The following is a 46076-nucleotide window of genomic DNA, read 5'->3' as shown; positions in this document are numbered from 1 at the left end:
GTCGAGCGTCTAAAGCAAAAGCCGTGGAGTGCACGCGGAAAACTGGACTGTTCACTTTCACTTCCAGTAACTGAGCAAGTTCCTCTGTAGCCAGAATCGCCTCAATTTCTTGGTGCGAATAGCCAATTTCTATTTTTTCCTCAATAATGGAAAACAAGGATCCAGTCAATTCTTTCTCAGTTGCTCCCGTGATTAATTGTTCTGCAAAATAGAGTTTTTCTAAAGTCATGGGTTCATTATCAAGTAAACGCAATCGCTGTAATTCCACCAGTTCTGCTGTGGTGTTCAGTGCTTTTACAACTTCCTCAGGCACTTTCTTCAATTTTTTAAAATTTAGTAAACGTGTTTGCCCAACTTTTCCCATAGCCTCTGCTGCTTCGGTAAAGGACTTCAAACCCATACCTCCACTTTGAATCTTGGGTTGTTCAATCACATAGGCGCCTTTTCCTTTTTTCTTGATTACAATTTGTTTCGTCATCAAATCTTCCATGGCTTTACGTACGGTTAAGCGACTCACGCCAAACTCCAATGCCAAATCGTATTCGGATGGAAGTTTTTGAGCAGATACATAAGTGCCCTGCTCAATTCTTTTTTCTATTTCTTGAGAAACAACTAAAAACTTTGCTTTGCTTTCTTTTCGTTCAGTATTCATTACCTTTATTTTATCACGCTTATCTTCTTTTTAAAAGTTTCTTATTGACCAAGTCTTTCAATACTTTTCATATAAATTTCTATCATTTGTTTTAAATGTTCAATCTTTATATATTCATTTTCCTTATGGGCAATTCCTTTTTCCCCCGGAAAAGATGGACCAAAAGCTACAATATTTGGCATTGACCGCGCATAAGTCGCTCCTGTAGTTGTGACGGGTTGACCATTTAACCCTGTCACTTCTTCATAAATACTTGATAAATCTTGTATTTCTTGCTTCGTCTTGTCAACGTAGGTTCCGGGCAGACTGCGAATAATTTTGATGCTTGTGCCTGCGTAAAGATTTTCGCTTAAAGCATTAATGACTTGCTCCTCTGTCACAGTTACCGGATAACGAATACTAAGTGACAGACGAATCAGATTATTTTCTCTTTTGATTTTGTATGGCGTAAGTATTAAACGCCCACTTTCTTGGTCCGCAAAAGCAATACCTACTCCTTGACCAAAATGTTTTTCATGAAAACTATGGGTGAGCCATGAGAAATAGTGTCTCAGTTCCTTATTTTCTAAATTATTTTGAAGTAAGGCTGCCAATGCTGTAATTGCATTTTTCCCTAATTCTGGCGCATTGCTTGGCGTCCGCAATCCTTTGGCACTATAAGTTTGACGTCCACCAGAAAGTTGAATGTCATCAGGAACAAAGTCTTTAGCCATTGCACCATGAAAATCGCCCAGTGAATCCAATACACCGTGAGCAAATCTTGTCGTCAACTCAAGAGCAACAACACCTCGCTCCCCGTAAACTACTGGAAATTTACAATCTGGTGTAAAACCAAAAACCGGTGCCTTTTCTTCTGACAAATAAAGAGGCACATCTGCTGATCCGCTTTCTTCATCCGTTCCAAAAATAATGCGTATTGGTAGACGAGGTTTGAAATTTCTTTCCTTTAATAACTTCAAAGCAAATAGACAGGACAGAATTGGTCCCTTATTGTCTAACACACCTCGCCCATAGAAATAGCCTTCACGCTCCTCAAGCTTAAAGGGAGGCGATAACCAGCCTGGACCATCTGCAGCAACCACATCAAGATGTCCAACTACTCCAATATAATCCTCAACTTCCCCTAATTGAGCATAACCCATTGCATCTTTGACGATTTGGGTTTCCAGACCATAAGATTGTGCTTTTTCCATGACATAAGCTAAAACTTGACGTGGCTCTGCTCCAAAAGGGGCCCCAGCTTTGGCTTCGCCTTTGACACTGGGAATCGCAATTGCTCCTTCCAAAAGGGAGACATACTCCTCCCAATTTTGTTCAATTTCTGTCCTATACATTTCTTACCTCTTTAAAATGCTTTGCTGTTTAAAAAACGAACTGTTTATATGCTTCTCGTGACTTATTATTTTCCTTTGCCTGTAAAACTTTACAGATTGCCTTATAAGATTCATTAAGTCCGACACCACCTTTTTTAGGCATTTTTACAATATCAATTACTTCTTTGTAAGTAGAAATTAAAGCCTGTTTTTCTTCAGACATGGCACAAACTACTTTGAGAGATGTATTTTTTTGTATATCTTGAGCAAGCTCCAGTGACATTTTGGAAAACTCAGGGTAGTTAAAGGAAGGTCCGCAAATCACGCCCTCAATATTAAGCCGTTGCAACATCCCTTTTATCTTTCTTTGAACAACATCTGGTGCTTCCCTATAGGTTTGTTCTCCCATATAAATCGTAACCAACAAATTTTGTTCATGCTCAGCAAGTAAGGGTTTCAAAGTCACTCCTGGTCCAATCACTTCTTTGGTAGCAGTAAGTGGAACTTTTACATCATCCTTTGTTCCCATTCCCGCTTGAATTTGATTTAAAATCATTACAAGTCTCATTCTATCCTCCTATAGATTATCAAAGCTCAACATTTCCTCTGTAATAGCTTCTAATTCTGCATCAGCAGCTTGTCGTTCTTCATTCATGTATTGTACATCCATAATTTTGATAAAAGGAATGTAGATAAATACACCAATAATAAGCAAAACGAGTTGCAAAAGTGCTCCGGCCCAGTTTGTTGCTAAGAAACCTGAAATAATAATGGGCGTAGTCCATGGAATCAAAACACCGTTGGTGATTGGCACAAGATGAAGGTTCATCATAATATAAGAAACAATAATATTAAAGGTTGGTACTAAGACAAAAGGAATAAAAATGAGAGGATTGAGTACAATAGGAAGACCAAAAATAATCGGCTCATTTATCCCAAATATGCCTGGAACCAAAGCAAGCTTACCTAACTCCTTAATTCGTTTTGAACGACAAACAATTAGCATTGCAATTAATAAAGAAAGTGTTGATCCCGCACCTCCAAAGGTTGCAAATAAGTCTTGAAATTGAGCATTTACAATATGAGGTGCTCCGGTTCCATTTTTAAAATACTCTACATTTTCAAGAGAGAGTGTCAGCAGGATAGGATTAAAAACCGCACCCACGACTGAACTTCCGTTGACGCCGAAAAACCAGAAAACATGAAGAAAGATATAAGCAATAATCATTGCCCATACTGTATCTCCGAGATGGAGCAGTGGTATTTGTAAAAAGTTAAAAACTAAGTCAAAAGCATTTGTGCCAAAAATGTTCAATACCAAGTTCAGTGCAAAAAATATTAGCATGACAAAAGCGCCTGGAATCAAAGCAGCGAAGGAATCTTCAACCATTGGTGGTACACCTTCAGGCATTTTGATTACCCATTTTCTGTTGACAGCAAATTGATAAAGATTAACAGAAACAAAGGCGCAGATAATTCCGATAAAAATCCCTTTTGCTCCGACCCAAGAAAGTGGGAGAGCTGTTAAGGTAGCTGATACCGGATTTGCCATCCCCTCAACTGTCACCTCTCCAGTCACAGAGTATGGCATCAGAAGAAACCAAGACATTAAAGTAACTGCCGCTCCAAAAATGGGGTTAGCCTTAATTTCTTTCGCAAAAGAATAACCTATCCCCACAACTGCAAATACGGCCATAATCGTAAAGGTCGCATCTGCAGGCTTGGTAATCATTTCAGCTAAGGTGGTCCCTGTCTTACTGTTAATAACCGTCGTTTCCAAAAAATTAATCCATTGAGGAATAGGGAAATTTGCTAAAAGTAAAAAGAAAGATCCCGCAATCAATAGTGGTGTTGAAACGAGAAAACCATTTCTTATTGCAATAAGATACTTGTTACGTCCTATTTTTTCAGCCAGGGGCAACATAATTTTTTCAAGCTTTGAAAACATCAATTTCTCCTTCTACCTATTCGATAGGTGCTTTAATTCTTGCTTCATAAGCATCTAACCATTCTTGGCTAATGGGTTCGATTTTTGTCTTGTGATTTGCTTCTGGATGAGCGATAAAGATTCTTGGCTCTTGTTTGTGAGTGGCCACACTAAAAGTAAATTCTACATTAGTTGCAACGCCCCAGTTTCCTGCTTTATCCAGTGCGACAAGTGAAAAAGCTCCTGCTTTACCGTATCTTTCTTTCAATTTATCTTCAAAAGAATACACCGCCTGATCACAAGCCTCTTGAGGCGTATGGCCTTCAGACATGAGACGAACGATTTCATAGGATAAAATTCCTTTCATCAAATCTTCACCAAGTCCTGTTGCTGTAGCCCCTCCAACCTGACTATCCACATAAAAGCCGGAACCTGAGAGTGGTGAATCACCAACCCGGCCAGATTTTTTCATGAAGAGACCAGAACTTGAAGTTCCTGCTACCATTTTTCTACTACTGTCTAAGGCAACCATACCCACTGTATCATGTCCATCATAAGCCGAAAGACCTGTACGCTTCATTTCTTCTAAACGTCTCTCCCATATTTTTTGGGCGCGCTCTGTTAACATTTTTTTCTGCTTAAAGCCTGCTTCAATAGCATATTGTCTTGCGCCTGGACCAACTCGCATACTATTAAATTTTTCCTCAGATAAGGCTTTTGCTACTGCTATGGGATTAGCAATATCAGTAATGCCTGCCACTGCTCCAATTTTAAAATTATCTCCATCCATATATGCAGCATCCATTTCTAAAATTCCTGCTTCATTTGGTAGTCCACCATATCCGACAGACTTATAATAAGGATAATCTTCAACCTCTTTTATAGCTTGTTCTAGTGCTTCTCCAGCCTCTCCTCCTTTGCTCAAAAGCTCTTCAGCTTTACAAACCCCATCATGAGCCATTCGCCACGTTGCAATAATTCCCCACATAAATACTCCTTTTTTATTTTATATACAATCCAGTATATACTAGTTGTATATATTGTAAATTAAACGCTTACATTTGTCAAGGCGCAAATAAAAATAGAGAAAGACTCCTGCTTCTCTATTTTTATACTATTCTTGATTATAGATGTTTAATGCCTCTAGGAACACATGACCATACTTTTTCAACTTCACTTGACCTACACCGGAAACTTCTAAAAATGTCTCTTCGTCTAAAGGCATAATTCTTGTCATGTCTTTCAATGAAGCATCGGAAAATATCATGAAAGGAGGAACGCCTTCTGACTTGGCAATATCGAGACGTAACATCCGTAATTCTTCAAATAACTCCAAATTAAATGTACCATTAGCTACAGACTGTTGCTTAGTAGTGCTTAAGGCTGTACGTCGCCAGACTTGCTCTCTACCTTGTAGAACAGCTATCCCACGATCAGAAACCCCAAGTAAGGGGAATTTGCCTGCGGAGACAGCTAAGTAACCTTCCCCCGCTAAAAAATCAATCAGTTCTCCAACTGCTTTTTGCGAATATCCCTTCATTATGCCAAAAGTTGAGAGTTTTTCAAAATTCCAACGTGCTAAGTTTTTATTTTTAGAGCCTACTAAAACTTGTGCGACTGCTGTTTTTCCGAAACGTTGTTCCATCCGAATAACACAAGACATAACTTTTTGTGCATCAAGCGTAACATCTGTACGCTCCCGGTCGTCTAAACAGTTTGAGCACTTATGACAGTCCTCTCCCGCATCACCAAAATACTGTAAAATATAACCCTGCAAGCAAGTTTCTGAGCTTGTATAAGCTTGCATCTGTCTGAGTTTTTCGTATTCTTGCTCCTTATGTTGCTCACTCCCTTCGCCTTGCTCGATCAAGAAGTTTCTGAGACGAACATCATTGGGCGAAAATAATAAGATAGCATCCGAATCAAGTCCATCTCGTCCTGCACGACCTGCTTCTTGATAGTAGGCTTCAATAGTAGCAGGCATCCCATAATGAATTACAAAACGAACATTGCTCTTATTTATCCCCATTCCAAAAGCATTGGTTGCCACCATAATAGGAACTTCATCATAGAGAAAATCTTCTTGGTTTTTTTGGCGCTCTCCCTCAGCTAAACCGGCATGATAACGTTTAGCAGGAAAATTATTTCGGTTTAACCATTCCGTAACTTCTTCTACTTCTTTACGTGTGTTGGCATAGATAATGCCTGATTCGTCAGTATGTTCTTTTAAGTAGGACTTTAAAAAGTCACGTTTATCTTTTCCTTTAACAACTTCAAAGCGTAAGTTTTCGCGTAAAAAACCTGTTTTAACAGTGTTGTCTTCAGAGATTTGTAATAAGTCTTGAATATCTGCAGATACCCGAGGTGTGGCTGTAGCTGTTAGTGCTAAGATTGTTGGTGAAGTAGGCAAATCAGCCAATCGTTTCGCAAAAGTAACATAAGAAGGTCTAAAATCATGTCCCCATTGAGAGATACAGTGTGCTTCATCAATTGCAACCAAATCAATAGGAAGGTGTTGCAAAAAATAGTTAAAAGATTCTAATTCAAACCGTTCAGGCGCAACAAACAAGATTTTAACCTCGCCATTTTCGATCTGTTGCATTCGGAAATAAGCTTCTTGCTCATCTACTGTCGAATTAATAAATGTTGCTGGTATATTTGCAATATTTAGCTGATCCACCTGATCCTTCATCAGGGAAATTAAAGGCGAGACCACAAGAGTAACGCCTTCTTGTAAAAGGGCAGGTAATTGATAGCAAATGGATTTCCCTGCACCTGTCGGCAATATCCCCAGAGTATCTTTTCCCTGTAGAACTTGCTCTATTATTTGTTTTTGACCTTGGCGGAAACTTTCATAGCCAAATATTTCCTTGAGTTTTGCTTCTAAATTCATCTTTTCCTATTATACGTTTAATACTAAAAAAATTCACGAACAAAAGTGAATTTTTTCTTTTATTTTTAGAGTACCTCAAATTTTTGTTTTAGTCAAAAGTAAGGAATTCAAAATTACGGAAACGCTAGACAAGCTCATTGCTGCTGCAGCAATCATTGGATTGAGTAATCCAAAAGCTGCCAGCGGGATACCAATAATATTGTAAATGAAGGCCCAAAAATAATTTTGTTTGATTTTACTTAAGGTTTTTCGAGATATCTTAAAGAGATCGAGTAATTTATGGATTTTACCACCCATAATGGTCACATCTCCTGCTTCCATCGCAATATCTGAGCCTGTTGCCATGGCAACACCAACAGTACTACTTGCTAATGCAATAGCATCGTTTATTCCGTCGCCTACCATAATGGAATGTGAAGTTTCTTGGACAATTTTAGCTTTGTCTTCAGGTGATAGATTACTTTTTACTTCATCCAAATTGACAATTTCTTGGATTTTTTTAGCAGAATCTTCATTGTCCCCTGTCAACATCACAGTTTTAATGCCGGCTTTTTTCAGTGCAGCTACGGTCTGCACACTTTCTTGCTTAATTGAAGATTTAAAGGTTGCTGTAGCTATATGGCTTACATCATCCGCAAGATAAATAACAGTATCTGTGCTTGATGTGACATCGTACCCGTGCTCTTCCATAAGTTTTGCATTTCCTGCATAATATTGACGGCCATTTATTTCTCCTGAAAGTCCACGACCAGCAATTTCTTTAAGGTTTTCTACGGGGTAGATTTCCGCAGCTTTTACGGCTTGAGCTAACGGATGGTGCGAATGACTTTCTAAACTTGCTAAAATTTTAAATGCTTCATCGTTGCCCTCAAACTGAGACAACTCAAAATCACCTGTCGTAATCGTCCCTGTCTTATCAAAGAAAACTGTTGTCACGCTATTTGTCAGTTCTAAAGCATTGGCATTTTTCAACAGCAAGCCATTCTTAGCAGCAAGTCCTGTTCCTGAAATAATTGCGGTTGGTGTCGCTAAACCAAGCGCACATGGGCAAGCAATAACCAATGTTGCCACAGCATGCATAATGGCAGTCAATAATGTTCCAGTAATGGCCCATGTGGCTACAAAAGTTACAAGTGAAATGACCAAAACAATTGGAACAAAGACATTTGAGATTTTATCCGCGAATTTTTGAATATCAGGTTTTGAGGCTTGCGCTTCTTCCATCATTTCAACCATCCGAGAAATAGTCGAATCGTTAACATCTCGGACAACAACAGCTTTAATGGAACCGTCTAAATTCACAGCCCCTTCAAATAGTGTATCATCGTCTGCTTTGACAACAGGTAAAGATTCGCCAGTCAAGTGACTTTCGTCAAAAGATGCTTTACCTTTAAGGATCATTGCATCCAAAGGTACCTTCTCTCCCGGATAAATTTGAATAACATCCCCGATTTGGACTTCTTCAAGCGGGCGCTCACCTTCTTCTGTGTGAACCATTTTAACCCTACTACTCATCAAGCTCGTGATTGCCTGACTTGTTTTTTCTTTAGCATTGTGCTCAAGTACTTTTCCTAAAACAACCAAGGTAATAATAACCATAGCTGATTCAAAATTCAAAGCATTCTCTTGTTCTAAAAATACCGCTAAAATTAAACTCGAAAAATATGCAACGCTAGTTCCAAGTGCTACTAGAACATCCATATTTGCATTTCCATTTTTCAATGCATGATAAGCGCCGACGTAAAAGCGCCAACCGATAATAAACTGAACAGGTGTTGCGAGAATAAGTTGTAAAACAGGATTGTGTAGAAACATCAAATAGTGTGTTCCCAATACTCCTTCAAACATAGCAAGTACTAAAGGCAGAGTCAAAATTACTGACACGATCAATGACAATCGTAAATTACGATTCCTTCTACGCGCTTGAGCTGCAATTTTTTCTTGATGTGCTTTATCGTTTACAATAGCACCATAGCCCACCTTTTCAACCATATTGATCACATCTTGATCACTAATGCTATCATCAAAAATGACTTTTGCTTTTTCGGTTGCCAAGTTAACTGTTGCTTCTTGGATTTTATTCGAGTTATTCAATGCTTTGGATACGGTATTCACACAGTTTGCACAGGTCATACCCGTGATGACAAAGTTTTGACTTCTCATTTTCTACTCCTTCATTAAATTTACAAATGTAAACATTGTGTTCCAGAGAAAACTGCCCCTAAGGACAGCCTTCTTATTTTACTAATTCGTAGCCAGCTTCTTTAACAGCCATTGCTAAATCTTCTACGGGTGTTGTCGCTGCATCGAATTTCACAAGTGCTTCATTCTTTTTTAAAGAGACTTTTGCGGATTTTACACCAGTAAGCCCTTCGAGTGCTGAAGTCACATGCATTGCACAGTGATCACAAGTCATACCTTTGATTACGAATTTTTCTTTTTCCATTATCTCTCCTCCATATTAGCTGACGTGTTGGCAGCTGCAAGAATTAAAATTTTCTAAACAAGTACAAGTTGTTTCTTGAACTGTTTCTTTATTTTTTAACGCTTCTTGCAAACTTGCTACATCTTCTGAAGTCAAGTTTGACAAGGCGATCATATCGGCTAAGAGCTTCACTTGTTTTGTTTCACAAACTTTTTCAAGTAAAGACTGTCCCATCATTTGAATAGCTGTACATTCTGCCATTAAAGGGCGATAAACAAACTTACGACCTTCTTTTTCAGTACTTAGCATTCCCTTTTTCACGAGGCGCCCCAGCAAAGTTTTAACTGTTGCTAGAGACCAATCCAAATCGGGCGAAATTTGACAAGAAATCTCATCAACTCGTGCTTCGCCGAGCGACCATATAACACGCATAACAATCAATTCTGCATTTGATATATTAAATTCTGTTTCGTTCATTGGCGCTCCTTACTTTATTTTTACTACAACTACAGTTTACAACTGTAAACTATAAATGTCAAGTCACAACTCTGTATTATAAATAAAAAAACCCTTTAAGGCAAGTATAGACTTTCAAAAAGGGTCGTTTATTTTCAATATTATTATTTTCCGTCACCAAAGATGCGTTCCATAATTTCACGTCCTGTTGGCGTTGCAGCAAGCCCACCTTCACCAGTTTCACGGTGAGCAGAAGGCAGTGAGCGTCCTACATTGTACATACATGTAATCACTTCATCAACCGGTATAACTGTTTTAACACCAGCTAAAGCCATATCAGCGGAAATCATCGCCTGAGAAGCCCCCATAGCGTTACGATGGACACAAGGAATTTCTACTAAACCTGCGACAGGGTCACAAATCAGGCCCAACATATTTTGGAGTGTCAAAGCTAAGGCTATTCCGGCTTGCTCGCCCGTACCTCCAGCCATGATAACCAAAGCGGCTGCGGACATGGCCGATGCCGACCCAACTTCTGCTTGACATCCTCCTTCAGCACCTGCAATCGTTGCATTGTTTGCGATTGCTAAACCAAAAGCACCAGCTGTAAAGATAAATTCTACCTGCTGCTCATGTGTAAGCCCTAACTTCTTCGTTGCTGCAGAGAGCACACCAGGTAGACATCCAGCTGACCCCGCTGTCGGTGTCGCACAGATGAGTCCCATCTGAGCATTGACTTCATTTACAGCTACGCCATCACGCGCTGCTCCTAAAATAACATCACCTGATATCGCTTTTCCTGATTTAATGTATTCATCCATCTTCTTGGCATCGCCACCTGTAAGTCCTGTTGTTGACTTATTTCCAAGTAGTCCTTCCTCAATTGATGACATCATTGTCGCCAAGTTATGTTCCATCATCTCAATGATTTGTTCACGGCTCGCACCGGTTTGTTCTATTTCTTCTGCAATCATCAATTCAGCAATTGATGGATATGCTTTTGCATCTTCAAGCAGTTCTTGTACATTTGAAAACATAATTACCCCTTATTTAAAGAAATTTACAGCAGAAAGTTTCGGAATGTGTTTCATTTCCTCAAAAGCTTCTTCGACATCGAAACTGTCTACTTCCATAATCATGATTGCTTTTTCACCTTTAGCTTCACGTGTCAAATTCATTTGTGCCACGTTAATATCATGCTTTTCAAAAATAGCTCCGAGACGCGCCAAAATACCTGGTGCATCTTGATGGACAATAACAAAAGTTGGCATCCCTGCTGAAATAGAAATATCGAAACCATTGAGTTCGGTCACTTGAATCAAGCCCCCACCAATAGAAATCCCTGTGACGCTCATGTCACGGTCCCCTTTTTTCAAAATCAGACGCGCTGTGTTAGGATGGTCAGCCTTATCTTCTGGATGAGGCACATATGTCACTTCCATCCCTTCTTCGTGAGCAATGCGCGGCGCATCTCGTAAGCGAGGATCATCAGGATCCATACCTAAAACACCAGCAACCAAAGCAATATCTGTTCCATGTCCACGATAAGTTTTGGCAAAACTCTCATACAAATGAATCTCAACCTTCTCGGGCAATTCGCCAAAAATTGAACGAATAATCTTTCCTATACGGGCAGCACCGGCAGTGTGAGAACTACTGGGACCAACCATTACAGGACCAATAATGTCAAATACACTTTTGTAACGTAAATTTTCCATATTTCCTCCGCAACTTTGCTCAGCAAAGCTTTTCGTTCGAATTTTTTTATATTCCAACGAAACAATTTATTCTTAAAATCATTATAACACTAATACGCTTTCATATCTATATAAAACTGGGGCTGTAGCAAAAAGATAAGTTTGCTAATTTTCCCATTTTACGTGGACTTTTCAGACTATTCTTTAATGATTAAAAATGCAAAAAGGACATTTTTTTCTCAATTCTCGCCGATAGTTTGTGATATAATAAACTTTAGAAAAATAGAAAGAGAGATTTCAATGAAATTCAATCACAAACCTCTGAATCTTTATGTAAATTTCAAAGAATCTGCTGAAAAGTTCCCCAAAAGTCGTTTTATTTTCGATAAAAAGTTAAACGCTTTCCCGGAATTAGAGCTTGAGACAAATTATCAAAGCGTTCACGAAGCAGTCTTGCAAAAAGCTTATAATTTGGCAGCCTTAGGAATAAAAAAAGAAGACAAGGTCATTATTTTTAAATCAAGTGCTTTTGACACTTATCTTCTTGCCGTTGCTGTGTCCTATCTGGGTGCTGTTCCTGCAATGATTTCCCATCACTTTTCTACACCAGTAATGGATACTCTTGCTGCACGCCTTGAAACTCCTTGGCTCATTTTTGATGAAGATACAGATGCTGTCGTTCAGGAATTAAAAAATGTAAACAAAGATCACAAACTCTTTGTTTCTGACTTTGCTTCAATCACTAATAGTCCTGTGGTAAGCAATCAACAATTAGCTACGGATGAGATTGCTTATCTCACACATACCTCAGGTACTACTGGAATTCCGAAACTGATTGCACACTCAGCTCAATCTATGGGCTGGCGTTGGGTTTTGCAACGTACAGTAATGGATTGGATGCCAGACAAGGCTTCACTGTTGGCATTCCATATTTCACCTGTTCATTCCCGCTTTAACATTGGTATATCATCAGCCATGACCTTCGGCTTTGATCTTATGCCACTTTCTAATTTAGAAAAAAATACTGTGCTTAGCATGTTTGAAAAATATCGCCCTACAGCCTTTGAAACACACCCAAACCATTTTGTTCGTCTGGCAAATGTTGTAAAGGAAGCACCCGAGGCCTTTGCTTCTATTCGCTATCTCCACTCTACTTTTGATGCAATTAACAAAGATACGATGCATACTTTCCTTGCGGCTTCTAAAGAGGAAAATCCTGTTTTCTTGCAAATCTACGGTCAGTCTGAATGCGGTCCAATGATTTGGAAAAAACACCGCCTTAGTACCTTACCAAGTACAAATGCTCGTGAAATGGGCATCGGCATGCCTGGACTTTCCCAAGCGCGCGTAACAGATGCTGACGGAAATGTTGTTCCTGCTGGTACACCTGGTCATATTCATTTCCTCTCTAAAGGGCGTGCTCTTACTTATTATAAAGAGGATAGTCGTTTTGCTGAAGAAGTTTATGGCGACTGGTGGGATACAGGCGACTGGGGGATTATGGATGAAAATGGTGTGCTCTTCCTCTATGATCGTCAAGTTGATCTCATTGACAAGGTGGAGTCAAACTTAGCCATTGAAGATCTCCTCCTCGATCAACACGACTTTCTTGACGAAGTAATAATTATCCGCGATGCTTCTGGACATCCTCAACCTATTTTGGCGCTTGCCGAAGGTAAAGAAATGGACTGGAAAGCTTGGTGGTCTTCTATCATTGACATGCCATTCCTAAATGAGCCGCTTCTCATGGACTATGATGCAATACCTCGTACAGCCACAATGAAAGTTCAAAGATTAGCTCTTGAGCGTGAACTTGCAGCAGCTAAAAAATAAATATCATATACAAAAAGGTAGTTCCCAAGAGGAAACTACCTTTTTTAAATTATTTTGCTACTGCTTGCCACAGAAGCGATAAAAGGAGAGAGAAAGCATAAGAGCTATTAAATAAAACCATATTTTTTAAAGAATAAACAAAGCTATGAGGCGCAGGAACTTCTGCTGCATGGTGTTTCAAGTTCTTCTGAATTATCGGAAAGGAAAGAACAGTCAATAATGTTGGCCATTCAAAAATTCCAATGAAAAAACCTAAAATAATGAAGAAATATGCACTGTACATAAGCAGTTGAAATAGCTGAATACCTTGTTTACGTCCAATATAATAAACTAAAGTATAACGATGGTTTTTAATATCTGTATCCAAATCACGCAAGTTGTTAGCCAGCATAATATTTGCAATCGTAAAGACTAACGGTAAACTCGCAATTACCATTGCTATAGCACCAACTATATCTCCAGAAAGCGCAAAAGAGTTTGCCGCAAAGTTGAGATCAAGTTTAAAAATAGGATTTTCTGCACTATTGATGAGAATCACCATTGCAAAAATTCCAAATCCCATTGTTCCACCGGAAAAGATTTCACCCAATGGCATACGAGAAAGAGGTATCGGACCATAAGTATAAAAAACGCCGATAAAGAAGACGATGCCTCCCAGCACCAAAAAAAGCCAGCCCGTAAAATAAGCCAAAAGGAAACCCAAACCCAGGCTAACAAGAACCATGAACACTATCAAATTTCTAACAAAATGTGGTGACAGATTAGCTTTCCCAATAATATTTTCTTGTTTTTGATAAATTTCATCTTTAGCTTTTTGAAAATCTTGATAATTGTTAATCGCTGTTACCGTCATATCAAAAATAAGCATAGCCAGCAAAAAAAGAAACGATAGGCCGGCGTTAAATGTTTTAAAATAACTCAGACTGAAAAGTAAGCCAATAATATAAGGAAATATACTGGCAATTTTGGTTTTAATTTCGACAAGTTCTAAAAATGTTTTAAATGTCATAAAGCGTTTGGGATATCCTTCACTATATTTTCTTTGGTTTTCAAACAATCAAACTTCCTAGATGTTTAATTCTTCTTAGGATGCTCATCTTTTCCAGATAGCATGAACACTCTATATTATAGCTGATAAATGCTCCAGAATCAATTTCCGAAGGAATGTATCAGAAATAAAAAATAGCTCTAATGAGCTATTTTTTAATTAACGTCCTTTATAAATTGAACGAGATTTACCATACCATACTTGGGTAAGTATTTTTTGAATCCAAGGTTGAACCCATTTATCTAAACCAAATGCGCGGCCTGAACCGTTCATTAAGGCAATTGCTACTGGAATAAACCAGATGTTTACCCAGAAGAACATACCAGATAGTGCGAACATCACTGTCAATGCTGCAGTTACAGCTGATGCAATCCAAGTAAAGAGACCAAAGATAATAGCAAGAGCAAGTAAAACTTCAACGATAGACATGAATTTTTGCATGAACAATGCAACATCACGATTTGGAATCATGAACTTAAAGATAGGTTCCATCCAGTGTGGTACTTTTTCAAGTACTGGCATTGGCTCTGTACCATAAGCATATGAGAGACCCCATTCTGTCGCTTTGTGTGCAGCTTCTGCTCCACCACTAGCAGCAGCGCCAGTTGCACCAGCAGCAGCATCTGCAGCTTTAGTTGCAGCTTCACCTGTTGCGCCAACAGCAGCATCTGCATGTTTAGGCACTTCTTGCAACCAAGCAAATGGGAATTTAAGATCGTCTGTGAACCAAGAACCTTTACCAAACCAAGTTGTAGGATTAAAGAGTTGACCTTCACCAACAATTTTCTTCATTGCTTCTGTCAACCAAACAAGACCATAGAAGATACGAAGTGGCACAGCCCAGAGTACGTTACCTAAACGTGAAGTGTGACCACGCATGAAGTTACGATCATCTTTTGTACGGAAAACTTCATCCAAAGCATAACGCCAGAAATAATGAGCGGAACGGATTTGCAATGTGTAGATAAAGTAAACAATGTTTTTCATCAACATTGCCCAGAAACCTGTCAAACGCATGTTTCCGACTTTAGCAACACCCCAAGTTGAACCGATAGAAACCATTGTTCCTTGGTATTTGCTTTCGTGTTTATGTTTGCTTCCACCGTTAATATCTGCGATGATATTTGAAGCTGCTGTGTGCGCTGTTTGCTCTGCCGCTTCAACGATTTGTGGTGTTGGACGACCTGTATCAGGTTCGATATAACCTGAAACATCTCCGGCTACATAGATACCTTTATCTTCAAAACCAACTGCTTCCATAAATTCATTGGCTTGGAGACGATGTCCACGTTCTGTTTCGTTAAGATTAGTCTGTGCTGCTGTATTCCCTTGAACACCTGTAGTCCAGATCAATGTGTGTGTTGGGATTTCTTTTGAAACTTTTTCTTCGTCTCGTCCACCAACATTTACTTTGATGTGATCTTCTGCAACTTCGACGATACCGTGATTTGTCAATACATTGACATTTTTCTTTTCAAGATATGCATGTGCACGGTCTGCTTGTTTGCGGTCCAATGTATTCAAGATTGTTGGCATCATTTCAACAACGTTGATTGTGATTTCTTCCTCAGGAATTTTCCAATCTGTTGAAACCTTCTTACGCCAGTCAATCAATTCACCAGCCATTTCAATCCCTGTGAAACCTGAGCCTGCAACAGAGATAGTCAAAAGTGCACGGCGTTTTTCATCGTCAACTTCTGTTGAACCATATTGAACAACAGTTTCAAGTTGACGTTTGATACGCATAGCATCTTCGAGTGACCAAAGAGTAAAACCATGTTCTTTAACACCAGGTACCCCAAAGTCGTTAGGTTCACCACCAAGAGCAACTACAACATAGTCATAGTCGTAGCTTCCTTGTTCAGTGATAACCTTTTTGTTATCTTTATCAAGACTGACAACAGCATCAGTTACAAGGCTCACATTTTTACGTTTTCCCAAAAGTTTTTGGAAGTCATATTGAACTGTTGTGAATGGCACACGTCCTGCTGCAACTTCATGAAGTTGCGTCATAGATGTATGATAACTGTGTTTGTCAATCAAAGTGATGTCAGCATTCGCTTTAAGCTTTTTCGAAAGCTCACGTGTTGCATGAACCCCAGCAACACCACCACCGATGACTACGATTTTTTTCTTAGTCATTTAAAATCGGTCTCCTACTAGTAATATAATAATGAAAAAAATTTCCATCTAACATTATATCGCTTTCATGCTGCTTTGTAAAGTCCGACATTGTGCTTCTACTAAGTAAGCGGACAAATAAAAGTTAGTTGACGAATTTATACATACCCTATCCTGTTTTTAAAGTCAAAATTAAAAATTTTATAAGAGTACCTAGCTTCTTTTTTCAAGCTGAATTGCTGCATATTCCCCTAGCTATGTAGTACAATAATTTTATGAAGCTTACATTTGATGATACTATCACCAAGCGCCTATTAGCGCTTATTGAAGATGAGCCTGCTGACTTTGTCTTAGACTTTGATCATACTTTAAGTAATGAGACACTCCCAAGCAGCTGTTGTGGCATTACACGTTATCGTATTGTTGCCGTTAATAAAGGAGAAGTTCCTAAAGTTTTTGATGGGAAAATCAGCTCACCTTTAGGTGATTTCTACTGCAAGGCTTGGGGGATGATGTATTTTGATGAAAATATGCGTGTCCGTGTTACGGCCAATCATTTGATTGAGATTATGGGCGATGGCGAAAAGATAGCCCCACATATTGAAATTGTTGACTATCGTCACCAATAAATAGTTATCCTATTTTTGTCCAAACTACAGAAATTTTCTGTGGTTTTTTCTTAAAATAATTGACAGAGTTTTCTAATGATATTACAATAAAAGGAACTACTTTATATCAAGTTACCCGAAAGGACATCTCGCCCATGGGAAAAATAAAAATCAACTGGAACCTTTGGCTTAACGGACTACTTTTTTTCGTTGTGCTTTTCTTACTTTTTAATGTCATTTCAAACATTACCCCTATTACAAAAAGCATTGGCAATTTTTTACAAATTCTCTCTCCTCTGTTTCTCGGAGCAATCGTTGCATACTTTTTAGATAAACCTATTCATAAACTTAGCTTGCTTTTTAGACGTTTGAATGTAAAATTTATCCAACATCATGCAAGAAAATTTAGTATTTTTGTCACTTATATGATTTTCTCACTTCTCCTCTTTTTTGTTATTTATTATCTCTTTCCCATTGTGGTTCGTAACTTACTCGAGTTTCTACGCTTATTACCTACGATTTACCAAAACATTTATCAATGGCTCAGCAGTAATCAATTTCAAGAGTTAGATAATTTTTTACAAATCGAAGACTCTATTCGCTCTTTTGTCAATGCGTTTAGTGCACAAGACGCCGCACGCTACATTACCAGCGGCATTGAATCTCTGAGTACTTTTACTTTCACACTTGCTTCACAGCTTTTCCGTATTGTTGTTGGCATTATCATTTCAATTTATCTTTTGTTATATAAAGAAAGTATCTTACAGATTCTTTCCCGCTTTGGGAAGATTTCTGCTAAGCAGGAGCATCTCCAAGCAATAAAATATTATCTTCGTCAAACAGATATTATCTTCTATAAATTTATTTCCACACAATTCATTGATGCATGCATCATGTGGATTTCATCCACGTTCTTACTATTTATCCTCCACATAACGGGCGTTGCTCATAATCCCTTCTCAGTGGCCTTAGGTTTGCTTATTGGTATTTGCAACATGATTCCTTATTTTGGTTCAATTTTTGCTTCGATTGTCGCAATGATTATCGCTTTTTTTACCGGCGGTTGGGAAGCAGGGCTTGTTACGATTATTATGCTCATCATCCTTCAGCAAATTGATGGAAATATCATCGGACCAAAACTAATGAGTGGTGCTTTGAATGTTAACCCCATTATCGTTATTATCTCTATCTCGATTGGCGGCGCTTATTTTGGTATATTAGGCATGTTCGTCGCTGTACCTGTCGCAGCCTTACTTAAAATTATTTTTATGGAGTATTTAGAGGCTAAGGAAAGTAAACTTTCTCTCACTCCTCACGAAAAATAAAAAAGAGTTATTTCTAACTCTTTTTTTCTTGGACTTTTTGAATAAAATTAAGGAGTTTTTGGTTAAAAGCCTCAATATTTTCCACATGAAGAATATGACCACAATCTGCAAAAATACTTACCTCTGATTGTGCGTTATGTTGTAGGTTCCGTGCTGCCTGAGCATGTTCTGGAGGAAAAATAGGCGAACACCCACCAGCAAAGAACAAATGGGGAACCGTTTCACGCGTAAGATTCTGACGCCAATCTTGCGTAATCACATTTTGAAGCAAGGCTTGGTGCTTTTGAAAATTAAAGGGCAACATCCCTTTACCTAACACACGTTTTACTTGATCTGTCAATTGACGATGAGTTAATTTTGTGCGCGGAAAATCTTTAATAAAATCAGATAATTCACCAAGAGTTTTACCTGTTTGCCCATCTAACCAGTCCGGCGCTCTCATAAATGTAGGTGCTTGATCCTCTGTTACGATTGCTGTTAACTTTCCGTCTGTAAAAAGCTCTTCATATGCCATAATGGTCGCTGCTCCCATCGAGTGTCCAACCAATATAGGTCGAGAAAGTTGCAGAGCATTCATCAACTCTTCTAAATCAGTCGCCAAACGATGTAAGGTCATCCCATAATCTACTTCTTGGCTTTGTCCATGACTCCGGTGATCATAAGTGACTACACGATAACCTGCAGCAACAAAATAATCGACTTGAAAAGCCCAAGTAACTTCGCTCGCCGAATAGCCGTTAATAAAAACTATTGCTTGATTTTCTGTTGCTCCATAGCTATGATAATTGATCTGAACTCCATCATTTGTTGTATAAAAAGGCATTGTTTCTTCTTTCTATTGCTCAATCTTTTACTGTACATTTCTGACAGCAAAAACTATTCATATTGTAGCAAAAAAGACGAGGAAATCCTGATTTTTTGCTTTAATGTTTGGTGAGGAATAGAAAAAGAGCGAAATTTGCTCGCTCTTTTTAGATTATTTAACAACAATATTTACCAATTTATTCGGAATCGCAATAACTTTAACGATATTTCCTTCCACTTCGACTGCTTCTAAAGCTACTTTTTCAAGTTGGTCTTTTGGTAAATCTTTTTCAATCATGACTTTAGCTTTTAACTTACCGTTGATTTGAACGACAATTTCTATTTCATCTTCAACAAGTTTGCTTTCATCAAATGATGGCCACGCAACATACGAAATACCTGCTTCATTACCGAGTTCAACCCAAAGTTCTTCTGCAAGGTGAGGTGCAAACGGAGCTAAAAGTTGAACAAAGCCTTTCGCATATTCAAGCGGTAATGTTTTAGCCTTATTGGCTGCATTTACAAAGATCATCAATTGAGAAATTGCTGTATTAAACAACATGTGATCCAAGCGCTCGGTAACGTTTTTAACTGTTTCATTATAAACTTTATCTAGGCTACCATCATTTTCTTCAGTGATTGTGCTATTGCTGAGCAAACGGACCACACGATCCAAGAATTTACGTGCACCTTCTAGTCCTTCTTCTGACCAAGGAATACTTGCATCTAAAGGCCCCATGAACATTTCATAAACACGTAAAGTATCGGCTCCGTAACGTTTAACGACATCATCGGGATTAACTACATTTTTCAATGATTTAGACATTTTAGCTGGAGCTTGCTCAAGCTCTTCGCCAGTCTCAACATTGTAATAAGAGCCATCACGTTTTTCAACCTTATCTGTAGCAACCAAAGCACCGCGACTATCGCGATAAGAAGTTCCCAAAATCATCCCTTGATTGAAAAGTTTTTGGAAGGGTTCATTTGTTGGAACAACACCCAAATCAAAGAGAACTTTATGCCAAAATCGTGCGTAGAGAAGGTGAAGAACCGCATGTTCGGCTCCGCCGACATAAATATCAACAGGAAGCCATTCTTTAATCAGCTCTGGATCAGCAATAGCTTGGCTATTTTTAGGATCAATGTAGCGCAAGTAATACCATGACGAACCAGCCCATTGTGGCATTGTATTTGTTTCACGACGACCTTTTACACCATCTTCGCGTGTCACAGTCAGCCAATCTGTTAAATTCGCCAAAGGTGATTCACCAGTACCTGACGGTTTAATATTTGAAGTTTTTGGTAAAACTAATGGCAGTTCTTCTTCTGGAACAGCAGTAGTTGTACCATCTTCCCAATGAATAATTGGGATTGGCTCGCCCCAATAACGTTGACGACTAAAGAGCCAGTCACGTAGACGATAAGTCACTTTACGAGAGCCGATACCTTTTTCTTCCAAATAAGCGACCATTTTTTCAATCGCTTCTTCCTTTTCCATACCATTCAAGAAATCAGAATTTATAATTTTTCCACCTTCTGTATGGCAGGCTTCTTGAACATTTCCACCATCAAAAACAGGAACGATTTCTAAGTCATAGACCTTAGCAAATTCCCAATCTCGTTCATCATGCCCAGGTACTGCCATAACGGCACCATGTCCGTAGCTTGCAAGAACGTAATCAGCAATCCAGATAGGCATTTTTTTGCCACTTACTGGATTAATTGCGTATGCACCTGTCCAAACGCCAGTCTTATCCTTTGCCAAGTCTGTACGAGCCAAATCTGACTTAAGGCTAGCTTGGTGTTTATAGTCTTCTACAGCATCAGCTTGTTCAGCAGTAGTAATTTTTTCTACTAATGGGTGCTCTGGTGCAAGAACAGCAAATGTTGAGCCAAAAAGTGTTTCTGGACGCGTTGTGAAAACCGTAAATTCTTCATCAGTGCCCTCAACTTTAAAGTTAATGTCTGCACCGACAGATTTACCAATCCAATTGCGTTGCATTTCTTTGATAGATTCTGGCCAGTCAAGCTCTTCCAAATCATTAAGCAAACGCTCCGCATAGGCTGTAATCTTAAGCATCCATTGGCGCATCGGCTTGCGAACAACGGGATAGCCGCCACGCTCCGAAGTGCCATCAGGGAGGACTTCTTCATTGGCGATAGCTGTTCCTAATTCTTCAACCCAGTTGACAGCTACTTCAGCTTCATAGGCCAAACCTTTTTCATACAACTTCGTAAAAATCCACTGTGTCCATTTATAAAATTCTGGATCTGTTGTATTTACTTCACGTTCCCAGTCATAGCTGAAACCAAGACTATTGATTTGACGTTTAAAAGTAGCGATATTTTTAGCTGTAAATTCGACAGGATCATTACCTGTATCAATCGCATACTGCTCGGCAGGCAAACCAAAAGCATCCCAACCCATTGGATGAAGGACATTATAACCTTGCGCACGTTTATAACGGCTCAGAATATCTGTTGCTGTATAACCTTCAGGATGCCCCACGTGAAGACCTGCTCCTGATGGATAAGGAAACATGTCTAGTGCATAAAATTTCGGTTTGTTTTTGTCTGTTCCTGTACGGAAAGTGTTATTGTCCGCCCAGTATTTTTGCCACTTGGCTTCAATGTCAGTGTGTTTGTATTCCATATTTCATTCCTTAAAGTTTTTTATAAATTATATTTACAAATCTCAAATTCTATTATATCAAAAAAATCAAAAAAGCAGATCGCTGCTTTTTATCTGGAGCAGAAAATTATTCATGACCAATTAGACTAAATGCTAAAACTAAATCACTGCCTACAAGTTGTAAGCCATATTTCTGTTCATATTTTTTTACTTTATTGAGTAAGGTGTTCCGATGAACATAGAGCAGCTTTGCTGCAGCTGCTTGATTACCGTATGTAGTATAAAGGGCACGCACTAGTTCCTTATCTTCCGGACTTTGCAGAAGCTCTTGTCTGACGTCATTTAATAATAAACTTTCGACATGCATGAGACCCTGAGCCAGAATAGACTCACTAAAGCTGGCTTTTTGCTGAAAAAACTGTGTTTCTTCTTGATAGACTTGCTCGAGCTGTTCTTTGGAAACAAAGCTTCCGAGGTAATATTGAAGTTTCTCACCCATATCTTGAGACAAGACTTTTAGACTATCTGTAAGCTCTGATTTACTCAGATTATTCCCAGTATATTCTTCAATAACGAATTGTTTTTCAGCATTTTCTCGTATTACATCAGGCAAGATAAATTTTATATTTTCTACAAGTTCTGAAAAATCCGCAACAGCAAATTGCAAGATACGAAAACGTCCTAGAGGTAAAGACGAAAAGTCAGTAGTCTGCTCTGAAAGTAAGGCTATTAAAATACGCTCTCGTTGATTAAGCTCTGCTTCTTCCACGTTGCGGTAAAGTTTTTTTATCTTTTCTATTTCCATTTTTCAAAAAAGTGACCTAAAGGTCACTCTGCTCTTAATTTTCCGTAGGGATGTGTAATTCGAAAAGTGGTGACAATGGACGTTTCTCGTGAATACGGATGATGGCATCGGCAAGCAATGGTGCAATTGAAATCTCAACAATCTTATCACTGCGACGTTCATCTGGTATTTCAATAGTATCCAAAACTACCAACTTATTAATTCCTGAACTTTCGATACGTTCAATAGCTGGACCTGATAAAACAGCATGTGTACATGAAGCATAAACTTCAGTAGCACCAAGCTCTTTCAAGGCATTTGCGGCCAAAGTAATTGTACCAGCTGTATCAATCATATCATCAATCAAGATACACTTCTTCCCTTTAACATCACCGATAATATTCATAATTTCAGCAACGTTGGCGCGTGGACGACGTTTATCAATGATTGCGATTGGTGCTTTCAAGAAAGCCGCTAACTTGCGTGCACGGCCCACACCACCATGGTCAGGAGAAACGATTACTAAGTCATCGCCATTGGCAAAGCCGTGACGACGGAAGTAATCAGCAATCAATGGTGAGCCCATAAGGTGATCCACAGGAATATTGAAGAAACCTTGAATCTGAGCAGCATGCAAATCAAAGGTAATCAAGCGGTCTGCACCAGCAATTTGAAGCATGTTTGCGACCAATTTTGATGTGATTGGTTCGCGTGCACGTGCTTTACGGTCTTGACGGGCATAACCATAGTAAGGCATTACCACATTGATTGAGGCAGCACTGGCACGTTTTAAGGCATCCATCATAATCAACAGTTCCATTAAGTTTTCATTAACAGGGGCACTTGTTGATTGGAGGATAAAGACGTGTTCTCCACGGATACTTTCATCGATTTTGACTTCGACTTCACCATCATTATAAGTGAGCACGCGTGATTTTCCAACTTGGATACCAATTTCTTTTGCAACTTTATGAGCCAACTTTTGGTTAGATGAAAGTGCAAACAACTTCAAATTTGAATACGACATGATAGCCTTTCTATATAAAACAGTTCTCTAATTAGACCTTTCCATTTTATCGTGAATTGTGTTTTTTTTCAAGTCCCGATAAACTATCCTAAAGCGAGGCTTTACCATTTTCATCCTAAAATTGAAAAAATGCCTATCTTTTACAGATAGACATTTTTTACTAGATGAGCTCCTTAAATAAACCACGTACAAAGAATTCTTCATCAAAGTCTGTAAGATCATTAATCCCTTCGCCCAGTCCGACAAGTTTTACCGGAATTTTCAAGCTCTGGACTATAGATAAAACAATTCCCCCTTTTGCAGAACCATCTAACTTGGTCAAAGCAATCCCCGTAATCGGTGTTACTGCGCTAAATTCTTTAGCTTGTTGAATAGCATTTTGACCTGTTGTTGCATCCAAAGCAAGAATCACTTCATGTGGTGCAGCAGGCAACTCACGCTTGATAATTTTTCCTATTTTTTCCAGTTCTTTCATCAAGTTATCTTTGTTTTGAAGACGACCAGCTGTATCAATCAAAAGAATATCATAGTTTTCTTCTTTTGCTTTTACGACAGCATCAAATACTACACTGGCTGGATCTGAACCTGCTGGTTTCGTGACAACAGGAACCTCTGAGCGTTTGCCCCACTCCACAAGTTGATCAATCGCACCAGCACGGAAAGTATCAGCAGCTGCAAGAAGGACTTTTTTACCTTCATTTTTATAACGATGAGCAAGTTTACCAATTGTTGTTGTCTTACCTACACCATTTACACCAACAAAAAGGAAAACAGTGAGTTCATCTTGGATATTTAACTCAGACGGTACTTTTTCATCATCAAATTTATCTACAATTTTTTCAACAATTAATTGCCGTAATGCTTCTTGTGATTTTGCATTTGCCAATTTGGCTTCGTTCCGCAACTCTTCTGTAACTTCTAAAGCTAAGTCAACACCAACGTCTGACATAATAAGTGTTTCTTCAAGCTCTTCAAAGAATTCTTCGTCCACAGAACGGAAATTAGCTAAAAAGGCATTGAAACGTTGACCAAAAGTCTTACGTGTTTTTTCTAAAGACTTGTCGTATTTTTCTTCAATATTGGTAGTTTCTTCCTCTTGAGCTGGTGAATCTACTGAAACTTCATTCTCTTCTAAGACTTCTTCCTTTGAGGCAATTGCTTCGACTTCAGCTGCTTCAAGCTCTTCAATTTCATCTTCTAGAATATCAGATTCTTCTTGGAATTCTTCTTTTTCTTCGGCTTCTGCAGCTGAAGGTTCATCTGCAAATTCAGCTACAACTTCAGGCATCGTTTCTGTTAAAACTTCTTCATCTGGCTCACTCTGAACGAGTTCTTCAGTTTCTACTTCTTCATCTACGACTTCCCCTGCTTCAACCTCTGGCTGTTCTTTTACTTCAACAACTTCTTCAGGAACATCTTCGATTTCCTTTTTCTTACCAAATAAACGATCAAATAATCCCATATTTCCTCCTACAAAACATATTCTTGAATGACTTCTGCAACTGCATGTTGGTCATTCGTAAAGTTTGAAATAATATTGGCTTCCTTCTTCACAGTCGGTACAGCATTTCCCATTGCAACACCATAACCAGCCCATGAAATCATGCTTAAATCATTTTCTTCATCACCCATCGCCATAACATTTTCAGGTGTGATATCCAATTGTTCAATCAGTTTTGATAAACCAAAGGCCTTGTTTATTCCTTTAGGCATGAATTCTAACAAAATATCACGTGTTTTAAAAATTTCAAACTGGTCAAATAATGTTTTGGGAAATTTAGGAATCTGTGCATCCAGAAAAGCCGCATCTGTACAAGAAACAATCTTATTATAAATTGCATCAGGAGCAAGCTCTTCAAATTTTACGGGGTGAAATTCCAAAAGGCTGTTGATGAAGCCATATTGAGATTGTCGTGCACTCTCCGTGACATAGACAATGTCATCACTTAAAACATCACATGGAATTTCTAAAGCTTGAGTTTCCTGCTTGATGAGGCGAACATCATCATAAGTCAATACTTTCTTTGAAAGAATTTCCCCTGTATTGCGTTGCACTAAGCCACCATTAAAGGTAATGCTAAAGTCATTGAAATCTAGCATCTTCAATGTTTTCAAAAAAGGTTGAATTGCTGCAAGAGGGCGGCCAGTTGTTAAAACTACTTCTACACCTTTCTGACGTGCTTTTTGGATTGCTTCAATATTTGGAGCAGAAATCTCCTTTGCACTGTTCAGCAGTGTTCCATCAAGATCTAAAGCGATCAATTTTACATCATTTGTCATGTTTATATTATAACATACTCTGCCCTACGATAATTACTCCCTAAGATGCATCTTTTAGACCAGAAATTAAAAGAGTGAAAGACATATTTTTTTTACGTATAAGAAATAAGGAAGGTTTTATGAACTTTAACAGGAAAATTTTTGAAGTCTTTTCCTTGAGATTTTAGCTCTCTAGGTACTTCAGAAGAGAGGAGGAAAAGTCATAAAACTCTAGAAAAACAGTAACATTAAACCATTTTCCATTAAGCACTCTCTAAAGAGAGTGACCAAGTAATTAGACTGTGGCAAAAGCCACCTCAGTTTTAGTAAAGGAAACAACTATGACAAAAAAACTCTTTGTTCTTATTTCCATTTTATCCCTCACAATGGGTACAGTTCTCGTGGGCTGTGCAAGTGGGGATAGCAAGACGACAGATACTTCAAAAGAAAAATAAATCAATCTAAAGAAAACGCTTCCTCCTTTAATTTTATCTCCAGTAAAAACCAACCTGAAACAGTGAAAGATTTTTTACCGTTGTTTGCTCAGCAATTAAAAAAATATAATCAAGTCGCTGAAAAAATTTGGCCCAAAAATGCCGTGACGGGCATCCCTGTAGTTTTAGAAGATACAGAAAGTAAAAAAATGTGGAAAATAAATCCAGATGGACAAATCAGTGATTTTTCCGAAAAAGAAGCTAAGGAGCTGAATGTTGAACGCTCTGAAGCACCGGGGACTTGGGGGTATTATGGCAAGCAGTTTGATAAGTTTGGTGTAGATGCTCAATATAGCCTTGAGGGAAAAACTCTTGAAGGTGGTGGAATGTATTTTTCACTAGATAGCGCTGCACTCAAAAATAAAGAGATGTGGAATCGCTATCCACACTTAGGATCATACGATGCTTTGGTCTTTGTTTTACATGAGAATTTCCATATATTTGAACAAACAAAATGGAATAAACTATCAGAAACGGAGATTGCTAAGATAGGTTCAGAAAAAGACCAACATCTAGGACAAACCGAAGCACGTATTATACGTTACCAATTAATTCAAAAGTTGATGAAGGCTGTTACTCATCCAAAGGATAAGACCTTAGTTTTGCAAGCCATCGCAACATATAATGAATATAAAACAAAGCATAAAACTGACTTTGATAATGCACACTATTGGGATCGTACTGAAGGTTCTGCACAATATATGGAAATTATGACGGCTTTATATGCCTACTTCCCAGATCAACTTAGCACCGATAAGGATATCACTCATGCCATCCAAACCTTAGGGAAGCAAACTAAAGGATACGGTAATTCTACTGGAAATGTAGAAGAATCATATGATATTGGTGCTTTCGCAGGTTTATTATTGGATAATTATGATTCATCATGGAAAATGAAACTCATGAAAGATAAAAACACTACACCAATGAGTTTATTAGCTGATTATTTCCAAAATGAAAAACTTCCAGCTTACACCCCACTTAATGAAGAAGATAAAAACAAGCTTTTAGAAAAAATAACAGATAAGAAAAAAGAGCTCGTCACATATCACAAACAATCCTTAGAAGAAATGAAGAAAGAGCTCCAATCTGCCACAGATCCCAAGCAAAAAGAGGCATTAGAAATGGAAATCAAAGCTCTTGAGGCAAAGATTGCCGCATTAGAAAAGTAATATAAAAAATAAACCATATTCACTTATGAATATGGTTTTATACTGTCGTGATTAAAATAAAAATAATAGTTTCAGTCCCTTGGTCAGTTGTGAGACCTGTTTACTCAAAAAAGTATATTAAAAAGCAAACAATTGCTTGATCCATTGTTTTTAATTCATTGAGATGACAAGTAGAACGACAAGAAGCAAGACAAATAATAAAAGCAACTCCCAAACCATTAGTGAAAGTAACGGATTCAGACCTTTAATGTGTAAACGATCCGCAATCCCATCTAGTATATTTTTATTCATATGTATAATATATCAAAAAGTTTAATAGTTTGCAATACCATTTCTTTATTTTCTTTTAAATTACAAAAAGATTAATTCGGGATTCACTTCCAAAAAGAAAACAATAACTTAAAAGTTATCGTTTTACTTCGCTTTCCAATTTTTCAAATTCTTTTTCAACAAAATATCCCGATAGCCAAATAGCAAAGAGAATTCCAAGCATTCCTAAAAGCATTGATGCCATATCTGCCATAAGTAATTTAGAGTTTATTATCTCAGCAAAGCTATAATGTAGCCGAACAAACCAAAGAATAAGGCTTAGAGATGATCCTAACAAACCAAAAAAGAGTGTATTTACAGCAGTTCCTAGAATTTGCTGTGAAATTATAAAGCGTTGTTCCTTAAACTGCAGCAATGTCATCTGCTCATCTTGTTCTACAACTTCAGATAAACTAGCAACCAAAGCCATAGCTGCTTCTGCAACTGCACCCAACATTGAAATAACCATGACCACAATTGCAACGTTAGAAAAATTTAACCCTATTGCAAGGGATAATTCTTCTAACTCCTCTGTATCTTCGATTGCAAAACCTTGTAGGTTACCGACATACTGTACAAGCACAGCCAAAATGAGAAGAGAAAATACAACAATGAGACTTGTTTTAAAAGAAATGTTTGTTACCATATTATCATCAGAAGACATATATATGGCGATTGCCAAAATGAGTACTGAAACAACACTTAAGAGAACAAATGTGTTCATTCCCCAAGAAAGCAAGGTTATCATTGCAAAAATCAAAATGAAATTAAGCCCTAGTCCGACGAGATTTCTTATACCTTCAACTCCCGAAACTAAAATCAGTAAGCCAGTCAAAATAATAAAGAGAATAATTAGACTATTCATTTCTTACTTCCTTTCTTAGTCCAAAACTTGTCACAACAGCCGTAATCGGAACTGCAAGTACGATACCGATCGCAGAGATAATGGTTTGTAAAAGTCCAAGATTAAGGGCAGTTCCTGCAATATAATTCCATGTGTTCCCATTTCTTAGCAAGAGCAAAGTCATGGGAATCGTTTCTGCCATGAAAATCATAAAGAGCACATTTGTTAAAGTCCCAATAATCTCTTTTCCAATTTCCATGCCGGACTTAATATAGTCTTTTTGAGACATGTTTATTTCATTAAGCTGATTTTGACGATAAAGTCCAAATAAACCGGCAACGATATCTCCAGTACCATCCATAATTGCACCTAAGACACTGATGATTGCACCTACGAAAAAGAATAAAATCGGGTTTTGAGTCACATAATTCATCATTTCAAAATGAATACCTGAATTACCTGTAAGTTTTAAAACAGAAAAGGTCAGCAGAAATGTCAAAAGGCTAGTGAGAACTGTGGTAAATAGCGTAAATAACATTTGCCGTGTAAATCCTAAAACAAAACCTAGTGAGCTGATCGCAAAGACCAATGCTAAGCAAGAAAAAGTGATAAGCGCATTTACAGAAGTAAACTGAATATCAAAAGCGAGTGCTAAAACAAAGTATAAAAGGTTAAGTAGCAAGGACAATGTAAGGAAGAGTGTTGCACGCCATCGAATAAAGCTTAAGGTTAGTCCGATAAAAAGAACAGCTAAACTCACAATCAATGCATCTCGTTTCTGGCCAACGATCTGCATCGTTCCCGCACTTTCACGCAATAAAATCTTTTGATTTTTACGATAAAGCTGTCCAGTAAGTTGGGACTGATTAGAGATATTTTTTAGATTTAAAACCTGATTTTTTTGCCTAGTATTGAGCAGCCTAACTTTAAGATTTTGCTGCACTTCTGTATCTTTATTATTGAAGTTATCACTTAAAGCTGTCTTTTCCACGGTTTTTACGTCTTCAATAATCCCCAAAGGTTCATGATAAAATCGTGCATTATGATCGACGATAACAAAAGCTGCCACTGCAACCAAGCAGGGCAGAATAATTTTTTTCAGAAAGAATTTAATCATTATTTTTTACCACAGTCAAAATTACAAAATATCCTAAGATATAAATAACCGCAAAGGTGAGAATCAGTCCTAAGGAGAATTTTGTTTTTGGCTCATTTTGTGAAATAGAGAAACCAAAAGAAGCGTACTTGCTGTTGGGCAGCTCAATCAGATGCGGATAGTCTAGATTTTCTGTACTGGTCATTAAGGCCAACGTAACAGGAACTTTTTGAATGTTTTCTACTCGCAGACGATAATGACCAACTGGCATTTCCGTCTTCAAAACAGTCATCGCATCTTCTGCCAGAATTGGGGTTTCACCAACTTCTTTCCATTGCTCAGCTTCTTTTTTCTCAAGAATCAATTTCATTTCCATATTCGCGTAAGAGTTGAAATCAATACGATTGGCTGATGTAGTTAAATCAAATGCTTGAGAAATACTTTTCCCTGCCCCTAAGTCGATACTGCCTTTGCTATAACCAAAGTGATTGACCGAATGTTGCTGCGCATTCACGACAATTGCTTGTTTTGGTTGTTTTTGCATCAATGTTAGCATCAGCCCTAAAGACAACAAAGCCATAATTGGATAAGCTATCTTCAAGAGCTTGCTTCGCCCTTTTTCAGGTCTAAAGACAGTTTTTTCCGAAAAAATTTTATCAAAGCTAAGTGCAGCCGCAAGAATGATTAAAGCAAAGGTCATGAATTGGTAACGAGGTTTAACTTCCCAAAGTAAAGTATGAAAGAGTGTAATTCCCATCGTTGTTAAAATTGCTAGAGAAAAAACTGATATCTCCTCTTTTTTTGTCTTCCAAAGGCGGTAAACAATGGCAAAGAGAAATACGGTCATCAGCGCTTTAGCATAAGTTGAGATAAAGATATTAATAGCACCAATATTATCAATGACCCAACCTGGAGCTTTCGTCCAATTGTAATACCCAGAAAAAAGCTGATAATCCGTAGCCGTTGCAAAAGTCCCACAAGACCAAAGTTGACCAAACTTCGCCAATAAGAGTATTGGAATCATCCATGGATTTTTTCCTAAATGTACTAAACGCTCTTTGATTCCAGCAATATTAGCTTCTTTGGCCGTTTCAAAACCAAAGTGGTTTAGTGTATAGTCACGATCAACAGGTGTCCATTCGCCCATTGATTCTGTATTTAGGCCCTCATAAATCCAGTTTACTGTTGGAAAAACATCTGGTCCTTTTAAGTCATATTGCATAGCACTTGCTAAACCACGAGTTACTCCCATGGCCAAAACAATACCAACAAAAGAAGCTAAAATGAGCTTAACTATTGAAAGCCATAATTTTTTATATTTTTTTCGTTGACTAAAGGCCACTAAGCCTAAAATTGCTAAAGCAATCAGAATAATAATCACATTGGGGCGCGCAAGGAAACCAAGAGTAAATAAGATTGCCGTACTGACAAATTGCCAAATACCGAATGAACTTGTACGTTGAGCCTTATCAAAACGCAGTGCAACAACCAATAAAACTAAAATCGCAAATCCATCTGAATATCCTACTCTCAATAAGAAGTCATAATTCATTGGAAGCATAAGCATCAGAAGGGCCACAAAGGTTGCTAACTCTGGTCTTTTTTTCCATAGGAAGCGAACCAGCAATACCCAAATACTTGTATTGATAAGGATATTAAAAGCATAAAAGACGAAGTAGTAAGAGATATGGAGTACTTCTGCAAGCTTCATAAATCCAACATTCAAAGCTACCAGAGGCACGAGGTTAGGATATTGCCTAATCCAAACATCCCAAACCATATCTCCTTGCATAATTCGTGTGGCCTGTGCTTGAATATGCCAAGGGTCTCCGAAAACCATCGTATGAATTTGAGTCACAGATAAAATCTGTAAGAGAAGAAAAACTGCAAAAAAGGCGAAAATAAATATTTTCAAGCCTTTTTTATTCATATTATGAAATTTTCGATAGGCAAAACGGAGGAGGAAAAAGAGCAAACCAGCACACAACACAACCGAAATAGGTTCGACAAAACCAGCATCCGTAAAAGGTTGCACAGCCATAATAGCTAGGGCTGCAATAAAGAGCCAAAGCAGAATACGATACATGCTTTTATTCAGAAATTCCATTTTTCCTCCTACTGCGTTGAATAAAGTCTACCAAGCCCATGGTTGCTAGAATAAGCATTATTGGTGCAAAGTTATAAAGGTAACGTGAATTAGCTTCCCAAAGTAGTAAGAAGCCTGTCAAACCTGCCATTGAAAGTCCAACAATGAACCATTCTGTTTTATGCTTCTTGAAAATACCTAGGAAGATTTCATACCACATCAATGGGACGATGGCTAACCAATAGAGTGTTTGTGCTGCTTTAATCAACAACCAGCCCGTAATATTCCCTTCTTCTGGCGCAAAGCTGGTCCAGTCAAAATAACGGAATATAAAGGGATTAGAATGACGATATGTATAGAAGAAATTACTCAAATCACCGTTAAACCACGTATACATGATTTTACGCCACAATTGAACCAGAACACCTGGAACACCCATTTCCTTGAGATTTTCAATAAAACGATGCTTTATCCCTTCTTTCTTTGATGCTACATCTGTAAATGATTGAGAGTAGGCCAAGACATCAGGATTGAAGCCTCCATACTTATTGATAGGATCAAAAGACATTGTTACCCAATGAATCATCGGCAGATTGTAACGGTCATTTGCTTGTTCTGAGAAAGCTGGTTCATTTGCGATAACTGCCTTAACACCTTGATGCACACCCACAAAAAGTAATGCTGCTACAGGAACCATAATGAGCAGTTTTTTCCATTTACGGTTAAGTACAAGGAAACAAAAGACAGCAATCATTGGGATGAAAACAGTAGGTTTAATACTATAGCCAAAGAATACAACAAGGCATGCTGCTATCCACCAGATAATCATCTTGCTGGTCTTCTCTGACTGAAGTGCATAAATCATAAAGAGTAAGCCAAAAATGACAAAAGGTAAGGTTGCTGTATCTGTGTAGAGCTGTGCTCCATAAAGATAGAAGGGTATAAAACCAAAAGCAACTAAATTGTAAATCAAGGCCATTTTAAGATTAGAAATCTTTTTAATGATTAATGAACCACCTAGAACAGAAAGACTTGTCAGAATTGCTGCTACTACAGTTGTCGCAATGATTCTCGATAAGTTGGTTGTGAAAGGAGCAAAAAGAGTGTTATAGACAATACCGAAAAACTGATTATTGGGATAACGTAAAAAATAGAGAAGTTCATCTTCAGTCATTGGAAGATGTGTAAATGAACGACCACCAAGCTGCATGGTATCTCTAAATATTACAAAGAAATCCCAGTCATGTGCTGTGTCAGGCACATGAATAATAAAGAAAAAAGGCACAAGCAATACTGCAAGCCCTAAAATCCACATTGACATTTTATAGTAATGTTGGATTTTACTTTCTGTAAGTGTGTCGATTTTCTTAACTGATCGATAAACGAAAACCATGTAAGCTGCTGCGATAAACATACAGATATTCCCGAGGATAAAAGCTGTGATGTACTTTTCATTCCAAACAGGTGTTTCCATGATTACATAGATATTTGTTCCAAGCCAGATGAGGCCAAAGATAAGTGACCAAAAGATCTTACACTTTCGCGGATCTTTTAAGTGTTGATGTAGTGTATTCAACATTATTTTCCTTTAAAACGTTTTGTAGTAGTTGATTGGATTTCCCCAATACAACAAAATGATATTCTTTTCCTATATAGATAAAACGAAGCGTTCTTGGCGTAAGTTTTACTGAGCTCATATAATTGAAGTCAATTTCAAGCATACCTAAACGAAAATCACGAGAAAAATGCAGTGCATTTTCTGCTGCAAAAAAGCGACGTTGTCTCACTAAGAAATAGAAAGCGAGAACCAGAAAGACCAGAATAGTTATTTGAAACCAATTCATTCGAAGATTGTTTTCATAGAAAAGAACTTGTTGGAAAGAAAGGAGAATAACCCACCACATCCAAGCTATTTTATAAATATTACTTAAAGGCTGAAAATATCCTGATTTCATAAAATATTACTTTCCTTTCTCATCTTTTTTGCTGGTGGAAGGTGCCTTTTTTGCATCTTCTTTTTCTTTATCTTTTGCTTTTGCTGTTGCTTCAGCTTCTTCTTGTGCTTTTTTCGCTGCCAAGACCGGATCGTTAAAGAGCTCAACTGTAGATACTCCTTGGTTTTCGGAAAGAAGAGATGTGGAACGAGCTTTCAAGACATCTTGTTCTTCTTTCAAACGATTCCTTGTTGAAGTGACATTGTAACTATAGTTACCCGGCTGTACCGGCTTAAACCCAGGCGGAGTGTAGAAACGAAGGAGATCTTCCGTATTGAAGGTATCTGACATGTCTAACATTTTATTAACTTTTTCTTGGATGCTATCCACATACTTCTGTTGACTTTCCGTTAACTTCAGAACTTCTCCGGTCTTTGTGTCATGGTAAACCGAACTTGTCGCACTTGATTTGGTGATTGTTGGTGTGACGAAACCACGATTTCGAAGTGCAACGAATTGTTCGCGTTTTGGTGCAAAGACATCTTGTCCAAACTGGATATAATCTTTTGTTGAAATACCAAGCAAGTGCTCCAAGGTTGGCATAACATCGATTTCACCGATAAATTCATCACTGATGTGTCCAGATGTTTGACCAGGAATATCAATCATGAACGGTGTACGTTGCATCATTGTATTATCATACTCTGTCCAGTTATCTGCACTTTTACCAATGAATGGGGCATAGTATTTTGTATCTGAACCAGAAATTCCGTAGTGATCACCGTAAAGAACAATAACGGATTTTTCATAAAGTCCAGATTTTTTCAAGTAATCAAAGAAATCTTTAACCGATGAATCCAGATAATTAGCGGTAACAAAATAGTTGTCAACGACTGAGTTCCCTGAACCACCTTCTAAAAGTTTTGGGTTCATCTCATAATCTTCAAGACCTGTATAAGGTGTATGATTTGTAACCGTCAAATATTTCGCATAAAAAGGTTGCTGTAACTGCTCAAGATATGGAATTGAGTCGTTAAAGAAATATTTATCTTTAACGCCCCAAGCAGTAGAGTTCGTTGGCGTGAGATCATAGAAAGATTGGTCAAAGAAGTTTTGATAACCCATATTACGATAAACGTTATTACGACTGTAAAATGAGCCAACATTCCCATGGAAAACCGCACTTGAATATCCTTCTTTTTGTTGCAGAATGGCTGGCATAGCTTGGAAAGTTTGTGTACTTCCTAGGCTTGAGAAGAGTGAACCAGATGATAAACCAAATGTTGAAGTTTCAAGCATGGTTTCTGCATCAGAAGTTTTTCCTTGCCCAACTTGGTTAAAGAAATTTGAGAAAGAATAAACAGAAGGATTATTATTATAAAGTGAATTCAAGAAGGGAGTAACTTCTTCACCGTTTACCTTCATATTAATGACATCTTGTTGCAGTGATTCAAGGTGAATCACGATAACGTTACGGTTTTTCGCAATCCCAAACATCTTGGCATTTGGCGCAAGATAGCGATCTTCTTGAATGTATTTTTGAACTTTTGTAAAGTCAGTTTTAGAAGCCATAGCTCGAGTTTCGTTGGACACATGAGTATACCAGCTATTGGTCGCTAACCATGGGCCTAAGCCCAAATAACGGACAACATAAGTGGCATCGTATTGTGCTTGTCGTGAAACTAGACGATGCTCAGTAAGATCCGCCATCCAAAAGTTTAAGCCAAAAATCATGACAGAGGCACTGAAAACCTTAAAGGCAAAAATATTCGTAGGACGACGTTCATCCATTTTAATCTTCTTGGTAAGAAAAAGCACAAGAATAACAATAATGTCAATCCAGAACACGATGTCCACCCAAGAAATAGCGATTGAACCTAAATCGAAACCTTTTCCGACCATCCCTGCTCCCCCGGTTAAGGTGTTAAGCGTAAGAAAGTCTGAAAACTCACGATAGTAAAGGATATTTCCGTAGACTAACAAGTTCCCAATCAAGTTCATTAATAGCATACCTAGATAGAAAAGCTGCTTTCTTTTAATAAACAGTATTAAGCTAAAGAAGATTGCTGTAAAGCCTATGGGATTCACAATAACCAATAGATAATCTGCAAGATTAGAAGAGTTCAAACCCTTAAAGACAGAAAAGTAAGCAATCATGGTTTTGACCCAAATAAAGAAGGTCGACCAGCATACTAAACCTAGTCGTGTATTAAAACTATTAAGTAATTTTTTCAAGGTAAACCTCAATTTATTTTTTATTTGCACAAGATTAAATTCCTTTTTTTACATTGGGAATAATTCTAACAAATGAGCCTTGAGCTAAGCTTAAGCTTTATATGGCTGACCTGTTTAAACTTCATCCTCTAATCGTACAGAAATGACCTTAGAAACCCCTGCATCAGCCATTGTGACACCATACATGGTACCTGCTGCTGCCATTGTCCCACGACGATGTGTGACAACAATAAATTGATTGGAGTTATCAAAGTGATTCATGTAATCTCCGAAACGTTTAACATTCGCTTCATCTAATGCTGCTTCTACCTCATCCAAGACCACAAATGGAACCGTTCTAACTCGTAAAATAGCAAAAATTAATGCCAGAGCAGTTAAGGCTTTTTCTCCTCCAGACATGAGATTCAAGCTGGCTAATTTTTTACCTGGAGGTTGTACTTTGATTTCGACGCCAGCTTCCAATAGATTAGTGCTGGTTAACTCAAGATTAGCTTCTCCTCCAGCAAACATTTGTGAAAAAGTTAACTGGAAACTTTCTCTAATTTGTTCAAATGTTGTCTTAAAGCGGATTTCTACCTCTTCATTCATCTCTTGAATCGTTTCGAGTAGCATATTTTTAGCTTCCAAGAGGTCATCACGTTGGCCACTCAAAAAGGCGTGACGTTGATATACTTCCTCATACTGAGTGATAGCATCCAAATTAATCGGACCGAGCGCACGGATTTGGCGTTCTAAAAGACTGAGCTGTTGCTCTGATTCAGAAAGATTTTCAAGGATTTTAGCCTTCATTTTAGCTTCATCGAAACTCATTTCATACTCAGTAAAGAGTGTGGTTTGACGATTTTTCAAGAGCTTTTCTGATTGTTCAATCCTTACTTCCAAACGCGCTTCTTGATTATTTAGTACTTGATTTTGTTCCAATAGGTCCCGATTTTGCTCTTCAAATTCTTCTGCTTGAGCTTGAAGATCGTCCCTCTCAAAGCGTAAGCTCACTAACTTCACATTAGCTTCTTGAAGTTTAGCCTCAGCCTCCTTCAATTGGTGAGCATAAAGATTACGACTTGCTTCATCGGTCTGAGCTTCTCCAATTGCTTGCAACTTAGCTTTTTCAGTACCTAAAGCTTCATATTCTTGCCTTAAGCGCTCTTGCTCTGTTTGAGCAAAACGTAATTCATTTTTTAGACTGGACAGGAGTAATTTCGTTTCATGATAAGCACTATTTTTTTGTTCTTTAAGAGCATTGAAACTTTGACTGTTAGATTTAACTTCTTCAAGTTGATCATCTAAGGATTGTTTGTCCTCAGCAATTTTAGACAGCTGCTGTATCAGCATTTCGTTATTCTTTGATAATTCTTGCAGTGCTTGGTGCGCTTCCGTATTTTCGGTATCCGCAACCAAATCTTGCAGATTTGCTTTTTGTTCTGATAATTGCTTAATCTGCAACTGTAAGCTTTGTTCCGCAAGGCGTTTTTCTTGAATATTGGAACGTAAAGCTTCAAGTTGACCACTCAAAGTTTGACGTGAAAGCTGTTGCTTTTGTAATTTGTCTTCGACTGCTTTTAACTTACTTTCTGCTAAAGCGATAACTTCAGTCAGATGATCAATTTCTGTGCTGGTAAAAGTTGTATTGTTACGTTTTGCTGCACCACCAGAGTAAGAACCACCCGGATTGATCTGCGTACCATCCAAGGTGACGATACGAATAGTATAGTTCATTGCCCGTGCTATTTGACTTGCATGTTCGGCTGTATCAACAATGGCGGTAGTTGCCAACAAACTTGACATTGCTCTTTGCAATCGTGGTTCAAAATTAACCAAATTTAAAGCAGTATCAATGAACCCCTCCATTGTCACAAGACGTTCGTAATTTCGAAACTCCCGCGGCTTAATTGTTGTGAGCGGAAGAAATGTTGCACGGCCCAAGCGTTTTTCTCTTAAATAAGCGATAGCTTTTTTGGCTGAGTTTTCATCTTCTACCACAATATTTTGACTGCCACCACCTAAAGCAATATCGATAGCTGTGGTGTATTTTTTATCAAAAGTTAAAAGGTCGGCAACAACGCCAACAATGCCACCAAGTGCAGCACTTTGTGTCATAACAGCCCGTACACCCTGATACAGGTTACTGTGACTGTCACGAATATTTTCCATGCTTGCAAGATTGGCCTTGTACTTGCTAAGCTGTTGCATCTGATCGTACATCACATTTTGACCTTGACGCTCTGCTTCAACATATTTTGCTTCTGTCGCGCTCTTTTCTTGTAGTTCCTTTTCAAGTTTTTGAGCAGTTTGAGTGAGCGCGCCTAAAGCAGTTTTTGCTTTTGTAAGATCAGCAGAAATCGTTTGAAACTTTTCTGTGTTTTCTTTTGCGTTTTCATCAGATTCCACTAGGCGACGTGAAATATTTTCATATTCAGCCTTATTTTTAGTTAATTGATTAGAAAACTCTGCCTCTTGTTGCACCAATTGCAAATAGTCTTCGCGCAGTCGCTCTGCTAAAGTTTCTGGACTTTCAGCAAAACGTTCCAATTCTTTTTCTAACTGCTCAAGTTGTTCTTGGGCTGCCTTCTCTTTATCTTTGAGTTCCGCTTTTTTCTTTTCTGAAGTTTCTTTCTGTTGCGAAACTTCCTGTAATTTAACATCAAGTTCTTCAATACGCTCTTGACGTTCTGCAGCTGATTTTTGAGAAGAGGACTTTTGCAGATCGAAAACTTCTATTTTATGTTGTAAATCAGACTTAAGTTCTGTTAAGGACAAGCTGTCTTGTTGGACTTTCTCTTGCTCTTGTTCTACTTTCAAACGCGCTTTTTTAAGATTAGTTAGCTTCTCTTCGTAGCTTTCTTGTTGACTTTTTAAAGTACTAAGCTCAGTTTCTACTGCATTTAAGTCATCTTTCGCTTGTTCATACTTTTCCTTCTCCTCAAGAAGTTGAGCCACCAAAACAGAAAGAGCAAGCTCAGAGCGTTGTGCCTCTAAATCTTGAAAACGCAAAGCAACATCACGTTGGGCACGCAATGGTGTTAATTGACCATTAAGTTCAAAGATAATATCTTCGAGACGATCGAGATTATCTTGTGTGGTCTGTAGTTTGCTCTCTGTTTCAGCACGCCGTGTCTTGTACTTCAAAACACCAGCTGCTTCTTCAAAAATTGCTCGACGTTCTTCTGCTTTCGAATTAAAGACTGATTCGATACGTCCTTGGGAAATAATCGAAAGAGAATCACGCCCCAACCCTGTATCTGTAAAAAGTTCATGAATATCTTTCAAGCGGCACTTACGCCCATTAATCAAAAATTCCGAATCACCATTGCGATATAGACGACGTGTAATAGTTACTTCCACGTCTTCTTCATAACCTGTAAGATACTGGTCTGCATTATCAAAAGTTACAATAACTTCCGTATAGTTTAGTGCCTTACGCTTTGCTGTACCGGAAAAAATAACATCCGGCATTTTCCCGCCACGAAGTGACTTAGCTGATTGCTCTCCTAAAGCCCAGCGTAGTGCTTCAACTATATTTGACTTACCGGAACCATTGGGTCCAACAACAGCTGTAACGCCTTGGTCAAATTCAATTTTCGTGCGGTCAGCAAAAGACTTAAAGCCAACAATTTCCATTTTTTTAAGATACATGAATCTGACCTTTTATTGCATTTTCCGCTGCTTTTTGTTCAGCAACTTTCTTTGATTTACCTCGCCCACGTCCAAGCTCTTTTCCATTATTATAAACTGCAGCGACGAATTCACGCGCGTGTGCTGGGCCTGTTTCTTCCAAAATTTTATATTCGATTATCGTCTCACCATCAACTTGCAGAACCTCTTGCAGATTTGTTTTATAATCAATGACTTTAAAATAATCGTCAGCTTTTACATGCGGAATAACCACTCGATTTATAAATCGACGAACTTCTTCCATACCTGCATCTAAGAAAAGAGCACCTAGAAAAGCTTCAAAGAGATTTTCTAGGTTGGTATCACGATTACGTCCACCTGTTTTTTCCTCGCCATTACCCAAACGTAGAAAACGTCCAAACTCACACTGACGCGAAAAATTAGCCAAAGATTCTGTGCGGACAATGCTAGAACGCATCTTCGATAATTCACCTTCAAGTTTATCTGGATAAGTACGATAAAGATATTCTGAGATGATTAAAGACAGAGCGACGTCTCCCAAAAACTCCAAACGTTCATTGTTTGCAACCTTTGGGAGGCGTTCTTCATTCGTGTAGCTCGAGTGAGTAAAAGCTATTTTTAACAATTCTTCATCAGCAAATTTTATACCAAATTCATTTTTAAGCTTATTTTGAAGCTCAAACATAAAAATTCCTCCTAAATTTTATTATTAACTTAGTTATTATACCAAATTTTTGTGCCTTTTTGGTGTAGACTACAAAGAAAAGAGCTTGCACAGGCAAACTCTTTTACACACTATCCATACGCGCTAATATAAAGGCTAGAACGAAACAGAGCCCTAATGGTAGAGCCACTACCATCACGTATAAATTTAGCATTGAAATTAAAATATAGAAACTTCCAATAACTAACTGATAAAGTTGCCATATTCCACCTGTTGGTCGATCCATCCGAATAAAGGACACCCAATTTACAATCATGATTGACATAACAATGACAAACACTAAAGCAAAAAGTTTCAATAGAAAAAGGCCACTATGCCCTGCAATGGTCAGAGTCATTTCCAGGTCTTTTTCTTCCCAGTTAATTATGAATCGAATAAAGGCAAACATCATTAATACAGCAATAAGGGTTGTAAAAACACTCCCAATCAAGGCACAAATTTTCGCTCGTTTCATCTTTTCTCCGTTGGTTTGATGACTGTATTTTATAACTATAAGCTTAAATTAACACTAAAGTAGTGCAGATATTCAAAAAGGAAAGAAAAGCTCTCAAAAAAATTTTAAAGTTTTCGTCCATGATTCCAATCTGTCTGTAGGTAGCATGAACGCAACACATTAAAAACACTCAACGATAATAAAAAACCATAACATTTTGTCATGATTTTTTAAACTCCTATATTATTTAAGTGCTTGAGCAGCTGTAATAATAGCAAGTTTATAAACATCTTCTTCGTTACTTCCACGAGAAAGGTCAGAGATTGGTGCGTTCAGCCCTTGCAAGATTGGACCAATTGCTTCAAAGTTTCCTAGACGTTGAGCAATTTTGTATCCAATATTACCAGATTGGATATCTGGGAAGATAAATACATTTGAACGTCCTGCCACTGGGCTATCTGGTGATTTTTGACGGGCAACTGCTGGAGAGAATGCTGCATCAAATTGAAGTTCTCCATCAATATCAAGCTCTGGATGTTCTTCTTTGACCAATGCTGTTGCTTCAACGACTTTAGTCACATCATCTGATTTACCTGAACCTTTAGTTGAGAAAGATAGCATTGCAACTTTTGGATCAATATCAAAGAGTTTTGCTGTTTCCGCTGAAGCCACGGCGATATCTGCCAAGGTATTTGCATCTGGATCAATGTTAATCGCACAATCGGCAAAGATATACTTTTCATTGTCGTCACGGCCACGAACCATAATGAATGCACCTGATACGGATTTCACACCTGGTTTAGTTTTAATAATTTGTAGGGCAGGACGGACAGTGTCCGCAGTTGAATGAACTGCACCTGAAACCATACCATCAGCGATACCCATATGTACAAGCATTGTTCCAAAATAGTTTGAATCTTTAAGGATTTCGCGCGCTTGCTCTTCTGTTACTTTACCTTTACGACGTTCAACAAAAATTTCGACCATTTTCTCAAAACGTTCACAGTTCAATGGATCGTAGATTTGAAAACCATCTGGATTAATCCCACGTGAGATTAAAGTACCTGTTACTTCAGAGATATTCCCAATAAATACTGGGGTAATCAATTTATCTGCGTACAGACGGTTAGCTGCGCCTAATACACGCGCATCTGTTCCTTCAGGAAAGACAATTTGTAGGCCTTTGCCAGAAATTTTTTGTTTGAGCGATTCAAAGAGTTCCATAATACTTCCTTTTACTATTTTTAGAATTTCAATAATGATTATATCACAATGTCACAAAAAATGCTCACTTATGTAAACGTTTTTTTAATATTATGGATAGAAGAGTTTCTTCTGTACATTCTTTTTTCGAATAAAAAAACAATCTTGCGATTGCTTCTTACTCTCCATGCAAAATACTGGCAATCTTTGTAGTTAAGATATCTACCCCAACAGTATTTGAAACGCCTTCTGGAATAATGACATCCGCATATCGTTTCGTTGGTTCAATAAATTGGTGATACATCGGTTTTACAGCATCCATATATTGTGTAATAACAGAATCTAAAGTACGCCCACGTTCTTCAATATCACGACGAATACGACGTAAAATGCGTACATCATCATCTGTATCCACGAATACCTTAATATCCATTAAGTTACGCAGTTTTTCGTTTTCTAAAACTAAGATTCCTTCTACAATCAAGACATCTACAGGTTCTTGTCGGTAAGTTTTTTCACTGCGTGTATGGTTGGCATAATCATAGGTTGGGATATCAACAGCACGACCATTTTGCAACTCTTTTAATTGGGCAATCAGGTAGTCTGTATCAAAAGCCAATGGATGGTCGTAGTTTGTCTTTGTACGTTCTTCAAATGTTAATTGTGATTGATCCTTATAGTAACTGTCATGTTCAATCATAGCAATATTTTCATCTTTAAACATAGATAAAATTGCTTGAGACACGCTGGTTTTCCCACTTGCTGAGCCACCTGTTACACCGATAATCAATGGTTTTTTCAAAATTACTTCTCCATATTTTATGTATCCACTATAACTTCAATTTCTTAGGGATGTTATGTTATTCTCCCTATTTTATCATAAAACTGAACCAGCTTCAGCTCTAAAAACTATTTCAAACCAATCTTTTTTATCACTTAAAAAATTTAGTGACTTTTATTTTCACAGCTCATGCATTAGTTTTAAATGAGTTTTGCTAAAAAATTTGCTATAATAGTTTTAATAAATTTTTGATAAGAAAAGGGGTGTATGATGCTTAAACTTGGAATTATCGGTACTGGGTGGATTAGTGGATCTTTTGTCGAAGCTGCCCATCTCACCAAAAAAATATAGTCTTGAGGCTGTTTACTCACGTAATCTTGAGAGTGCAGTATCTTTTACAGAAGACTTTGACGATATCGAACTTTACGATGATTTAGATGATTTTTTCAAGCATGATTTGGATATCATCTATATTGCCAGCCCAAATGCTATTCATTTTGAACAAGCGAAGGCTGCTATTTTAGCAGGTAACAATATCATCGTTGAAAAACCAGCGTTTTCAAATCCACAAGAATTAGCTGAAATTATCAAGTTAGCGGATGAAAATGACGTTCTCTTTTTCGAGGCTGCCCGAAACATCCATGAGCAAGCCTTTGAGACCATCAATTTATTCTTAGCAGATAAAAAAGTTGTTGGGGCTGATTTTACCTATTCAAAATACTCTTCAAAAATGCCTGCACTATTAGCTGGAAAACTTCCCAATAAATTCAACAGTAAATTTTCTGGTGGCCTCCTGGCAGATCTAGGTGTTTATCTCCTCTATGCAGCTGTTTATTGGTTTGATAAACCACAGTCTGCTTGCTACGATGCTGTCCTTCTGTCAAGTGGTGTGGATATTTCTGGTATTGGAAGCTTGGATTATGGTGATTTCAAAGTTGCAATCAAATGCGCAGGAAACCTCACAAGCTATCTCTCAAGTGAAATCTACACAGATCAAGGCACTTTGATTTTAGATGGTGTCAATGCTATAACCTCTGCAAAATTTATTCGTTTTGATGGAAGCAAGGAAGTTATCAAGGTTACACCGCCAAAACATTCTCTCTTTGATGAAGCTCTCCACTTTGCTGAAATCATTGAAACTATTTCTACTCCTGCTGCTCGCTCACTCTACAAAGACTTACACCAGTTGGCACAAGATGTTTCCGAAACAAGTTATATGATGCGCCAAAGTGCAGGAATCGTCTTTGAAGCTGATAAAAAATAAGATTTAATCATTGACTCCATATCGGAGTCTTCTGATCCCTTAGTTAAATTGGATATAACCCGGACCTCCTAAGTCTGAATCGCCAGTTCGAACCTGGCAGGGATCATTAAAAAAAGCTTCCTTAAGGAAGCTTTTTCTTTATACTTATTCAATTGAGGCATAAAACCTATAAAGGAGAATATGGGATTCGAACCCATGCGCGGTTTTACCCACCTATACACTTTCCAAGCGTACCTCTTCAGCCTCTTGAGTAATTCTCCAAATGTTAATTATCAATTTTCAAAATATATTATACCATATCCTCTGTCATAAATGCCAATTTATGTGTAGTTTGTTATAACAACAATTAAAAAACTCTTCCACATGACATGGAAGAGTAGGAGTTTTATGAAAAAATTTTATTGGAATAAATGTATTATACTGTTTGCTCCTTAAAAGGAGCTCAAGTCAAAATAAACTGAAACAGAAATATACTTTTACTTCTTTTAAAGTAGTCCTGCATCTTTAAGGATATCTTCAAGATAGGTACCTTTTATCTTCTTCAAACCAAATTTCAAAGATTCTTTTTTCAAAAGAGGCAAATCCATTTCCATCAATTTCTTTTTGTCTGAAAGATAATAAACCGAGCGAGCTAGTGTGCGCAAGTCGTAAGCCGAAGCAAAAACTTCAGGGACACCACGCTCTACATTTAGAAATTGATAAACAGCTTCCATCGCGGTACGTACCGAATACTCGGTTGTGAAGACCGTATCTCTCTCTGTCTCAGCAAAATTCCCAATAAAGGCAAGATTCACAGAATTTTCCGGAATCACTTGAGGACGATCCCCTGGCTCACGTAACATAAAGTAAGAGGTAATAAAGGGCATATAAACTGGAATCGTATTAGTATTTTCTTTAACAAATTCCTCTATTTCTGCTTCAGGCATACCCAAATGATAAAGGAGCTCTTGTGTTATTTCCTCACCGGTACATTTCTCAATTGGTTTTTTAATATAGTTCCCTGGTGTATTAGACAAGAGACCATAAACCCATGTCACAGTTTCACCATCTTTTTGTTCCTTAAAATGAGGTTGACGATGGGTAGTGAAACTCATCAGCCAGTTTGAATCCTTAATAGTGATAATTCCGCCTGTCACAACTTTACCTGAACGTAATTCACGATGAGTTAGTTTTTCAAAATAAGGTTGAATTTTGAGATTCTTCCAAGTCACGGTCGCCGATACAAACCAACTTTCATCAGGTAAGTTGTCATAAAAGACTTTTGGTTTCCCAAATTCGGGTGACTGCGCAGCCAGATTTTTCCAAAGTTTCCAAGAGCCACCTAAATCTTTTGTAATTGGAGCTGCTTCTGTTGGACTTCCTTGTGTTGAACTTTCAGTAATTGAACCATTCGTCACAAAAACAAGGTCATCTTCCGTCAAGTCTTGTACTTTTCCATCTGCAAATATAATCTTCTTAGCTACTTTTTTGTTGTTCGAAAAATCTACTTCAATATTTTCAACTTGTGCTTCATATTGGAAGATTACACCATGGTCTTTCAAAAAGGCAAGCAAGGGTTTTACTAAAGATTCGTATTGATTATACTTTGTAAATTTTAGTGCTGTGAAGTCTGGTAACCCTTTGATGTGATGAATAAATCGCATAATGTAGCGTCGCATTTCAATGAAAGGTACTTAATATTATTATAAAAAATCCCCACACAAAGTGTAGGGATAAATTGAAACTATGAGATTATGTACTTAGAGTATAACAAAAAAATCCCTATTGTCATAGAGATTTACCTATTAAGAACAGATGTTTATTATAACATATTTCAATCATGATCAAATAATTCTTTTAACTTAGCCATAGTTTCATCATTTGAATTCTTGCTTGCAGCGGCTAAAAGCTCATCTTTCATATCGTTGAGTTCTATATAATCTCTAACAAGTTTTATCCAATCCTCTTTGTCGTTATCACTCATGGATAAGACATCTTTCACATAATCCATATCTATTTTTATGCTCGGTCTTTTTTTCGTCATGATCCACCTCTGCTTTTGTTTCATTGTATCATACTTTATAA

At 37.8% G+C, this 46076-nt stretch carries 36 protein-coding genes, 2 tRNA genes and 2 pseudogenes; 6 read left to right on the top strand and 34 right to left on the bottom strand.

The window, feature by feature from the left end; translation table 11 throughout:
• The 11 genes from LACDD01_RS01115 to sdaAB all read right to left on the bottom strand — a co-directional run.
• A partial coding sequence (locus LACDD01_RS01115) for a GntR family transcriptional regulator (protein ID WP_061414111.1) occupies window positions 1–652 on the bottom strand: 652 nt, incomplete at its 3' end.
• 41 nt (window positions 653–693) lie between these two features.
• Window positions 694–1986: a Sapep family Mn(2+)-dependent dipeptidase gene (locus LACDD01_RS01110; protein ID WP_061412820.1), complete on the bottom strand. Its 1293-nt coding sequence runs from the start codon at window positions 1984–1986 to the stop codon at window positions 694–696.
• Window positions 1987–2014: 28 nt separating this feature from the next.
• A complete protein-coding gene (locus LACDD01_RS01105) occupies window positions 2015–2533 on the bottom strand; it encodes a GrdB-related putative oxidoreductase (RefSeq protein WP_061412816.1) in 519 nt (172 codons plus the stop codon).
• A 9-nt stretch (window positions 2534–2542) separates the two neighbouring features.
• The gene (locus LACDD01_RS01100; RefSeq protein ID WP_061412813.1) at window positions 2543–3913 is read right to left on the bottom strand and encodes a PTS sugar transporter subunit IIC; all 1371 of its coding nucleotides are present in this window, start codon (window positions 3911–3913) and stop codon (window positions 2543–2545) included.
• Between the two features lie 16 nt (window positions 3914–3929).
• Window positions 3930–4880, bottom strand: a complete 951-nt coding sequence (locus tag LACDD01_RS01095) for a N(4)-(beta-N-acetylglucosaminyl)-L-asparaginase (RefSeq protein WP_061412810.1) — start codon at window positions 4878–4880, stop codon at window positions 3930–3932.
• A gap of 126 nt (window positions 4881–5006) precedes the next feature.
• Complete coding sequence (recQ, locus tag LACDD01_RS01090; RefSeq protein ID WP_019293835.1) at window positions 5007–6785, bottom strand: DNA helicase RecQ; 1779 nt, start codon at window positions 6783–6785, stop codon at window positions 5007–5009.
• 75 nt (window positions 6786–6860) lie between these two features.
• Entirely contained in the window at window positions 6861–8948 is a 2088-nt protein-coding gene (locus LACDD01_RS01085; protein WP_061412807.1) for a heavy metal translocating P-type ATPase, read from the bottom strand.
• Between the two features lie 73 nt (window positions 8949–9021).
• The gene (locus tag LACDD01_RS01080; protein WP_004256251.1) at window positions 9022–9231 is read right to left on the bottom strand and encodes a heavy-metal-associated domain-containing protein; all 210 of its coding nucleotides are present in this window, start codon (window positions 9229–9231) and stop codon (window positions 9022–9024) included.
• Between the two features lie 15 nt (window positions 9232–9246).
• Window positions 9247–9687: a CopY/TcrY family copper transport repressor gene (locus LACDD01_RS01075; protein ID WP_004256249.1), complete on the bottom strand. Its 441-nt coding sequence runs from the start codon at window positions 9685–9687 to the stop codon at window positions 9247–9249.
• A gap of 143 nt (window positions 9688–9830) precedes the next feature.
• Window positions 9831–10703 carry an L-serine ammonia-lyase, iron-sulfur-dependent, subunit alpha gene (sdaAA, locus tag LACDD01_RS01070; protein WP_004256247.1) on the bottom strand — a complete coding sequence of 291 codons (873 nt, stop codon included), beginning with the start codon at window positions 10701–10703 and terminating at the stop codon, window positions 9831–9833.
• A gap of 9 nt (window positions 10704–10712) precedes the next feature.
• Entirely contained in the window at window positions 10713–11384 is a 672-nt protein-coding gene (gene sdaAB / locus LACDD01_RS01065) for an L-serine ammonia-lyase, iron-sulfur-dependent subunit beta (RefSeq protein ID WP_061412804.1), read from the bottom strand.
• Window positions 11385–11663: 279 nt separating this feature from the next.
• On the opposite strand from sdaAB, the gene LACDD01_RS01060 reads away from it, so the two are divergent.
• A complete protein-coding gene (locus LACDD01_RS01060) occupies window positions 11664–13196 on the top strand; it encodes a class I adenylate-forming enzyme family protein (protein WP_061412802.1) in 1533 nt (510 codons plus the stop codon).
• Window positions 13197–13245: 49 nt separating this feature from the next.
• Here the strand turns inward: LACDD01_RS01060 and menA are convergent, their stop codons facing one another.
• Window positions 13246–14205, bottom strand: a complete 960-nt coding sequence (menA, locus tag LACDD01_RS01055) for a 1,4-dihydroxy-2-naphthoate polyprenyltransferase (protein WP_004256242.1) — start codon at window positions 14203–14205, stop codon at window positions 13246–13248.
• A gap of 198 nt (window positions 14206–14403) precedes the next feature.
• The gene (locus tag LACDD01_RS01050; RefSeq protein WP_061412799.1) at window positions 14404–16386 is read right to left on the bottom strand and encodes an FAD-dependent oxidoreductase; all 1983 of its coding nucleotides are present in this window, start codon (window positions 16384–16386) and stop codon (window positions 14404–14406) included.
• Between the two features lie 254 nt (window positions 16387–16640).
• On the opposite strand from LACDD01_RS01050, the gene LACDD01_RS01045 reads away from it, so the two are divergent.
• Together LACDD01_RS01045 and LACDD01_RS01040 are read left to right on the top strand one after the other, a co-directional pair.
• On the top strand, window positions 16641–16994 hold the full coding sequence (locus tag LACDD01_RS01045) for an iron-sulfur cluster biosynthesis family protein (RefSeq protein ID WP_019293840.1): 354 nt from the start codon (window positions 16641–16643) through the stop codon (window positions 16992–16994).
• A gap of 134 nt (window positions 16995–17128) precedes the next feature.
• Entirely contained in the window at window positions 17129–18298 is a 1170-nt protein-coding gene (locus tag LACDD01_RS01040) for an AI-2E family transporter (protein WP_061412796.1), read from the top strand.
• Window positions 18299–18311: 13 nt separating this feature from the next.
• Here the strand turns inward: LACDD01_RS01040 and LACDD01_RS01035 are convergent, their stop codons facing one another.
• The 6 genes from LACDD01_RS01035 to LACDD01_RS01010 form a co-directional block, all read right to left on the bottom strand.
• The gene (locus LACDD01_RS01035; RefSeq protein ID WP_046400970.1) at window positions 18312–19121 is read right to left on the bottom strand and encodes an alpha/beta fold hydrolase; all 810 of its coding nucleotides are present in this window, start codon (window positions 19119–19121) and stop codon (window positions 18312–18314) included.
• Between the two features lie 153 nt (window positions 19122–19274).
• Entirely contained in the window at window positions 19275–21755 is a 2481-nt protein-coding gene (gene leuS / locus LACDD01_RS01030) for a leucine--tRNA ligase (RefSeq protein WP_061412793.1), read from the bottom strand.
• A 106-nt stretch (window positions 21756–21861) separates the two neighbouring features.
• A complete protein-coding gene (locus tag LACDD01_RS01025) occupies window positions 21862–22539 on the bottom strand; it encodes a helix-turn-helix domain-containing protein (RefSeq protein ID WP_061412790.1) in 678 nt (225 codons plus the stop codon).
• A gap of 34 nt (window positions 22540–22573) precedes the next feature.
• On the bottom strand, window positions 22574–23545 hold the full coding sequence (locus tag LACDD01_RS01020) for a ribose-phosphate diphosphokinase (protein WP_004256224.1): 972 nt from the start codon (window positions 23543–23545) through the stop codon (window positions 22574–22576).
• A gap of 160 nt (window positions 23546–23705) precedes the next feature.
• Window positions 23706–25007: a signal recognition particle-docking protein FtsY gene (gene ftsY, locus LACDD01_RS01015; RefSeq protein ID WP_061412787.1), complete on the bottom strand. Its 1302-nt coding sequence runs from the start codon at window positions 25005–25007 to the stop codon at window positions 23706–23708.
• Between the two features lie 8 nt (window positions 25008–25015).
• On the bottom strand, window positions 25016–25825 hold the full coding sequence (locus LACDD01_RS01010; RefSeq protein ID WP_046400966.1) for a Cof-type HAD-IIB family hydrolase: 810 nt from the start codon (window positions 25823–25825) through the stop codon (window positions 25016–25018).
• Window positions 25826–26321: 496 nt separating this feature from the next.
• On the opposite strand from LACDD01_RS01010, the gene LACDD01_RS01005 reads away from it, so the two are divergent.
• Entirely contained in the window at window positions 26322–27470 is a 1149-nt protein-coding gene (locus LACDD01_RS01005) for a hypothetical protein (RefSeq protein WP_231863332.1), read from the top strand.
• 150 nt (window positions 27471–27620) lie between these two features.
• On the opposite strand, the gene LACDD01_RS11955 is transcribed toward LACDD01_RS01005, so the two are convergent.
• The 12 genes from LACDD01_RS11955 to udk all read right to left on the bottom strand — a co-directional run bounded on the left by LACDD01_RS11955 (window position 27621) and on the right by udk (window position 42769).
• Window positions 27621–27761: a hypothetical protein gene (locus LACDD01_RS11955; RefSeq protein WP_197458018.1), complete on the bottom strand. Its 141-nt coding sequence runs from the start codon at window positions 27759–27761 to the stop codon at window positions 27621–27623.
• A gap of 115 nt (window positions 27762–27876) precedes the next feature.
• Complete coding sequence (locus LACDD01_RS01000; RefSeq protein ID WP_061412784.1) at window positions 27877–28644, bottom strand: YibE/F family protein; 768 nt, start codon at window positions 28642–28644, stop codon at window positions 27877–27879.
• On the bottom strand, window positions 28637–29740 hold the full coding sequence (locus LACDD01_RS00995; protein ID WP_061412781.1) for a YibE/F family protein: 1104 nt from the start codon (window positions 29738–29740) through the stop codon (window positions 28637–28639). Before LACDD01_RS00995 ends, LACDD01_RS01000 begins: the two co-directional genes overlap by 8 nt.
• The gene (locus tag LACDD01_RS00990; RefSeq protein ID WP_061412778.1) at window positions 29733–31826 is read right to left on the bottom strand and encodes a hypothetical protein; all 2094 of its coding nucleotides are present in this window, start codon (window positions 31824–31826) and stop codon (window positions 29733–29735) included. The genes LACDD01_RS00995 and LACDD01_RS00990 overlap by 8 nt, the downstream gene beginning before the upstream one ends.
• A complete protein-coding gene (locus tag LACDD01_RS00985; protein WP_019293682.1) occupies window positions 31810–33384 on the bottom strand; it encodes an ArnT family glycosyltransferase in 1575 nt (524 codons plus the stop codon). Before LACDD01_RS00985 ends, LACDD01_RS00990 begins: the two co-directional genes overlap by 17 nt.
• Window positions 33338–33760 carry an EbsA family protein gene (locus LACDD01_RS00980; protein ID WP_004256207.1) on the bottom strand — a complete coding sequence of 141 codons (423 nt, stop codon included), beginning with the start codon at window positions 33758–33760 and terminating at the stop codon, window positions 33338–33340. The genes LACDD01_RS00985 and LACDD01_RS00980 overlap by 47 nt, the downstream gene beginning before the upstream one ends.
• 6 nt (window positions 33761–33766) lie before the next feature.
• Window positions 33767–36004, bottom strand: a complete 2238-nt coding sequence (locus tag LACDD01_RS00975) for an LTA synthase family protein (protein WP_061412775.1) — start codon at window positions 36002–36004, stop codon at window positions 33767–33769.
• A gap of 84 nt (window positions 36005–36088) precedes the next feature.
• On the bottom strand, window positions 36089–39607 hold the full coding sequence (smc, locus tag LACDD01_RS00970) for a chromosome segregation protein SMC (RefSeq protein WP_061412772.1): 3519 nt from the start codon (window positions 39605–39607) through the stop codon (window positions 36089–36091).
• Complete coding sequence (gene rnc, locus LACDD01_RS00965; RefSeq protein WP_004256199.1) at window positions 39597–40292, bottom strand: ribonuclease III; 696 nt, start codon at window positions 40290–40292, stop codon at window positions 39597–39599. Before rnc ends, smc begins: the two co-directional genes overlap by 11 nt.
• A 103-nt stretch (window positions 40293–40395) precedes the next feature.
• Window positions 40396–40785 carry a hypothetical protein gene (locus LACDD01_RS00960; protein WP_004256197.1) on the bottom strand — a complete coding sequence of 130 codons (390 nt, stop codon included), beginning with the start codon at window positions 40783–40785 and terminating at the stop codon, window positions 40396–40398.
• Window positions 40786–41007: 222 nt separating this feature from the next.
• A complete protein-coding gene (gene pta, locus LACDD01_RS00955) occupies window positions 41008–41988 on the bottom strand; it encodes a phosphate acetyltransferase (protein ID WP_004256194.1) in 981 nt (326 codons plus the stop codon).
• A gap of 157 nt (window positions 41989–42145) precedes the next feature.
• Window positions 42146–42769, bottom strand: coding sequence for a uridine kinase (gene udk, locus LACDD01_RS00950; RefSeq protein ID WP_003135541.1), 624 nt, complete (start codon window positions 42767–42769; stop codon window positions 42146–42148).
• Window positions 42770–43018: 249 nt separating this feature from the next.
• On the opposite strand from udk, the pseudogene LACDD01_RS00945 reads away from it, so the two are divergent.
• Both LACDD01_RS00945 and LACDD01_RS00940 read left to right on the top strand, forming a co-directional pair.
• A pseudogene (locus tag LACDD01_RS00945) lies at window positions 43019–44012 on the top strand (Gfo/Idh/MocA family protein).
• Between the two features lie 33 nt (window positions 44013–44045).
• Window positions 44046–44118 (top strand) — tRNA-Arg (locus LACDD01_RS00940).
• 66 nt (window positions 44119–44184) lie between these two features.
• On the opposite strand, the gene LACDD01_RS00935 is transcribed toward LACDD01_RS00940, so the two are convergent.
• From LACDD01_RS00935 to LACDD01_RS00925, 3 genes and pseudogenes are all read right to left on the bottom strand, one after another.
• A tRNA-Ser gene (locus LACDD01_RS00935) sits at window positions 44185–44272 on the bottom strand.
• 225 nt (window positions 44273–44497) lie between these two features.
• Window positions 44498–45676: pseudogene (locus LACDD01_RS00930) on the bottom strand (oleate hydratase); the annotation flags it as partial.
• A 149-nt stretch (window positions 45677–45825) separates the two neighbouring features.
• The coding region (locus LACDD01_RS00925; protein WP_231863331.1) for a hypothetical protein at window positions 45826–46076 on the bottom strand (251 nt) is incomplete at its 5' end.

The organism is Lactococcus sp. DD01, from assembly GCF_001578715.1.
Classification (GTDB): Bacteria; Bacillota; Bacilli; order Lactobacillales; family Streptococcaceae; genus Lactococcus; species Lactococcus petauri.
Note: the sequence above shows the minus strand (reverse complement) of the source record. Positions and strands in the feature narration are given on the sequence as shown.

Excerpts from the sequence above, each read along its gene's own strand:
- LACDD01_RS01105 (WP_061412816.1), bottom strand. The coding sequence starts at position 2,533 with ATGAGACTTGTAATGATTTTAAATCAAATTCAAGCGGGAATGGGAACA.
- sdaAB (WP_061412804.1), bottom strand. The coding sequence starts at position 11,384 with ATGGAAAATTTACGTTACAAAAGTGTATTTGACATTATTGGTCCTGTA.
- LACDD01_RS01040 (WP_061412796.1), top strand. The coding sequence starts at position 17,129 with ATGGGAAAAATAAAAATCAACTGGAACCTTTGGCTTAACGGACTACTT.
- LACDD01_RS00985 (WP_019293682.1), bottom strand. The coding sequence starts at position 33,384 with ATGTTGAATACACTACATCAACACTTAAAAGATCCGCGAAAGTGTAAG.
- LACDD01_RS01010 (WP_046400966.1), bottom strand. The coding sequence starts at position 25,825 with ATGACAAATGATGTAAAATTGATCGCTTTAGATCTTGATGGAACACTG.
- sdaAA (WP_004256247.1), bottom strand. The coding sequence starts at position 10,703 with ATGTTTTCAAATGTACAAGAACTGCTTGAAGATGCAAAAGCATATCCA.
- LACDD01_RS11955 (WP_197458018.1), bottom strand. The coding sequence starts at position 27,761 with ATGAATAAAAATATACTAGATGGGATTGCGGATCGTTTACACATTAAA.
- rnc (WP_004256199.1), bottom strand. The coding sequence starts at position 40,292 with ATGTTTGAGCTTCAAAATAAGCTTAAAAATGAATTTGGTATAAAATTT.
- LACDD01_RS01095 (WP_061412810.1), bottom strand. The coding sequence starts at position 4,880 with ATGTGGGGAATTATTGCAACGTGGCGAATGGCTCATGATGGGGTTTGT.
- LACDD01_RS01075 (WP_004256249.1), bottom strand. The coding sequence starts at position 9,687 with ATGAACGAAACAGAATTTAATATATCAAATGCAGAATTGATTGTTATG.
- LACDD01_RS00980 (WP_004256207.1), bottom strand. The coding sequence starts at position 33,760 with ATGAAATCAGGATATTTTCAGCCTTTAAGTAATATTTATAAAATAGCT.
- ftsY (WP_061412787.1), bottom strand. The coding sequence starts at position 25,007 with ATGGGATTATTTGATCGTTTATTTGGTAAGAAAAAGGAAATCGAAGAT.
- LACDD01_RS00995 (WP_061412781.1), bottom strand. The coding sequence starts at position 29,740 with ATGATTAAATTCTTTCTGAAAAAAATTATTCTGCCCTGCTTGGTTGCA.
- leuS (WP_061412793.1), bottom strand. The coding sequence starts at position 21,755 with ATGGAATACAAACACACTGACATTGAAGCCAAGTGGCAAAAATACTGG.
- LACDD01_RS01110 (WP_061412820.1), bottom strand. The coding sequence starts at position 1,986 with ATGTATAGGACAGAAATTGAACAAAATTGGGAGGAGTATGTCTCCCTT.
- LACDD01_RS01020 (WP_004256224.1), bottom strand. The coding sequence starts at position 23,545 with ATGTCGTATTCAAATTTGAAGTTGTTTGCACTTTCATCTAACCAAAAG.
- LACDD01_RS01080 (WP_004256251.1), bottom strand. The coding sequence starts at position 9,231 with ATGGAAAAAGAAAAATTCGTAATCAAAGGTATGACTTGTGATCACTGT.
- LACDD01_RS01035 (WP_046400970.1), bottom strand. The coding sequence starts at position 19,121 with ATGCCTTTTTATACAACAAATGATGGAGTTCAGATCAATTATCATAGC.
- LACDD01_RS01000 (WP_061412784.1), bottom strand. The coding sequence starts at position 28,644 with ATGAATAGTCTAATTATTCTCTTTATTATTTTGACTGGCTTACTGATT.
- LACDD01_RS01045 (WP_019293840.1), top strand. The coding sequence starts at position 16,641 with ATGAAGCTTACATTTGATGATACTATCACCAAGCGCCTATTAGCGCTT.
- LACDD01_RS01060 (WP_061412802.1), top strand. The coding sequence starts at position 11,664 with ATGAAATTCAATCACAAACCTCTGAATCTTTATGTAAATTTCAAAGAA.
- recQ (WP_019293835.1), bottom strand. The coding sequence starts at position 6,785 with ATGAATTTAGAAGCAAAACTCAAGGAAATATTTGGCTATGAAAGTTTC.
- LACDD01_RS00990 (WP_061412778.1), bottom strand. The coding sequence starts at position 31,826 with ATGGAATTTCTGAATAAAAGCATGTATCGTATTCTGCTTTGGCTCTTT.
- menA (WP_004256242.1), bottom strand. The coding sequence starts at position 14,205 with ATGACATTTAAAACATTTTTAGAACTTGTCGAAATTAAAACCAAAATT.
- LACDD01_RS00960 (WP_004256197.1), bottom strand. The coding sequence starts at position 40,785 with ATGAAACGAGCGAAAATTTGTGCCTTGATTGGGAGTGTTTTTACAACC.
- pta (WP_004256194.1), bottom strand. The coding sequence starts at position 41,988 with ATGGAACTCTTTGAATCGCTCAAACAAAAAATTTCTGGCAAAGGCCTA.
- smc (WP_061412772.1), bottom strand. The coding sequence starts at position 39,607 with ATGTATCTTAAAAAAATGGAAATTGTTGGCTTTAAGTCTTTTGCTGAC.
- LACDD01_RS01085 (WP_061412807.1), bottom strand. The coding sequence starts at position 8,948 with ATGAGAAGTCAAAACTTTGTCATCACGGGTATGACCTGTGCAAACTGT.
- LACDD01_RS01050 (WP_061412799.1), bottom strand. The coding sequence starts at position 16,386 with ATGACTAAGAAAAAAATCGTAGTCATCGGTGGTGGTGTTGCTGGGGTT.
- LACDD01_RS01100 (WP_061412813.1), bottom strand. The coding sequence starts at position 3,913 with ATGTTTTCAAAGCTTGAAAAAATTATGTTGCCCCTGGCTGAAAAAATA.
- LACDD01_RS01025 (WP_061412790.1), bottom strand. The coding sequence starts at position 22,539 with ATGGAAATAGAAAAGATAAAAAAACTTTACCGCAACGTGGAAGAAGCA.